Origin of the sequence: Pantoea sp. ARC270, from assembly GCF_003236725.1 — a bacterium.
Taxonomy (GTDB): domain Bacteria; phylum Pseudomonadota; class Gammaproteobacteria; order Enterobacterales; family Enterobacteriaceae; genus Pantoea; species Pantoea anthophila.
The window spans coordinates 1-56,628 of record NZ_PUGA01000027.1; the positions used below are offsets into that span (position 1 = coordinate 1).

Consider the following 56,628-nt stretch of genomic DNA (forward strand, 5'->3'; position numbering starts at 1 on the left):
ATCCGAAATCGGTGATGGAGCAGGGCACGCAGTTCGCGCTGGAGGGGCTTATCAGACGGTTGCAGCGAAGCACGCTCTGAAGGCGCGAAGCGCGCCTTCAGAAGCCGTCAGCGGCAGTCGACAATCAGCCGGCCCTGCACTTTTCCGTCCAGCAGATCCTGCGCGCCCTGTTTCGCCTCACTCAGCGGGATGACCCGGCTCAGCCGGCTGAGCCGTTCGCCATCCAGCAGCTCACCCAGCCGCTGCCACGCCTGCTGGCGAAGCGGTGTCGGGCAGAGCACGCTGTCCACACCGGCAAGCGTGACGCCGCGCAGAATAAAGGGGGCGACGCTGGCAGGCAGGTCGAGACCCTGCGCCATACCGCAGGCAGCTACCGCGCCGTCCCGCCGGGTGGCGGCCAGCACGTTCGCCAGTGTGTGGCTGCCCACGCTGTCTATCGCGGCAGCCCAGCGCTCTTTTGCCAGCGGCTTGCCTGGCTGTGACAGCTCATCACGATCGATGACTGAGGTCGCCCCCAGGGTGTCGATCAGGTAGGCATGGTCGCTGGCGCGTCCGCTGGAGGCGATAACCTCATATCCCAGCCGAGCCAGCAGGCTGACGCTGTAGCTGCCGACGCCGCCGCTGGCACCCGTCACCAGCACCGGCCCGTGGTCAGGCGTGATGCCCTGTTTCTCCAGCGCCATCACACAGAGCATCGCGGTCAGTCCCGCCGTGCCCATTGCCATCGTCTGTAGCGGAGTGAGAGAGGCGGGAACGCGCACCAGCCAGTCGCCGCTGACGCTGGCTTTCTGTGCCAGGCCGCCCCACTGTTTTTCGCCCACCCCCCAGCCTGTCAGCAGGGCCATATCTCCCTCTTTCCAGTCGGGATGGCGGCTGGCGGTGACCCGGCCCACAAAGTCGATACCCGGCACCATCGGGAACTGGCGCACAATCGGGCCTTTGTTGCAGATAGCCAGGGCATCTTTGTAGTTCAGGGATGAGTAGCTGACGTCGAGCGTGACATCGTGGTCGGGCAGTTGCGATTCGGGGAGATCTTTGAGCAGGGCGCGGTAACCCTGCTCGTCATTTTCAATGATCAGTGCCTTGAACATGCATCCTCCAGGAGTGTGATAGTGAGGATGAGTGTACGCCCGGCAGAGGTAATGCGGTAGGGCAAGGGTCAGGCCAGGGGGCAGTGAATCCCGCTCACGCGCATCGTCAGCCGCCGATCGCACTCTGCATAAATCTGCATATATTTCATATAATTAATCGTGCTGTTAATTTTAATCTGTAAATTATCCATTAAAAACAGGGCGTTATCTTTTTTGTCGCCTGCCGGATAATTGCCTGGCTCGGGTTGTCCACGTAAAAAAAAGATGACATCATGACCGCCACTTTTTGGCCCTGTTTATACATCACAGAGGACGTCGCCATGTCCGGTTCACCGCGCACCCGCCCGGATTACCGTTCGCTCTTTCCGGCGCGCACCGGTTTTTCCTCTTTCCTGAACACGCTGCGGTTCCCCATGCGGTGAGGCCAGCCTGGCAGCGGCCGGTTATCTGCTCTTCAACGGCTGCACAATGCCTTCTGACGGTTTTCACTGACATTCTTCGCCGGGGCGCTGTCCCCATGATTGTGCCACGGGCACGTCCTCCCTGCCGTTAGGGACGCTTTATGACTCCACTGAAAATTGCTGCCAGCGCCGCTGTGGCGCCCAGTCTGACTCTGAACACCGCGCGCGACGTGGTGACGCTGGATAACACCGACTTTACCGATGTCGCGGCGGTTGTCGTCTCGCTGGCGGATACCCGCAGCGGCATACTGACACTGCTGCGTCATACCGGGTTCGACCTGCCGGTATTTGTCGCCAACGCCTTTGAAGAGGAGGTGATGCACCTGCCCGGCGTCAGCGGGGAGCTGAATGGCGATCCGCAGGAGTGGATTGCGCTGGAGGCGGCCGCGCAGGCCTATGAAGCGGCGCTGCTGCCGCCCTTTTTTGAGACGCTCTCCCGCTATGTCGATATGCAGAACAGTACCTTTGCCTGCCCCGGTCATCAGGGCGGCGCGTTCTTCAGGAAACATCCGGCGGGTAAACAGTTCTATGACTTCTATGGCGAAAATGTTTTCCGCTCGGATATGTGTAATGCCGACGTTAAACTGGGCGATCTGCTGATCCACGAAGGATCGGCTAAAGATGCACAAAAGTATGCGGCAAAGGTGTTTAACGCCGACAAAACCTACTTTGTGCTCAACGGCACCTCAAGCGCCAATAAAGTGGTGACCAATGCGCTGCTGACCCGGGGCGATCTGGTGCTGTTTGACCGCAACAACCATAAGTCGAACCACCATGGCGCGCTGATCCAGGCGGGGGCCACGCCGGTTTATCTGGAGGCGGCACGCAATCCTTTCGGCTTTATTGGCGGCATTGATGCGCACTGCTTTGATGAGGCCTATCTGCGCGAGCAGATCGCGGCGGTTGCGCCCCAGCGCGCAGAAGAGGCGCGGCCTTTCCGTCTGGCGATCATCCAGCTGGGCACCTACGACGGCACGGTTTACAACGCGCGTCAGGTGGTGGATCGCATCGGCCATCTGTGTGATTACATCCTGTTTGATTCCGCATGGCTCGGCTATGAGCAGTTTATCCCGCTGATGGAAGGCTGTTCGCCGCTGACGTTAGAATTGAACGAGAACGATCCCGGCATTTTTGTCACGCAGTCGGTACATAAGCAGCTGGCGGGTTTTTCACAGACCTCGCAGATCCACAAAAAAGATAATCACATTCGCGGACAGCGCCGCTTCTGCCCGCATAAACGGCTGAATAACGCCTTTATGCTGCACGCCTCAACCAGTCCGTTTTATCCGCTGTTTGCCGCACTGGATATTAACGCCCGGATGCATCAGGGCGAGGCGGGGCGTCGCCTGTGGGATGAGTGCGTCACGCTGGGGATCGATGCGCGTAAAGCGATCCTGGAGCGTTGCGAAATGATCCTGCCGTTTGTGCCGGAGCGCGTGGCCGGGCAGCGCTGGCAGGATGCGCCCACGGAGACGATCGCCCGCGATCTGCGCTACTTCAGCTTCGAACCACAGGAAAAGTGGCACGGTTTTGCCGGTTATGCGCGCGATCAGTATCGGGTCGATCCCTGCAAGCTGCTGCTGACCACGCCGGGGATCGATGCCGCCAGCGGGGAGTACAGTGATTTCGGGATCCCGGCCACGATTCTGGCGAACTATCTGCGCGAAAACGGCATTGTGCCGGAGAAGTGCGACCTCAACTCGATCCTGTTCCTGCTGACGCCAGCAGAGAGCCCGGAGAAGATGGCGAATCTGGTGGCGATGCTGGCGCAGTTCGAGCAGCACGTCAGGGATGATGCGCCGCTGGCCGAAGTGCTGCCGACGATCTACCGTAAAAATGCGCAACGCTATGCCGGTTACACTCTGCGTCGCCTCTGTCAGGAGATGCACGATCTTTACGTCAGTCACAACGTGAAGGATCTGCAGCGTCTGATGTTCCGCGCCGCGGAGTTCCCGCCGGTCAGGGTGAATCCGCAGGATGCCCATCAGGCGTATATTCGCGGTGAGGTCGAGCTGGTGCCGATAGCCGAGGCCGCAGGACGGATTGCCGCCGAGGGCGCGCTGCCTTATCCGCCGGGCGTGCTCTGCGTGGTGCCGGGGGAGATCTGGGGCGGCGCGGTGCAGCGCTACTTCCTGGCCCTGGAAGAGGGGCTGAATCTGCTGCCAGGCTTCTCGCCAGAGCTGCAGGGCGTTTACACCGAAGAGGATGAGCAGGGACGTAAGTATCTGGTGGCCAATATGATGGTGAGGGGGTAGCTTCGCTGCGCGAAGGGGCTATGAGATTCTTTCGCCTGCCAGGCGGTGGTGAGTTGTTACCTGCCGGTGGGCTGCTCTGAGAGGGTTTCGCCCGCCAGGCGGTGGGCTGGCTCTGAGAAGGTTTCGCCCGCCAGGCGTGAGGGAGTTATCACCTGGCGGTGGGCTGGTACTGAGAGGGTTTCGCCTGCCAGGCGGTGGGCTGGCTCTGAGAGGGTTTCGCCCGCCAGGCGTGAGGGAGTTTCAGCCTGCCCGTGCAGGCGGACGCGTCAAGGGGCGGACGCCCGCCCCTTAACAATCCCGGCGTCCGGCAGCCTCCGCGCCCCGCGTTGCGGGGTGCCTTCGTCACGCCCTGCGGCCGACGGACCGTCCGGACTCGCCATCCCTGGCTCGTGCCGTCATCTCGCCGACGTCCTGTCGGCTCATCCTGGCCTCCGGTTGCTCCTCAGCGCGCCGGATGCCTCTCCCACACCCCCGCCTTTGATATCTTCGTTTCTCCTGAATGGAGCGTTGTCTGTTTGCACCGAAGCCAAAGACATTCTTTAAAACTTACCGCAGTGAAGTCCTTAACAGTAAAAGAAGAGATAACAGCGGGGAGGGAGGCCGTCTGAGCCGCTGAGCGGATGAGGGATTTCAGGACGAGCGACAGGGATGTCGCGAAGAGGCGGGTTCGCGCCAGGGATGGCGCGTCCTGCCGGTCCGTGAGAAATCCGGAAGAAGCGAAGGGACCGCGAAGCGGCGGTGAGGCAGGCCGGAGCCCGGGGTCAAGGGGGCGCGGCGACTGGCGCCCCCTTGTCGGTCGCCTGCAGAGGCGAAACTGAAACTGCCGGATTCACCCGGCGAACGAAACCTGCTCAGACTCCGCTCGCGCAGCGAACACCCCCGGATCCAATCAGAACCCCCGATAACTCCGCTGTGCGGTACTCACCTTATACAGATAACGGCGCGACTCCGCCGACGGATGCTGGCTGGTCAGGATCTGATAGACCCTGTTCGGCGGCAGGTCGTTAATCATCGCGAATGCCCGATCTTTATCGCTGGAGAAGACGCGCAGAACGCTGCCTGCACCACCGTTGTAGGCGGTGATCACCGCATAGCGGCGGGACAGCGGATCCTGAATGCCGCCCAGATAGCTGCGCTGCAACAGCGACAGATAGGCGGTGCCCGCATCGATATTGTTCTCCGGGTCCAGCAGATAGCTGCGGCTTGGCTTGCCCCATTTCCCCTTCATGCGGAACACGTCAACACCGGCGGTGTGCTGCACCACCTGCATCAGGCCCAGCGCATCGGAGTGGCTCACGGCGTAGGGGTTAAAGCTCGACTCGGTCTGCATAATCGCCAGAATCAGCGACGCATCCACACCATACTGTTCGGCGGCTTTGCGCACCATCGGCAGGTATTTGTGGGCACGCTTATCCAGGTGGTTCGGCACCATCGGAATTGTAATGGTGTAAATCACATGCAGACCCGACGTGCGGCGCTGCAGTTTGTGCTGGATCAGATAGTCAGCAAAGGCTTCAGCGCGGCCCTGCCAGCGGATCGGCTGCCCGGTGTTATCCAGCACCTGACCATAGAGCAGTGGCTCTTTACTGATCACGATATCGTTGGCATCAGAGTAGAGATCGACATTCCCCGGATCGTCGCCAATCAGCAGGGTGGTCACGATTGCCTGACGCAGGCTGGCCATGGGATCGGTGCCCGAAATCGTCTCGATAGTCAGCTTACCGCTTTCAAAGTTGATGTGGCTGCGGGTGTAATAGTTGTCGCTGTATTTGACGTAATCTTTGGGTCCGGCGATCAGGACCTCATTGATACCCCAGATATTCTCAATATTGTGAGCAAACTGCCCCATCAGAATATCAAAGCCGTTAGTGTCTTTTACCCACTCTTCGTGGAACTGCTGTTTTTTCGACCCGGAACAGGAAACCAAAAGTGGTGCTATCACCAGCAGGGCGATTAATTTTTTATTCATTGGGAATGCAAGCCTGACCTGGATAACCGGCCCCAGCGATGAGGCCCGAAAATTTACGCTTCTGGCGGTGTATAGCCTTCGATGTGAACGTCTTTGCCTTCGAACAGGAAGTTGACCATCTCCTTCTCCAGGACTTTACGATCCTCAGGATTCATCATGTTGAGCTTCTTCTCGTTGATCAACATGGTCTGCTTCGCCATCCACTTCTGCCAGGCTTCTTTCGAAATCTCGTTGTAAATGCGCTTACCCAAATCGCCCGGATAGAGCTGAAAATCCTGTCCTTCCGCGTCGCGCTGTAAAAACGTACAAAAGATGGTGCGGCTCATTCTTCTTCCTCATTAATCTCACAACTGTCCAAAGCCAGTTGTCGGGGATGGCGCAGCTCGTGCAGCAGGCGCTCAACGGGTGCAGCTAATCCCACAGATGGTGGCAGCGCTAAGTTATACCAGAGACCGCCTGCTTCATCCATCGCCGCCCCGACAGAAGGCCATGCCAGCCACATTGGCACAATATCGAGATGGAAATGGCTGAAGGTGTGACGAAAGGCCGTCATCTGTTGCGGTCTGGCGTGGATGCCGCGTGCCGCCAGCCAGTCGTTCAGCGCCGCTTCGGTGGTGAATTGCGGGAAGCAGAACAGCCCTCCCCATAAACCCACCGGGGGACGCTGCTCCAGCCAGACATCATCGCCATCCTGAATCATCAGGAACCAGCCGCTGCGCTCCGGCAGCACCTGTTTAGGCTTCTTACCGGGATAGCTGGCCCAGCTGCTGCTGGCATAGGCTTCACAGCCGCTGTTCAGCGGGCAGATTTCGCACTTCGGTTTCGAGCGGGTGCAGACCAGCGCGCCCAGATCCATCATCGCCTGGTTAAACTGGCTGACGCCCTCAGCGGGGGTGACCTCTTCACTGATCTGCCAGAGCCGCTTCTCGACCTCTTTTTTGCCCGGCCAGCCGCTGACGGCATAACAGCGGGCCAGCACGCGCTTGACGTTGCCATCCAGAATCGGGAAGTGCTGTCCCAGTGACAGCGACAGGATCGCCCCCGCCGTCGAGCGGCCTACGCCGGGCAGGGCAGAGACATCATCGAAATTCACAGGGAACTCGCCCTGATGAACATCGACAATCTGTTTTGCCGCCTTGTGCAGGTTACGCGCACGGGCGTAGTAGCCGAGGCCGGTCCAGAGATGCAGAACCTCATCCAGCGGTGCCGCCGCCAGATCGCTGACCGTGGGGAAGCGCGCCATAAAGCGTTCGAAGTAGGGAATAACCGTGGCAACCTGGGTCTGCTGTAACATCACTTCAGACAGCCACACCTTGTAAGGCGTTTTCTCCAGCTGCCAGGGCAGGGTTTTGCGGCCAAAGCGCTGATACCAGTCCAGCACCTGTTGCGCGAACTGCGGCGCTTGCATCATAAGAAGGAAAATTTCCGTGTTTACTCTACACTCAGGCAGGAATTCCAGCACATGCGCACCTGGGTGTAAACCGGAAGATTGCAAAGGCTTGCTTCTGCTTATGAACTTTGCATAATGCCCGTTTCCCGGAACAGGCTAACCAGCAGGCTTTTACATGATTAATGACGTCATCACCCCAGAATTTGATGAGAACGGGCGGCCATTGCGCCGGATCCGCAGCTTTGTGCGCCGCCAGGGTCGCTTAACCAAAGGCCAGCAGCAGGCGCTGGACACCCTGTGGCCGGTCATGGGAGTGGAATACCAGCCGGAGCCGGTCGATTTAGTCGCGCTGTTTGGCCGCGAGGCACCGGTGACGCTGGAGATTGGCTTTGGTATGGGCGCGTCGCTGGTCACCATGGCGCAGAACACGCCGCATCAGAACTTCCTGGGTATTGAAGTGCATGCGCCAGGCGTGGGAGCCTGTCTGGCCGCCGCGAAAGAGGCGGATGTACAGAACCTGCGGGTGATGTGTCATGACGCGGTGGAAGTGCTGGAGAAGATGATCCCGGATAACTCGCTGCGCATGGTTCAGCTCTTTTTCCCCGATCCGTGGCACAAAGCGCGTCATAACAAACGCCGTATCGTCCAGGTGCCTTTCGCCGAACTGGTGATGCGTAAACTGAAGCTGGGCGGCGTTTTCCACATGGCGACCGACTGGGAAGCCTACGCGGAGCATATGCTGGAAGTGATGAACAGCATTGATGGTTACCGTAACCAGTCAGAACAACAGAATTATGTGCCGCGTCCTGAGACGCGTCCACTGACCAAGTTTGAGCAGCGCGGGCAGCGTTTAGGCCACGGCGTATGGGATTTAATGTTTGAGAGGGTGAAATAATGGCCACACAACGCAGCCGCCGTTTACGCAAAAAACTGCACATTGATGAGTTTCAGGAGCTGGGGTTCTCGGTTGCATGGCGCTTCCCGGAAGGCACCAGCGAAAGTGAAATTGATGAGACGCTCAACCAGTTCATCAACGAAGCGATCGATCCTAACGGTCTGGCTTTTGATGGCAGCGGTTACCTGGTGTGGGAAGGTCTGGTCTGCCTGCAGAAAACCGGCAAATGCACCGAGGAGCATCGCGCTCTGGTCCGCAAATGGCTGGAAGATCACAAGCTGCAGGATGTGCAGATGACGGAACTCTTCGACGTCTGGTGGGACTAAAGGTCAGGTCGGTCAGGTCGGTCAGGCTGCTGGTCTGCCATCCCGGATGGGGCAGAACAGCAGGCCGCCGGCCCGGTTTTAAGAAACACGGTGTCGGGCTGAGGCCCGATTGCTGAACGGTTCCGCACCAGATGTTAGGGAGTAGATATGATGCGTAAAGCGCTTCTTGCTGTGCTGCTGGCAGCAGCGACCCAGGCTCAGGCAGCCTATGAATGCAGCGTTAAGCCGCAGGATGATGTGGTGATTAAGCCGCAGAGCGTGCAGGTGGTCGGTGCCAATGGCAATCTTGAGATCTCGCCGCAGGGCGACGTTCAGTTCAACGGGGAGAAGGTGTCGCTGAGCACAGCGGAACGCCAGAAAGCGATCGATTACCAGAACGCGCTGCGTCGCGATCTGCCGTGGATCGACAGCGGGGCGACCTCACGTCTGGAGAAAGGACGTGCGGCACTGGATCGGGTGATCGTGGAGAAGCTGGGCACCGACAGCAACGTCCGCAATCGCCTGAGCACGCTGAATGGCCAGCTGAAACAGCAGATGAACCGCATCATCGAGCACCGTGACGACGGGCTGACGTTCCACCATCAGGCGATCGATAAAGTGCGCGCGGAAGGGGAGAGGCTGGTTCAGTCGACGCTGGGCGGCGTCATGCAGGATAGCCTGAATGAGATGGGCAGTAAGCAGGGCAGTGGCGGCAGCAATCCGCTGCAGGCGATTATGGGAAATCTTGGCGGTCTGCAGCAGTCGATTCAGGCTGAGTGGAGCAAGCAGGAGCAGGATTTCCAGAACTTCGGTCACGAGGTCTGTAATCGCGTCATTTCGCTGGAAGATCAGCGTAAGCAGCTTACGGGCGCCCTGAAAAAATAGTGTCACGCCTCAGCCTGCCGGGCTGAGGCGCCTTTGTTACTCTTCCGCCAGAAACAGCTCCAGCAGCGAATTCAGAAACAGTTTTCCTTTCTCTGTAATCTGCCACTGATCCGCCGTTTCCGTCACATAACCCGCAGCGATCGCGGCATCCATCTGCGGACGGATCGCCTGCTCTGACAGACCGGTGTAGCGGCTGAACTCGTCGCGCGGTGCTGCTTCCAGCAGGCGAAAGCGGTTCATGAAATATTCAAACGGCTTGTCGCTGTCGGCCACCTCATACTGCTTCTCGCGGTAATTTCCCTGCATGAATCCACGCGGATGACGGGTTTTCACCGTGCGTACAATGCGGCCATCCGGTTGCGTCAGCTTGCCGTGTGCGCCACAGCCGATCCCCAGATAGTCGCCGAAACGCCAGTAGTTAAGGTTGTGCTCACAGCGATAACCCGGCTTCGCGTAGGCGGAGGTTTCATACTGCTGATAACCGGCTTCCCGCAGCAGCTGATCGCCCTGTTCGAAAATGTCCCACAGCGCATCATCATCCGGCAGCACCGGCGGACGGGAACCAAACAGGGTGTTGGGTTCGATGGTCAGCTGATACCAGGAGAGGTGCGGCGGATTGAGCGCAATCGCCTGACGCAAATCGTCGAGCGCCTCTTCCAGCGACTGGTCCGGCAGGCCGTGCATCAGGTCGAGGTTGAAGCTGCGCAGCGACAGCGACTGTGCCAGTTGGGCGGCACGGGTCGCCTCGTCAGGCCCGTGAATGCGGCCGAGGCGCTGCAGCTTCTGCGGACTGAAACTCTGAACGCCAATCGAAATACGGTTAATGCCGGCGCGCTGATAGGCGCTGAAGCGATCGGCTTCCACGGTGCCCGGGTTGGCCTCCATGGTCACCTCCGCATCGGGAGCCAGCGTCAGACGCGCCCGCACCCCATCCATCAGCATCTGCATCGCGCTGCTGCTCAGCAGGCTGGGCGTGCCGCCACCAATGAAGATGGTGCGCACTTCGCGGCCATGAATCAGCGGTAGATCGATCTCCAGATCGCGCAGCAGGTGCTGCACGTACTCAACGTGCGGCACCTCATCCTTCAGCGCATGGGAGTTAAAATCGCAGTAGGGACACTTCTGAACGCACCACGGAATATGGATATAGAGACTTAACGGCGGCAGATTAGGCATTACGCATCGCTTCCAGCAGCAGCGTCAATGCTTTACCCCGGTGAGAAACAGCACCTTTTTCCGCTTTGCTCAGTTCAGCGGCCGTTTTACCCAGCGCCGGAACAGAGAAAATCGGGTCATATCCAAAGCCACCGGCACCCGCAGCGGAACGGGTAATTTCCCCCTCCCAGCTGCCGTGGAACACCAGCGGCGTAGGATCGTCCGCATGACGCAGATAAACCAGCACGCAGTGAAACTGCGCCTGACGCTGACCGTCCGGCACGTTTTCCAGCGCCTGCAGCAGCTTCTCCAGATTCTGTTGATCGCTGGCATCTTCTCCGGCGTAACGCGCCGAATAGATACCAGGCGCGCCACCCAGCGCATCCACGGCCAGGCCGGAGTCGTCGGCAATCGCCGGCAGTCCGGTGATCTGCGCCGCGTGACGCGCTTTGAGAATGGCATTCTCGATAAAGGTCAGGCCGGTCTCTTCCGCCGACTCAACCCCCAGGTCACTCTGAGCGACGATATCCAGACCAAAGGCGGAGAGCAGCTCCGCCAGTTCACGCACTTTGCCGGGATTACCGGTGGCGAGCACAACTTTTTGCATAACAGTTCCAGTTTGATTCATTTACAGCAGGTACCAGAGACCCGGGAACAGGTCCATGCCGAGAAAGTTCAGGGCATACAGCACCAGAATGACGATCATCGCGGAGAAATCGATACCGCCCATGGCAGGCAGAATACGGCGAATCGGTGCCATCATCGGTTCGGTCAGCTGCACCAGCAGGTAGTCGACCGGGCCGCGACCCTGGCTGATCCAGCTCATCAGTGAGCGAATGATGATCACCCAGAAGACCAGATAACCGGCCGATTTAATCAGCGACAGCAGGCCGACCAGCAGGTTGGTCGGATCAACCGAGAACACGCCCACCTGAATCAGCAGTAAAATCGGGTATTTCAGCGTGGTCAGGACAAAGGCCAGCAGCAGCGAGGCGGTATCAATCGGCCCCAGTGCCGGAATGATGCGGCGCAGCGGCTTGACAATCGGCTGCGTGACTTTGACGACGAACTGCGCCACGGGATTATAAAAATCGCAGCGTGACCACTGCATCCAGATGCGCAGTAGCAGCACCATGACGTAGAGATCGATCAGCGTTTTTACTAAAAACGTCAGTGTTAACATGAAGTTCCTCTGTTATTGTTGTGAGTTGTGCGCATAATCGCGTGCGCCAAAAATGGCGGTGCCGATGCGCACCATCGTACTGCCTGCGGCGATGGCCGCCTCCATGTCATCGCTCATTCCCAGCGAAAGCGTATCAATATGCGGATAGTGCTGCTGCAGCTGACGGAATGCTTCCGCCATCTGCTGACACACCGCCAGCTGCTTCGTGTAGTCACTCTCCGCCGCCGGAATCGCCATTAATCCCCGCAGTCGCAGCTGCGGCAGGGCCGCTATCGCCTCTGCCAGCCCGGAAACGGCCTCCAGCATGATGCCAGATTTACTCGTCTCGTCACTGATATTTACCTGAATTAACACATTCAGCGGTGGCAGTGAGGCGGGACGCTGATCGTTGAGCCGCTGGGCAATGCGCAGACGGTCAAGGGTGTGGCACCAGGCAAAATTTTCCGCCACCAGCCGGCTCTTATTGGACTGCAACGGACCGATGAAGTGCCACTCCAGTTCCGGATGTGCGGCCAGCGCCTGAACCTTTTCAACCCCTTCCTGCACGTAATTTTCGCCAAAGGCAATCTGACCCGCGGTAAAGGCTTCTTCGACCGCGCTCGCAGGTTTGGTTTTACTGACGGCAAGCAGGGTAATTTCTTCTGGTGCGCGGCCGCAACACGCGGCAGCGGCCGCAATGCGCTGCCGGACTTGCTGTAGGTTGTGCTGGATTGAGGTCATAGTCAGGAGACATTATGAATCTGGATGAAATGGTGGCGCTTAGTGTAAAGCATAATGCGGCCGATCTGCACCTTTGCAGCGGACATTTGCCCTACTGGCGGCGGCAGGGGAGGCTGGAGGCGATTCCGCAGCAGGGCCCGCTCTCGGCCGCCTGGATGACGGAGTTTATGGCCCGCTGGCTCAGTGAACCCCAGCGCCAGCAGCTGGCGCGTGACGGGCAGATCGATTTCGCCCTGAGCCTCGCCGACGGTCAGCGTCTGCGCGCCAGTCTGTTTATGCAGCGCAACGGCCTGTCGCTGGCGCTGCGCCTTATCTTTGCGGTCTGTCCCACGCTGGAGAGCCTGCAGCTTCCCGCCGTGGTGCCGACGCTGCTGGAGCAGCAGGATGGATTGATTCTGGTCACCGGGGCGACCGGAAGCGGCAAATCCACCACGCTGGCGGCGCTGGTGGATGCGCTGAATCGCCAGCAGGCACGCCATATCATCACGCTGGAAGATCCCATTGAATTTATCCACCACAGCCAGCAGTCGCTGATACAGCAGCGTGAAATCGGCCTGCACTGCCCCTCTTTCTCACTGGGCATCAGAGCGGCGCTGCGGGAAGATCCCGATGTGATTCTGCTGGGCGAGCTGCGCGACAGCGACACCATCCGTCAGGCGCTGACGGCGGCGGAAACGGGGCATCTGGTGCTGGCAACGCTGCACACCCGCGGCGCGGCGCAGGCGGTGGACAGGCTGGTGGATGTCTTTCCGGCGGAGGAGAAACCGCTGGTGCGAACGCAGCTGGCGGGCAGCCTGAAAGCGGTCATTGCGCAGCGGCTGGTGCCTTCCGTTGCCGGATCGCGCATCGGGCTGTTCGAGATCCTCGTTGCGACACCGGGCATCATTCATCTGATTCGGGAGGGCAAGATGCACCAGATCCCCGCTCTGTTGCAGACCGGCGCACAGGCCGGTATGCAAACCTTTGAGCAGAGCAGGCTGGCGCGTGAAGCTGCCGGACTGATCGCGTCAGGTCAGTAGTGGTTCTCGAACCAGTCCTGCAAAATGATGGCGGCCGACTGTGAATCCACCGACCCTTTGCTGAGCGCACGATAACCGCCACGTTCGAAGAGACCCGCACGCGCTTCGACGGTGCTGAGGCGCTCATCCTGCAGCTCGACCCGGATGCCAAACCGACCGTGCAGGCGATTGGCAAATTTTCGCGCCCGGGCCGTTAACGGCTGTTCAGTGCCATCCATATTGAGGGGTAGACCCACCACCACGAAATCGGGCTGCCACTCTTTCAGCAGCTTTTCAATGAGCAGCCAGTCTGGCGTACCATCCTGGGCTTTCAGCGCCGCCAGGGGGCGGGCGCTGCCGGTGAGTTGCTGACCGACGGCGACACCAATGCTTTTGGTGCCGAAGTCGAAACCTAACAGTGTTTGCGTTGACATCAGGCGTGTCCGGCGTCGCTGGCCATGTTGTGAATATCGACGCCGATGCTGCGCGCCGCTTCGCGCCAGCGCTCTGCGATAGGCGTCTGGAACAGGATATTGCTGTTGGCAGGGGTCGTGAGCCAGGCATTTTCCATCAGCTCATTTTCCAGCTGATCTTTTTCCCAGGCGCAGTACCCCAGCGCCACCAGCACATTTGTGGGCTGAGAGGCGGTGCCAATCGACTCCAGCACGTCACGGGATGTGGTGATGACGGTGTTGTCGGAGACACGAATGCTGGAGGTAAAAGTCCGTTGCGCTGAGTGCAGAATAAAGCCGCGATCTTCCGCCAGCGGGCCACCGGTGAAAACCGGCTTATCCAGCCTGATGGCCGGGTCGCGATCGTCAGCAGAGATTTTCAGCTTCTTCAGAATGCCTTCAACCGTCAGGTTTTCCATGGGTTTATTGATGATCAGTCCCATTGCACCTTCTTCGTTATGTTCGCAGAGATAGACCACGGAACGCTTGAAGAAAGGGTCCTGCAATGAAGGCATGGCAATCAAAAAGTGATGTTGTAAATTCATTCTCACACGATGTACCAAAAAAATAACCGGCACGCGACGGCCGCACCGGTATTGGGTTGATCACGGAGCCTCGCCCCGGCGTCTTGCTCAGCCCAGGCGTTTCTCAATGGCATCCATCAACATGCCGGTGATGGAGATCGGGAACGCAGCCTCAATTTCACGAATGCAGGTCGGGCTGGTCACGTTAACTTCAGTCAGTTTATCACCGATGATGTCGAGACCGACAAAAATCAGTCCTTTTGCTTTCAGCGTCGGGCCAACACGGCGCGCAATTTCCCAGTCGCTTTCGCTCAGTGGACGGGCTTCACCGCGCCCACCGGCGGCGAGATTGCCACGCGTTTCACCGCCCTGCGGGATACGCGCCAGGCAGTAAGGGACCGGCTCGCCATCCACGACCAGCACACGCTTGTCACCCTCTTTGATAGCCGGGATATAGTTCTGCGCCATGCAGAAGCGGCTTTCGTGCTCGGTCAGGGTTTCCGTGATGACGCCAAAGTTAGGATCGTCCTGCTTCACGCGGAAGATAGAGGCGCCGCCCATGCCATCCAGCGGTTTCATGATGATGTCGCCGTGCTCCTGCCAGAAGGCGCGCAGCTGCTCTTTGCGGCGGGTCACCAGGGTCTCAGGCGTGAACTCTGCAAACCAGGCGGTGTAGAGCTTTTCGTTACAGTCACGCAGGCTCTGCGGTTTGTTCACGATCAGCGTTCCCAGCTCTTCTGCGCGCTCCAGAATGTAGGTCGCATAGATGAACTCGGTGTCGAAAGGGGGATCTTTACGCATCAGGATCACATTCAGGTCAGCCAGCGGGATTTCCTGCTCGCTGCCGAACTGATACCAGTTATCCGCATTCTGCTCAACGCTCAGCAGGCGGGTGCGGGCAGAGGCGACGCCACCGCGCATCGAGAGATCGTGCATCTCCATGTAGTGAATTTCGTAACCACGGCGCTGTGCTTCCAGCAACATGGCGAAGCTGGAGTCTTTTTTAATATTGATGGACGAAATAGGGTCCATCACGATGCCAAGCTTAATCATTATTATCTCCTCGGTAAGGCGTTGATCGCCTCGTTCGGTTCGGTCTGCAGTGGGCCGAACAGTCAGGACACTATGCCTGCTCTCTCACCGCCGAAAGTATCGCTTAACCCAGGTCGCCAAACCTCACCTGAAGTGCCGTAATGGCGGTCAGCGCGGTGGTTTCGGTTCGCAGAACCCGTGGGCCAAGCAGGATGTCCGTAAAATCGTGCTGCGCCGTCATCGCAATCTCGTCCGCTGACAGGCCGCCTTCCGGGCCAATCAGCAGCCGGACACGCTCCACAGGCTGTGGCAGCGTGTTAATACTCTGGCTGGCACGCGGATGCAGGTTGAGCTTCAGACCGCTGTCCGCTTCCGCACACCAGGCTTCCAGCGTCATCGCTTCACGAATTTCCGGCACGCGATTGCGGCCACACTGCTCACAGGCGGCAATCGCAATTTTCTGCCACTGCTGGATCTTCTTCGCCAGACGTTCAGCATCAAGCTTTACGCCACAGCGCTCGGAAAACAAGGGTGTAATGACGTTCACGCCCAGTTCAATTGATTTCTGGATAGTGAATTCCATTTTTTCACCGCGCGACATCACCTGACCTAAATGCAGATGCAGGGGTGACTCGCGATCGTCCGGCTGGCTCTCTGTGACCGATACTTTTACACGCTTTTTATCAACATGCGTGATCTCTGCTGCAAAAGTCAGATTAGTGCCATCAAAGAGTTCCAGACGCTGGCCTGCCGTCATCCGGAGGACCCGGCCCACATGGTTGGATGCATCTTCATCCAGAGTAATTTCACTGCCGATGTTCAGAGGCGCGGCGTGATAGATGCGAGGTATGCGCATAAGGTTCCTGAGACCGGACGCCGCGCTGCAGCGGCGTCATGGGAAAAGAGCTAGTGTAGGGCAGGGATTTTAGCGCTGGCAAGCCTGCTGCACATAAGGATTGTGATTGCCCTGCACCCTGGCAATCCGCTGGTCGCGTTCGCACTCCCACGGCGTGACAGGATAGAGCTTATCCCAGGCGGTAAACAGCTGCGTCTGCTGGCGTGAAATGCGCAGATGGTACTGGTCGCGCATATAGAAATAGGTACGGGCAATCGCGCCCCGCGCCCGCGCAGGCGGCTCCGCCTGTTTCAGTTTGAAGTCGATCTTCATCTCACACTGACCATACTGCTTCTCGCTGCCGTTCCACTGACTGTAGGCGAAGTTGCCGCGGTCGCCATTCACTTCACCCACCGCAGGCTGCAGGTTGTGCAGATCGGTTTCGATGCGGCGATAGTCGGGGTCTTTGTTGCAGTTTTTGCGGCCACCGTCCTGCCAGCACTGGCGCTGATGTCCAAACTCCCACGCAGGCATCACATGTTCCCACTCAATGCGTGCGGCGCGATTCGCATTTTTGCGCACCTGATAGCCACAGCTGTTGAGATCGGGAATGCCCTTTTTTCCCTGCCATGTAATTTTACAGCCACAGTAAAAGGAGCCCGGTGCATCGGCGTTAATCGCCGCAGCAAAGGTTTTCGCCTGCTGAAAGTTATTCTGATGATAGTTATTCAGGTTGATAGCGTCAGCGGCAGGGGCAAACAGCAACGCCACCGCCAGACTTAAAATGCGAGACATATTCCAGCTTCTGTTCAGTACAAAAAAGGCGGCAGGTTAACAGAATGTCCAATAGGGCGGAATGGGGATTAGTCTCAGGCTGGCACAAACTCGCCCGCGGTCAGCAGGCTTCCGCAGTGCACGCAGCGATACTCACTCTCTTTGCGCACCACCCGATTGTGGCGCCGCACCGTAAGCTGGTGCTGCTGGCAGTGACAGCGATAGGCAAAGGTCTTGCTGCGCACGGAAGCGATCTCAAACTGATGGGTGCGCCGCGCCGGAACGCCCAGCACCTGCTCCATCATCCACTTCCACTCTTTGCCGTGCGGCGCAACGCGACCAAACTGTTTCCAGACCAGCAGATGCGCCAGCTCATGCGGCACCACTTCATCAATAAACGCCTGCTGATTTTCCAGCAGCAGCACCGGATTAATGCGTATTTCCCAGGCGGCCAGCCAGGCCGTGCCCGCCGCCGTGCCGCGCTGCTGGTAGAGCAGGGCAGGTTCCGGGTAGTCCGTTTTCAGGGCCTGATTGGCACGCGCAAGCGACTGGCGCAGCGAGCGCATCACCGCCTGCTGCAGGGCAATAGGGAGACGAGGTGTTTTCATGGTGTTCAGGATAATCATCGCTGCCCGGGAACTCAACATAACCCGCGAAAATGGCAGCAGCGTGGCTATAATCTGCCGCCCCGTTTCCGGCACGGCAGGCGGCGGCCACAGGGTGGTCAGACGCGGCGCGGCAGCGGCGGAAATTTCCGGATTCAATATGGTTATCGGCGTTTTTAGAATATCCTATTGATAAGGTTCACTGCAGCGTGAACCGATGAGATGCGACAGGCACAGTGTACGGACAACGCAATGAAAAATAATAACATCAGGAAGCAGCGCATTGTGCTGGTGACCGATTTAATGGCAGGTCGCGGCGGTATGGAGAATGTGACCGGTCAGCTGATTACCGCGCTGAATGCAGAGGCCGGAACGGAAGCGGGGCTGTTTATTATCAACAGCGGCGAAGAGAGCCACTCCCGTGCCTGGACCGCCAACGCTGTTTTAGCCGAGAGCGTCTGCACGCTGCGCAACAAAAAGATAAAAAATCTGATTCATACGCTGCGAATGGCCGCCTTTTTTCGCCGCTATCAGCCCGATCATGTCCTGACCCTGAATACGATTCCCTGCCTGATGACGCGCCGCGCCATCAGCCTCTCCGGCCGTAAAATCATGCTGTCGAGCTGGATGCATCTGCCCCCGCGTGAACGTTACCGTCCCCACTATCTGCTGCGGGCCGATCACCATTTCGCCATCAGCCAGCAGATTAAACAGCAGCTGGTGGATCTGGGTGCCCGCGATACAGACGTTGATGTGATCTATAACCCGGTAAAGCGCACTGAGGTGGTTATTGGCCGCCCGCAGGGGCTGAAGTTTCTCTATATCGGGCGCATCCACTTCCAGCGACAGAAACAGCTGAAAGATCTGTTTGATGCCCTGCAGCAGGTCAGCGTCCCCTGGACGCTGGAGATGGTGGGAGATGGCGAGGATCTGGCGCAGTGCCAGCACTACGCGGCGCAGCTTGGGATTGCGGATCGCATTACCTGGCATGGCTGGCAGGAGAACGCCTGGGAGTATGTCCTCCACCACATCAGACAGGTCAGCTGTCTGCTCATGACCTCCAACTTTGAGGGGTTCCCGCTGATCCTGCTGGAGGCGATGTCGCGCGGCGTCTACTGCGTCTCATCCGACTGCATCAGCGGTCCGGCGGAAATTATTCAGAACGGTCACAATGGTCAGCTCTACCCTGTCAATGACAGCATGGCGCTGGCCGCTATTCTCAACGCCATGAGAGGGGATTTCCGTTTCCCTGACCATCAGGTTATTAAAGCGAGCATCACCGGTTTTTATGAGGAAAATTATATGAAGCACCTGATGACCGTGCTTAATCGCCTTACTGAGGTTAAGCATGACGAATAAAACCGAACGCAATGGATTAACGTTACTGGTTAATTTCTCCGTGATTGCGCTCTGCCTGGCACTCTCACTGAATATGTTTGTTACCGGTCTGCCGCAAAAAATATTCTACTTCGTCTCCTATCTCTCCGTTGCCTCCATACTCTATGGCCTGGTGCGCAGACGGAGCGACTTCAGGGGAGCGGGTTTTTATATTGCGCTGTTCGCTGTTCTGATTATCTTTGCCCTGATCCGTCTGTTCTGGGCCCTCCACGTTAAGGGGATTGAGACAGCCCCCTCAACCGATGCGATAACCAATATCGGCAACTACCTCCTGGGCGCAAAGCGGCTGTTGCTGGGCGCGTTTATTCTCCTCAGCCTGGCTATTTATGGCGATCGGGTTTCCCTGACCACACTGCGTATCGGGAAAGTGCTGATTCTGATCGGACTGCTGATTACGCTGGGCTTCGGTATTCATGAGCATCTCTACACCGCGAACATCCGCATCAAACTCACGACTGAAGCGGCGTCGATGTCCTCCTACATGATTCTGTTTATCTACTGCGCCTGGCTGTGGCTGAGTCGTTTTGAGACGCATCGCTACTGGAAGGTGGCCGATGTGGTGGTGCTGGCTGTCACCTTCGCGCTGCTCTACCTGTGTGCGACCCGCGTGACCCTGATTGCGCTGATCGCCACAGGCCTGCTGTTTGTGGTGCAGAGTTACCGGCTGTCGCTGCTCACTAACTGGCGCGTCGGCACGCTGGCGGTGGGCGTCGTGGCGCTGCTGATCCTGATGACCAGTAACCGCTGGGTGGAAGGGGTGCAGGATATTGAGAACTTTGGCTCCAACAGCTCGACCTCGCTGGGTGCACGCGTGGCGATCTGGAGTGGAGCGATGAACTTTATTGAGCATCACGGCGGCTTCGCGACGCCGGATGCGCGCACCACGGAGGCGCGTCAGTTCATCATCAAACACTATCCGCTTAATGTGGAAGGCTACACCAACGTCAAATACAACATGCACAACGAGTTTCTCGAAGTGACGACGTTACAGGGATGGCTGGGGACGCTGTCGCTGGCGCTGCTCTATCTGACGACACTGGCGGGCTGGCTGAAGAAGTGCGATCTGCGCGGGGCGGCGCTGCCGATGCTGGCGCTGTTTATCACCGGGCTGACCGATTCGGTGCTGCCCTATAACCAGACTGCCACCATCTTTATCATGGCGCTGGCGCTCTGCTGCCTGCCGCGGCCTCGGCCGGACGTGCGGGTCACCCCGGTATGATAAGGGGCTGAACCAATAAAAAGGGCGGGGTTTCCAGAGAAACCCCGCCCTTTTTTTAGTGCTTAACGGTTAGTCGCGTGCACCGATGTCGCGCAGTTTTTTACCGGCCATCAGGTTACGTTCGATGTGTTCCAGCGAGACGTTTTTGGTCTCCGGAATCAGCATCAGCGTCAGCAGAATGAAGAACAGGTTAAGCAGCGCGTAGACCCAGAAGGTATTGGCGTTGCCCAGGGTATTCAGCATCGTCAGGAAGGTCGCACCCACGATCATGTTGGCGATCCAGTTGGTGGTGGTCGAGACGGTGATACCGAAATCGCGGCCTTTCAGCGGCTGAATTTCAGAACAGAGTACCCAGATCAGCGGACCGGCTGACATCGCGAAGCCAACGATGAACATCAGCAGCATGCCTACCGCGAAGTACTGTGCGCCCGGCGAGGTAATGCCAAAGTGCAGCATCGTTCCCAGCACGCCCATACCGGCAGCCATCACCATAAAGCCCAGAATCAGGGTCGGTTTACGGCCCCAGCGATCCACCAGACCAATGGCAATAAAGGTCGCCAGCACGTTGACCAGACCGACGATGACCGTACCCCACATCTGCTGCGTGGTGTTGGCGAAGCCGGCAATTTCAAAGATTTTAGGTGCGTAGTACATGATGACGTTCATACCGGTAAACTGCTGCATAACCTGCAACAGAATGCCGAGGTAGACGGCACGACGGAAGTGGCTGCTGCTGGTGAACAGACCCCAGCCAGACTGCTTGATCTTCAGGCTTTCACGAATCTCATCCAGCTCACGTTTTGCCTGCTCACTGGTGTCGCGCAGACGGTCCAGTACGCGTTGCGCATCGCGGAAGTTGCCACGTGCCGCCAGCCAGCGTGGGCTGTTTGGCAGGAAGAAGACACCGATCAGCAGCAGCAGGGCAGGGATGGTGATGACGCCCAGCATCCAGCGCCAGTTGCCGGTAAAGCTGAAGGCGGTATCAGACAGGTAAGCACCCAGAATCCCGATGGTGATCATCAGCTGATAGAGCGAAATCATACTGCCGCGAATTTTTTCTGGAGCGATTTCAGAAAGATAAAGCGGGGCGGTATAAGAGGCGACACCGACTGCCAGACCCAGCAATACGCGGGCGCTGATCAGCATTTCCGGGTTTGGCGCCATCGCCGACCAGAGAGAACCGATAACGAACAGAATCGCACCGGCCATCAGGCTCTTTTTACGGCCCAGGCGGGAGGACATCCAGCCGCTGCCGATAGCCCCAACCGCAGCACCAAACATCATGGAACTGACGATCCACTCCTGCTGATGAGCGGTAACGTTGAAGTCCTTTGCGATAAACGGCAGGGCACCGGCAATCACGCCGATATCCAGACCGAACAGCAGACCCGCAAGGGCTGCCAGAAAGCAGACAAATAAGGTCATCGCCTTATTTGAAGTTCTGCTTTTGTGTGTATTGCCAGGCATTTTAGCCTCCAGGTTTATCCATCATTGTTTTTATCAATGTTAAAAAACCTTTTACGGGAAAAAAGTGAGTCTGATCACATCAGTGTAATCGCTTACACACGCTGAAACCCTGAAATTCAGCATATTTTACCCGTAAAGATTAATTAACCAGTGAGGTATAGCACTCATTAAGTTTCTGACAATGCTCTATTTATTGGCTATCAGACGACGCTGAAAATAACGCATTTTGAACAGAATAACCACGTGCGTTAAATCTTAAATGTCAGATAAACAAAGCATTTCAATTTGTAATCGTTAACATTTTGTTGTCAGAAAAAGCGCAATGAAGTGTAGCTGAGATTAGGAAACCTGCTGAGGAGCGGCGGGAAGGTCGGGCAGAAGCGTTTTATCCGGTCAGAAGGGGGCAGGCCGGTAATGCAAAACAGATAACAATCTGCCCGTGCTGCACGCAGGCAAAGCCACTGAAAAGGCAATAAAAAACCCTGCCGGCGTGGCAGGGTTTCATGATCAGCCGGAAAACTTACAGGCCAGCCGCTTCACGCAGCAGGGCGGCTTTATCGGTTTTTTCCCATGGGAAATGTTCGCGACCAAAGTGACCGTAAGCGGCGGTCTCTTTATAGATAGGGTGCAGCAGATCCAGCATCTGAATCAGACCATATGGACGCAGGTCGAAGAATTCACGTACCAGCAGCGTCAGCTGTTCGGTCGCAATTTTCTCAGTGCCAAAGGTTTCCACCATGATGGAGGTCGGTTCAGCAACGCCGATCGCATAAGAGACCTGAATTTCACAACGGTCAGCCAGACCGGCTGCGACGATGTTTTTCGCGACATAACGCGCTGCATACGCTGCAGAGCGGTCAACTTTTGACGGATCTTTACCGGAAAACGCACCGCCACCGTGACGCGCCATGCCGCCGTAGGTGTCGACGATGATTTTACGACCGGTCAGACCGCAATCGCCCATCGGGCCGCCGATCACAAAGCGACCGGTCGGGTTGATGTGATATTTGGTTGAGGCGTTCAGCCACTCGGCAGGCAGAACCGGCTTGATGATCTCTTCCATCACCGCTTCCTGCAGATCTTTCTGGCTGATGGACTCCGCGTGCTGCGTTGACAGCACGACCGCATCGATGCCGACAATTTTGCCATCGTCATACTGGAAAGTGACCTGGCTCTTGGCATCCGGACGCAGCCACGGCAGGGCGCCGTTTTTACGCACTTCTGCCTGACGCTGAACCAGACGGTGTGCATAGGTCACCGGTGCAGGCATCAGAACGTCGGTTTCGTTGGTCGCATAGCCGAACATCAGGCCCTGGTCGCCCGCGCCCTGTTCCAGCGGATCGGTGCGGTCAACACCCTGATTGATATCCTGAGACTGTTTGCCAATCGCGCTCAATACGGCGCAGGAGTTGGCATCAAAGCCCATATCGGAATGAACATAGCCGATTTCGCGAACGGTGTTACGGGTGATCTCTTCGATATCGACCCAGGCGCTGGTGGTGATTTCACCACCAACCAGTACCATACCGGTTTTAACGTAGGTTTCGCAGGCCACACGCGCTTTTGGATCCTGTTCCAGGATCGCATCCAGCACGGCATCGGAAATCTGGTCGGCGATTTTATCGGGATGTCCTTCTGATACGGACTCGGACGTAAAAAGGTGTTTAGCCATTCTGTTCTTTACCTTAAATATGGTTTGAATTCGACTGCATAGCGCCAGTGAGGTTATCTGACCTGACGCCCCTTCAGGCAAAGCCGCGAGCAGTGAGGTTGTGTCAGCACAGCAGGCTAACACCGCCTGGATATTAACCTGTTTAGATGGAAAACCATCTGGACGGCTATTTTAGGATAGAGGATAAACCAATTACCAGCCCTTTTTCTGTTTCGGCATTTTACCTGTCAGCTTTATCGGCATAATTTGCTGACACTCCACGGAATTACCCGATAATCTTTTTGCTTTTTAGCGCCGTAAACGGTATAAAACGCCGCTGCTTCGCTAGCCGCAGCAAGGATGACGCCACTGTGTGCGTCGCGCCCGTCAGACACCGCTCTGGCTTTCACCCTGGTTGTTCTCCATGTGCTCCTGGCATATGCGGAGGTGATACAAGTAATGAACCACGCTTTTTCTTCTCCCGGTTCTCTGCGCTCTGGCGCAACACTGGCGCGCTCCTGCCTCCCCTCTGTTTCTCTTTCCAGCCGACAATATCTGCGATGCGGTAATTTTACCGACACGAGCGCTGGCTAATCTTTACCTCTGTTCTCAGGGCTTTGTCTCTTCTCTGCGTCCACGCAGTGGAACGAGACCGGTTATCTATGGTCAATAAAGATCGGGTAAATGTTCTCTGTTTAAACGGATCTGGCCAGGGTGTTTTACACTTAACTCATATGCGTGAAGCGCGCTGACGGCAACGTCAGGTGAACAGGACATGACGTTTAATGGGGTATCTGCGTTTCAGATTAGCGGCCATAAAGCCGGTTAACAGTTTCATCTTTCAACGGAAAATTGAGGTTCGCGATGTCTGACGACATGAAGAATATCAAAGGTTCGTCAGCTGGCGAACAGGGTGCACTCCGCTCCATGCAGGAGGTTGCAATGAACGATCAGGACGCGAGCAAAATGTTGCGGACGTACAACATCGCCTGGTGGGGCAACAACTATTACGACGTCAACGAACTGGGCCACATCAGTGTCTGCCCGGATCCGGATCGCCCGGATGTGCGCGTCGATTTAGCCCGGCTGGTGAAAGAGCGCGAAGCACAGGGCCAGCGTCTGCCCGCGCTGTTCTGCTTCCCGCAGATTCTGCAACATCGTCTGCGCTCTATTAACGGCGCGTTCAAACGTGCGCGTGAATCCTACGGCTATACCGGTGACTACTTCCTGGTTTACCCGATTAAAGTCAACCAGCATAAACGCGTCATTGAATCCCTGACCCAGTGCGGTGAACCGCTGGGCCTGGAGGCTGGCTCGAAAGCGGAGCTGATGGCGGTGCTGGCACATGCAGGTCAGACCCGCACGGTGATCGTCTGTAATGGTTATAAAGACCGGGAATATATTCGTCTGGCGCTGATTGGCGAGAAGATGGGCCACAAGGTCTATCTGGTGCTGGAAAAAATGACCGAAGTGCGGCTGGTGCTGGAAGAGGCGGAGCGTCTGAATGTGGTGCCGCGTCTGGGTATCCGTGCTCGCCTGGCGTCACAGGGCTCCGGCAAGTGGCAGTCGAGCGGCGGCGAAAAGTCGAAGTTTGGCCTGTCAGCGACGCAGGTGCTGAAGCTGGTCGAGATTATGCGCGAAGCGGGCCGCATCGACAGCCTGCAGCTGCTGCATTTCCATCTCGGTTCACAGATGTCCAATATCCGCGATATCGCCACCGGTGTGCGTGAGTCGGCGCGTTTCTATGTCGAGCTGGCGAAGCTGGGCGTAAACATCAAATGTTTCGACGTCGGCGGCGGTCTGGGTGTCGATTATGAAGGCACGCGCTCGCAGTCTGACTGTTCGGTCAACTATGGCCTCAATGAGTACGCTAACAACGTGATCTGGGGCATCGGGGCCGCCTGTGATGAGCACGGCCTGGAGCATCCGACGGTGATCACCGAGTCCGGTCGCGCCGTGACCGCACACCATACGGTGCTGGTTTCTAACATCATCGGCGTGGAGCGCAACGAGTTCAGCGAACCTGAAACGCCGGATGCCGATGCGCCGCGCCCGATTCTCAGCATGTGGGAAACCTGGCAGGAGATGCACGAGCCGGATACCCGCCGTTCGCTGCGTGAGTGGCTGCACGACAGTCAGATGGACCTGTTCGATATCCATACTGGTTACTCCTCCGGCACTTACGATCTCAAGCAGCGTTCATGGGCTGAGCAGCTCTATCTGAGCATCTGTCACTATATTCAGCAGCATCTCGATCCGAGCAACCGTGCGCATCGTCCGATCATCGACGAACTGCAGGAGCGAATGGCGGATAAGATCTACGTTAACTTTTCGCTGTTCCAGTCGATGCCGGATGCATGGGGTATCGATCAGCTCTTCCCGGTTCTGCCGCTGGAAGGGCTGAATAAGAAGCCGGAACGCCGCGCTGTGCTGCTCGACATTACCTGTGACTCTGACGGTACCATCGATCACTATGTGGATGGCGACGGTATCGCCACCACCATGCCGATGCCGGAATATGACCTGGATAACCCGCCGATGCTGGGCTTCTTCATGGTCGGGGCTTATCAGGAAATTCTGGGCAACATGCACAACCTGTTCGGTGACACCGAGGCGGTGGATGTCTACGCGCGCGAAAATGGCGAAGTGGAAGTGCAGCTGTCGGATGAGGGTGACACCGTGGCAGACATGCTGCGCTATGTGCAGCTTGATCCTAACCAGCTGATGTCGCTGTTCCGCAATCAGGTGCAGGCGTCCGATCTCGACGAAGAGCTTCGTGCCCAGTTCCTGGAAGAGTTTGAGAGCGGCCTCTACGGATACACCTATTTAGAAGATGAGTAATCGCATCGTTCAGCCCGCAATCGTATATTGCAGTTGCCGCTGACTATGCCGATAATCTGACTCACTCAATCCCTTCCTCGTCGGGCCTAACGACGCGGAGGGGATTTTTTTCATCTATATCTTAATGGCTTGCGGGCCTGGCCCGACTTACGCATAGAGAGAGCAATTATGTATAACACGCTTGGCAATCAGTACGACAACTCCCTGGTCTCTAACGCCTTCGGCTTCATGCGCTTTCCGCTGAACTTCCAGCCTTATGACAGCGACGCAGAGTGGGTGATTACCGGTGTACCGTTTGATGCTGCCACCTCTGGTCGTCCGGGCAGCCGCCTGGGGCCGGGCGCCATCCGCCAGATCTCCACCAACCTGGCCTGGGAAGGCTGCCGCTGGCCTTGGGATTTCGATCTGCGTCAGCGTCTGAACGTTGTCGACTGCGGCGATCTGGTTTACGCCTTCGGTGACTCACAGGATCTCTCCGATAAATTACAGGCTCACGCCGAAAAACTGCTGGCCAGTGGCAAGCGCATGATGACCTTTGGCGGCGACCACTACGTGACGCTGCCGCTGCTGCGCGCGCATGCGAAACATTTCGGCAAGATGGCGCTGGTGCACTTTGATGCCCACACCGACACCTACTCCAACGGCCCGACCTTTGACCACGGCACCATGTTCTTTACGGCGCCGAAAGAGGGGCTGATCGATCCTCAGCACTCGGTGCAGATCGGTATCCGTACCGAATTTGACCGGAGCCTGGGCTTTAACGTGCTGGATGCGGCGCAGGTCAATGACCGCAGCGTTGACGATATCCTCGCTGAAGTAAAACGCACCGTCGGCGATCTGCCGGTCTATCTCACCTTCGATATCGACTGTCTGGACCCGGCTCATGCACCTGGCACCGGTACGCCGGTCATTGGCGGCCTGACCACCGATAAAGCCACCAAACTGATCCGTGGCCTGCAGGGCATGAACATCGTGGGTATGGATCTGGTGGAAGTGGCACCGGGCTATGACCATGCAGATTTAACCGCGCTGGCCGCGGCGACGCTGGCGCTGGATATGCTGCATGTTCAGGCGGCCAACAAGGGCTGATTTGCCGCACCCCTCTGATAAGTCTGCCGGGATAATCCGGCAGGCTTTGCTGCCGTCTCCCGCCATTCCCCCTCTGCGTTTTCCCAACTAATACCCTGTCTGACCGGCTGCTGGCTTCGGCCATGCGGTTCAGGCGCAACTGCACATCAGCAACTAAACTTAGTGACATCAATTTTCGACGTGGAGGCAATCATGGGCTTTCTTGATGAACTGGCGGGCTCACTGCAGGGCAGTCAGAGTGACGGGCATCTGCCCGGCCAGCTGCAGGCGGTGTGGCACTGGGTACAGGAGCAGGGCGGCATTGAAGTGCTGCTGCAAAAATTTCAGCAGGGCGGGCTGGGTGAAGTCTTTAGCTCGTGGATTGGCACCGGCAGCAATCAGCCGGTCGCGCACAGCGATATCCACTCGGCGTTTGGTCAGGCGGAACTGCAGTCACTGGCGGATAAGCTGGGAACCGACGTTAAGGGCGCAGCAGGCACGCTGGCGGTGATTCTGCCGCAGCTGATTGACAGGATGTCACCGCAGGGGCGCATGGATGAGGCGTCACTGCATGAGAATAAACTCGATTTAGGCTCAATGGTGGATCAGATATTTAAGCGCTGAATCAGCCAGAGCCGAAAGGTATCAGGCGCATCGCCCTGAAGGATGATGCGCCTGATTGTCTCTTATTTCGCGTCGGCAGCAATGCGATCGCGGATATGCTGAGCGCGCGCTTCTGAAGCCGGGTGGGAGTCAAACATTGAACTCTGACGGCCCTGTTCCAGCTTCGCCAGTTTCTCAAAGCTGGTGACCAGCCCCATCGGGTTAATGTTGCGCTTCTTCATCAGGTCATAGGAGTAGTCATCCGCCTGTGACTCCTGCGACTGGGAGAACTGCGCGTTGACCAGTTTCTCACCCAGTTCGCCCAGCTGCGACTGCGACAGCGAACCGATCACCCCGCCAACCGACGCGGCAGCCGTGCGGGCCGCAGTGGTGGCATATGCCAGCTGCATCGCTTTACGGGTGTGGCCCAGCGCAACGTGACCCATCTCATGGCCCAGAACCCCTTCGACTTCATTATCGGTCATCATATCCATCAGTCCGCTGTAGACACGGATACAGCCGTTTGCCATCGCCCAGGCGTTGACATCTTTCGTCTGGTAAACCTTATAGTTAGCCGGGACGCCATTGATGTTGTCACCCAGCGCGGCGGCAATCTTGTTCAGACGCTGCTGATATTGGCTGTCAGCCGGCGCGATCTGATTCTCTTTGTCCATCTGCTCACAGGACTTATCGCTCAGCTGCTTAACCTGATCGTCGCTCAGCGTGTAAGCCTGATAGGCCTGTGCGCCTGACTGCATCAGCGCGTTATTGTCCAGCCCCTGACAGCCGCTCAGCAGCGTCGCCAGTCCAAGCGCTAATACCGTTTTCTGGATTTTCATGCTCTATCCCATTCATAACAAGGTAAGAAAAACAAACACCTGAAACCGTGCCAGGTGAATAAACGTTTTGGTTATAGCCTGCCAGTCTGCACTTTGCTAGCAGAGTTGGCCGGAAAAGCCATACGAAGCGGTGACATTTAGCGTTTTACAGCATGTACTTTTGCCCCGATTTTCATGTACATTGATGGGCAACTTTTTCCTTGTTTTGCCCGGTAACTCATTAATAACAATAAGTTAAGGCGCGAAGCATTAATCCGACCTGGAGTAGAAAATGCCCTCTCGTAAAGAGCTTGCCAACGCCATTCGTGCGTTAAGTATGGATGCAGTACAGAAAGCGAAATCGGGACATCCGGGTGCCCCAATGGGTATGGCGGATATCGCTGAAGTACTCTGGCGCGGTTACCTGAACCACAACCCGACCAACCCGCAGTGGGCTGACCGCGACCGTTTCGTGCTTTCCAACGGTCACGGCTCCATGCTGATCTATAGCCTGCTGCACCTCACCGGCTACGATCTGCCGATGAGCGAACTGGAAAACTTCCGCCAGCTGCACTCAAAAACTCCAGGTCACCCGGAATATGGCTACACCGCCGGCGTTGAAACCACCACCGGTCCGCTGGGGCAGGGCATCGCTAATGCGGTCGGTTTTGCTATCGCTGAGCGCACCCTGGCCGCGCAGTTCAACCGTCCGGGTCATGACATCGTAGACCACAATACCTATGTCTTCATGGGCGATGGCTGCATGATGGAAGGCATCTCGCACGAAGTCTGCTCACTGGCGGGTACGCTGAAGCTGGGCAAACTGGTGGCCTTCTATGATGACAACGGTATCTCTATCGACGGTCACATTGATGGTTGGTTCACCGATGACACCGCTAAGCGCTTTGAAGCTTACGGCTGGCACGTTGTGCGCGGCGTTGATGGTCACGATGCGGATGCGATTGCTAAAGCGATCGACGAAGCGAAAAGCGTCAGCGACAAGCCATCACTGCTGATGTGCAAAACCGTCATCGGCTTCGGTTCGCCGAACAAAGCGGGCACCCATGATTCACACGGCGCACCGCTGGGTGATGACGAAGTGGCGCTGACCCGTAAACAGCTGGGCTGGAACCACGCACCGTTCGTTATCCCGTCAGAGATCTACGCTGAGTGGGACGCGAAAGAAGCGGGTCAGGCGAAAGAGTCCGCCTGGGATGAGAAATTCGCGGCTTACGCGCAGGCTCACCCGGAACTGGCCGCTGAGTTTAAGCGTCGCATCAGCAATGAGCTGCCTGCTAACTGGCAGGAAGAGTCTCAGAAATTTGTTGAGCAGCTGCAGGCGAACCCGGCGAAGATCGCCAGCCGTAAAGCCTCACAGAATGCGATTGAAGCCTTCGGTAAAATTCTGCCGGAATACCTGGGCGGTTCAGCTGACCTGGCGCCGAGCAACCTGACTGTCTGGTCGGGCTCTAAGCCGATCAATGAAGATGCGGCAGGTAACTACATCCATTACGGCGTGCGTGAATTCGGTATGACCGCTATTGCTAATGGCCTGGCGCTGCACGGCGGCTTCCTGCCTTACACGGCCACCTTCCTGATGTTCGTTGAGTATGCGCGTAACGCTGCGCGTATGGCGGCACTGATGAAGATCCGTCAGATCATGGTCTACACCCACGACTCCATCGGTCTGGGCGAAGATGGCCCGACGCACCAGCCGGTTGAACAGATGGCCAGCCTGCGCACCACGCCAAACATGAGCCTGTGGCGTCCGTGTGACCAGGTTGAATCTGCCGTGGCGTGGAAATACGCGATTGAACGTCAGGATGGCCCGACGGCACTGATCTTCTCCCGTCAGAACCTCGCGCAGCAAGCGCGTGACGCTGAGCAGCTGGCTAACGTGGCGCGCGGCGGCTATGTGCTGAAAGATTGCGACGGCACGCCTGAGCTGATCCTGATCGCCACCGGTTCAGAAGTTGAACTGGCTGTCGGTGCGTGGGACAAACTCACCAGCGAAGGTCGTAAGGTGCGTGTCGTCTCTATGCCTTCAACGGATGCCTTCGACAAGCAGAGCGATGCGTATCGCGAAGCCGTTCTGCCAAAAGCGGTCAGCGCGCGCGTGGCTATCGAAGCGGGCATCGCAGATTACTGGTTCAAATACACCGGTCTGAATGGGGCCATCGTCGGCATGACCAGCTTCGGCGAATCAGCGCCTGCGGATCAGCTGTTTGAACTGTTTGGCTTTACCGTCGACAACGTTGTGGCGAAAGCCAAAGCGCTGCTGGCGTAAAAAACCGGTCAGGCGGGCCTGAACCCGCCTGGCGCTAAACGCAGAGGGACGACTTTTTCGTCCCTCTCGCTCTTTTATTCCTGCAGTAATAACCTGTTTTCGCCTCGATTTGTGACGCAGATCTAAATATAAGCAGTCAGATTGATCACAGTCATTCCCGTTATTCCTTCCTTCTATTATTGTAGCTGAACCGTTTCAGTCGCCAGGCAACTTGCCCTGGTTTCGGACAATGCCGGGTAAGAATCTCCTGTACAAAATGCAGTGAAACGCTCAGGCTAACGGCACGTTTTTTTCAGTCTGACGTGGCAGGAGAGAAATGACGGTACGGGTAGCAATAAATGGTTTTGGCCGGATTGGACGCAACGTTCTGCGCGCGTTATATGAAACGGGCCGGCGGGCGGAGATTACGGTGGTGGCGATCAACGAGCTGGCGGAAGCCACCGGGATGGCGCACCTGCTGAAATATGACACCAGCCATGGCCGTTTTGCTTTTGATGTGCGGCAGGAGCGCGATGTGATGTGGGTGGGGGGCGATACCCTGCGCATTCTGCACCGTGCAGAGATTGCCGATCTGCCGTGGCGTGAACTCGACGTTGATGTGGTACTGGACTGCACCGGCGTTTACGGTTCGCGCGCGGATGGCGAAGCGCATCTTCAGGCGGGTGCCAAAAAAGTGCTGTTCTCTCATCCCGGCGGAAACGATCTCGACGCGACCGTGGTATATGGCGTTAATCAGCAGGATCTGAGCGCCAGCGACCGCATCGTCTCCAATGCCTCCTGTACCACCAACTGCATTATTCCGGTGATTAAACTGCTGGATGATGCGTTTGGCATCGAATCCGGCACCGTCACCACGATTCACTCGGCGATGCACGATCAGCAGGTGATCGACGCTTATCACAGCGATCTGCGCCGCACCCGAGCAGCCAGCCAGTCGATCATTCCGGTCGACACCCGGCTGGCGGCGGGCATCACCCGCATTTTTCCGAAATTCAACGATCGCTTTGAGGCGATAGCGGTTCGCGTCCCGACGATCAACGTGACGGCTATTGATCTCAGCGTTTCTGTTCGTCAGGCAGTGAAGGCGTGCGAGGTTAACACCCTGTTGCAAAGCGCGGCAGAGGGGGCATTTCGTGGTATAGTTGACTATACGGAATTACCGTTAGTCTCTGTAGATTTTAACCATGATCCGCACAGCGCCATTGTGGACGGAACGCAAACGCGGGTCAGCGGTCAACACCTTATCAAGACCCTGGTCTGGTGTGACAACGAATGGGGCTTTGCTAACCGAATGCTCGACACGACGTTAGCCATGGCCGCAAGCGGTTTCAGGTAAGACGCGGTTTGCGTCTGGCAAAACTTATGAGAATCAACGAGAGGGTTCACCATGTCTGTAATTAAGATGACCGATCTGGATCTGGCTGGCAAACGCGTGCTGATCCGTGCCGATCTCAACGTACCGGTTAAAGAAGGTAAAGTGACGTCTGATGCACGTATCCGTGCTTCTCTGCCCACCATTGAAGCGGCGTTGAAACAGGGCGCGAAAGTAATGGTTACCTCTCACCTGGGTCGTCCGACCGAAGGTGAATACAACGAAGAGTTCTCGCTGCTGCCGGTCGTGAACTACCTGAAAGAGAAGCTGAGCGGCACCAATGTGACCCTGGCAAAAGATTATCTCGACGGCGTGGAAGTGGGCGCTGGCGAACTGGTGGTGCTGGAAAACGTTCGCTTTAACAAAGGCGAGAAGAAAGATGACGAAGCGCTGTCTAAAAAATATGCTGCCCTGTGCGACGTCTTCGTGATGGACGCGTTTGGTACTGCACACCGCGCGCAGGCCTCTACCCACGGCGTCGGCAAATTTGCGCCTGTTGCCTGTGCCGGTCCGCTGCTCTCCGCTGAACTGGAAGCGCTGGGCAAGGTGATGACCAACCCTGAGCGTCCGCTGGTCGCTGTCGTGGGCGGTTCTAAAGTTTCAACCAAATTTGATGTGCTGCAGTCGCTGGTGAAAATCGCGGACACCGTGATTGTCGGCGGCGGCATCGCCAACACCTTCGTGGCTATCGACAATAAAGTCGGTAAATCCCTGTATGAGCCAGACTTCGTTGAAGCCGCGAAAGGCCTGCGCGATCAGCACGGTATTCCGGTTCCGACTGACTCACGTGTCGGCACGGAATTCTCCGAAACTGCACCAGCGACCGTGAAAAAGGTTTCGGAAGTGGCGGATAACGAAGAGATTATGGACTTCGGTGACGAAACCGCACAGGCGATGGCTGCCATCCTGAAGGATGCGAAAACCATCCTGTGGAACGGCCCGGTGGGCGTATTCGAGTTCCCTAACTTCCGTAAAGGCACCGAAATCGTGGCGAACGCCATTGCAGACAGTGAGGCGTTCTCTGTGGCTGGCGGCGGCGACACCTTAGCGGCGATCGACCTGTTCGGTATTGAAGACAAAATTTCCTACATCTCTACCGGTGGCGGCGCGTTCCTTGAGTTCGTGGAAGGCAAGAAACTGCCTGCCGTCGCCATGCTGGAAGAGCGTGCGAAGCAGTAAACCTTTGGGGGTGATGCCCTGCGGCATCGCCTGAAGTCTTGCCCGTCTGGGCGTTTAAATCGACGTTCCTTAAGGGGAACAACGGTCACGAAACAGGACACAATCATGTCTAAAATTTTTGATTTCGTAAAACCCGGCGTTGTCACTGGTGATGACGTACAGAAGATCTTCAAAGTCGCGAAAGAGAACAAATTCGCACTGCCAGCCGTAAACTGCGTCGGCACCGACTCTATCAATGCCGCACTGGAAGCAGCTGCGAAAGTTAAAGCACCAATCATCATTCAGTTCTCCAACGGTGGTGCGGCTTTTATCGCGGGTAAAGGTTTCAAGACTGATAAACCACAGGGCGCCGCTATTTTCGGTGCAATCTCGGGCGCACACCATGTTCACCTGATGGCTGAGCAGTATGGCGTGCCGGTAATTCTGCACACTGACCACTGTGCCAAGAAACTGCTGCCGTGGATCGACGGTCTGCTGGACGCGGGTGAAGAGTACTACCAGAAAAACGGTAAACCGCTGTTCTCTTCTCACATGATCGACCTGTCAGAAGAGTCTCTGGAAGAGAACATCGAAATCAGCAGCAAATACCTGGCGCGCATGGCGAAACTCGACATGACCCTGGAGATTGAACTGGGCTGCACCGGCGGTGAAGAAGATGGCGTTGATAACAGCCACATGGACGCATCCGCACTCTACACCCAGCCAGAAGATGTGAACTACGCGTACGAAAAACTGCATGCGATCAGCCCGCGCTTCACCATTGCGGCGTCATTCGGTAACGTTCACGGCGTGTACAAGCCAGGCAACGTGAAACTGACCCCGACCATTCTGCGTGATTCGCAGAAGTTTGTGTGTGAAAAACATGGCCTGCCGCACAACGCGCTGGACTTCGTTTTCCACGGCGGTTCAGGTTCTTCAGCAGCAGAGATCGAAGAGTCTATCAGCTACGGCGTGATCAAGATGAACATCGATACCGATACCCAGTGGGCAACCTGGGACGGCATTCTGCAGTACTACAAAAAGAACGAAGGCTATCTGCAGTCGCAGCTGGGTAACCCGGAAGGCGACGACAAGCCAAACAAAAAATACTACGACCCACGCGTCTGGCTGCGTTCTGCCCAGGCGTCTATGGTGGTCCGTCTGGAGCAGGCTTTCAAAGAGCTTAACGCTGTCGACGTACTGTAACACCCTGGTGGTTACCGTATAAAAAAGGCCCGAAAGGGCCTTTTTTTTGCTTTTTTTTCAGCAGATTTATGTCAGAGGTCATGCAGGTTTGGCACACCGGCATTTATTGTTTACCCTTTTGTCAGGGATTGTCAGAGCGGTTCTGACAATGTGGTCTCATTCCCTTTGGGATTTAATTACAGGATGGTTACATGCAGGATACGGGCATGATCGATGAAATCAACAACGCGGGAAACTGGATTATACGAAATCAGGAACTCCTGATTAGCTATGCGGTAAACATCGTCGCCGCGATTGCGATTATCGTGGTAGGGCTGATGATTGCGCGCATCATCGCCAATGCGGTCAATCGTCTGCTGCGCGCGCGTCACATTGATACCACGGTCGCTGACTTCCTGTCTGCGCTGGTACGCTATGGCATTATCGCGTTCACGCTTATCGCCGCACTGGGGCGTATCGGCGTCCAGACCACCTCGGTCATTGCTATTCTGGGTGCAGCCGGTCTGGCTGTGGGCCTGGCATTAAAAGATTCCCTGTCAAACCTGGCGGCGGGTGTGCTGCTGGTGATTTTCCGCCACTTCCGGGCCGGTGAGTTTGTCGATCTGGGCGGCATCATGGGTACGGTCATGAACGTACAGATCTTCTCCACGACCCTCAAATCGGCTGACGGCAAGCTGGTGGTGGTGCCTAACGGTAAAATCATCACCGGTAACATCGTTAACTTCTCGCGCGAGCCGATACGCCGCAATGAATTTATCATTGGCGTCTCTTACGATGCGGATGTTGATCAGGTGCTGACGCTGCTGCGCGAAGTAGTTGATGCTGATAGCCGTGTTCTGCAGGAGAAAGGCGTGCAGGTGGGTCTGAATGAGCTGGCGGCCTCCTCAATGAACTTTGTGGTGCGCTGCTGGAGCAACAGCGGAGACCTGCAGGATGTTTACTGGGATCTGCTGAAGAACTTTAAGCGTGCGCTGGATGGAAAAGGGATTGGCATTCCTTATCCACAGATGGATGTGCATCTGCACCGTGTTAAAAAGCCGGAGACCGCCGCGCCAGAGACAATCGCGCCACAGGCCCAGCCGGAGTGATCGTTTTATGGGCGACCCCGGTCGCCCATTCATTTTGCTAATCGCAGATTAATTCTTTCAATTTCCGCTAATCATCGCCCCCTCTTATACTGCTTCACATCTGACGATGTGAGGACATAATTCTGTGATATCTCTCTACTTTCAGGGGCTTGCCCTGGGTGCCGCACTGATTCTGCCGCTGGGTCCGCAGAACGCCTTTGTCATGAATCAGGGGGTAAAGCGGCAGTATCACCTGATGACAGCGGCGCTCTGCTCGCTGAGCGATATTCTGCTGATTTGCGGCGGTATTTTCGGCGGAAGTGCACTCCTGAGTCACTCTCCGCTGCTGCTGGGGGCAATCACCTGGGCGGGCGTGGCCTTTCTGCTCTGGTACGGCTGGGGCGCGCTGCGTCACGCCTTTCGCGGCGATGTCGATCTGGCAGAGGGGACGTCGCGCAGGCAGAGCAGGGGACGGATCGTGGCGACGCTGCTGGCGGTGACCTGGCTCAACCCGCACGTCTATCTTGATACCTTTGTGGTGCTGGGCAGCCTTGGCGGTCAGTTGCCGACCACCGCGGCGCGTCAGTGGTTCGCGCTGGGAACCATCAGCGCCTCTGTCCTGTGGTTTTTCGGCCTGGCCGTGCTGGCCGCGTGGCTCTCACCGCGTCTGCGCACTGCGACGGCACAGCGCATCATTAACCTGCTGGTCGGCGCAGTGATGTGGTTTATTGCCCTGCAACTGGCGCGCCAGGGTATCGCCGCTTTCTGAACAGAACGCGAACAGCCTGCGGTTATTGCCGCACCGCTGGCGAACTTTTGCCATAATGACCACTCAAAGCATGGCGCATACCGATGCGCTGCTGGGCTTCGCCGGTTAGAAGCCGTCATAGTGACCTTTTCAAGGAGGACTTTCATGAAACTGAAAGCATTGGCTCTGGCCGCAATCATGAGCGCCGGAGCACTGCCTGGCGTACACGCTGATGAGTTACCAAATGGGCCGCACGTGGTGACCTCAGGCAAGGCAACAGTCGATGCCCGTCCCGATATCGCCACGCTCTCTATCGTGGTGAATGTCTCATCCAAAGATGCCGCCGATGCGAAAAAGCAGGCGGACAGCCGGGTTGCACAATATTTCGATTTTCTGCAGAAAAACGGCATTGAGAAGAAAGATATCGATGCGGCTAACCTGAGTACCCAGCCAGAGTACGATTACACCAAAGAGGGTAAATCTGTCCTGAAAGGCTATCGCGCGGTGCGTCAGGTTCAGGTCACTCTGCGTCAGCTGGACAAGCTGAACGATCTGCTGGATGGCGCACTGAAATCGGGTCTGAACGAGGTGCGCAGCGTCGAGTTAGGCGTAGCAAACCCGGAGAGCTACAAAGAGCAGGCACGTAAAGCGGCGATTAAGAATGCGACTCAGCAGGCCTCACAGCTGGCTGAAGGCTTTAACGCGAAGCTGGGCCCGATCTACAGCATCCGCTATCAGGTCGCTAACTATCAGCCGATGCCGATGAACCGCATGTATAAAGCGGCGGCAGCAGCCGATACCTCAGCCCAGGAAACCTACGATCAGCAGAGCATTAACTTTGACGATCAGGTCGATGTGGTGTTTGAACTCAAGCCCAACGCGCCATAATGTAAAACGGGGCTGATGTCCCGTTTGAAATTGTTGACAAAACCTGGCCCGGTTCGCTGTGAGACGGTGCCTGCACAGGAAACAGGGTCAGATCGGAAAGTCGCTAAGGCCAATCCCTGGCCGCTCGGCCCGCACCATCCCTGGCGCGGGACGCTTTCCTCTTCTGACCCTGCTCCCTGCGCGTTTAACTTTTCTGTTGTTGTAAGAGTCTTCTTTATCCCGATTTGTCAGCAACAAAAACGGGGCTTTCGCCCCGTTTTTGTTTTCAGGCTGCCACGTCATCCTGACGCAGCACCCGATGTCCATGCGCTATCAGCGCATCGGTGACCCGACGCATCAGACGGCTCTCCGGCGCAAAACGATGCCAGTAGAGCATCCGGCGCTGATACAGGCCAGGCGTCAAATCGATTAACTCCCCGCTTGCCAGCTCGCGCTCAATCTGCAGATGCGGAATCATACAGCAGGTTGACCCCTGTCGCGCCATCTGCACAAAGGCTTCCGATGAGTTGACGATGTGGCAGGGCACGCTCCCGGGTGAGAGGTCGAAATTCTGCTGCAGAAAGGCCTGATGCATATCATCAAGGTGGTCGAACGCGACCGCAGGCGCCTTCAGCAGGGCAGAGCGGGTCACCCCGTTGGGGAAGAAGCGATCGGCAAAGTCGCGCGACGCCACAAACAGATAGTCGAGCGCGCCGAGCTGGTCCACCAGGCAGCTGGGCAGCGGCTGCGGCTGAATACTGACCGCGCCCACCACCTCACCGCGGCGCAGACGCTCCTGGGTGCGGGTTTCATCTTCCACCTGCAGATTCAGGCGCACGGGCGAGTCGGCCAGCACATCTTTCAGGGCGGGCAGCAGCCAGGTCGCCAGACTGTCGGCGTTGACCGCCAGCGACAGCAGCAGCGGCGTGGTTCCACTATTCTCATCACCCAGCCACTCCTCTTCCAGCAGCTCGACCTGATGCAGTAACGCCAGCAGTTTCTGGCCCTGTTCGGTCGGACGCGGCGGCACGGTGCGCACCAGCAGCGGCTGACCAAACAGGTTCTCCAGCTGCTTAATACGCTGAGACACCGCCGACTGGGTGATGCAGAGTTTCTGTGCGGCTCGCTCAAATCCGCGTTCGCGGATCACTGAATCCAGCGCCTGAAGCGTTCGATAATCCGGGCGTTTCATTATTCTTCTCTCTCCTTCAGGGTGGACGTCACTATGCCACAAAAGTGCCGCCTGTGATGGCTCACCTGTTTTTTGTGGGCTGGCTTCCAAAGCGTTAAATCCACGTCGGTCAGCCGAGCATTTTCAGCCAGCCTTGTTTTATACTACGCGCACTTCGTTGTCGCACAGGTTTTAAACATACCATGACCCAGGATGAACTGAAAAAAGCCGTTGGCTGGGCTGCACTTGAGTACGTGCAGCCGGGGACGGTTGTTGGCGTAGGCACCGGATCTACCGCTGCCCACTTTATCGATGCCCTTGCCACAGTCAGGCATCAGATCGAAGGAGCCGTCTCCAGCTCGGATGCCTCGACCCTGAAACTGAAAAGCCTGGGCATTCCGGTGTTTGACCTGAACGAGATCGATCTGCTGTCGGTTTACGTCGATGGTGCGGATGAGATCAACCCGCAGATGCAGATGATCAAAGGCGGTGGCGCGGCGCTGACGCGTGAAAAGATCGTGGCCGCGGTGGCGCAGACCTTTATCTGTATCGCCGACGCCTCTAAGGAGGTCGATGTGCTGGGCCGCTTCCCGCTGCCGATCGAGGTGATCCCGATGGCGCGCAGTTACGTTGCGCGTGAGCTGGTTAAAATGGGCGGCCTGCCGGAGTATCGCCAGAATGTCATCACCGATAACGGCAACATCATTCTCGATGTGCATAATCTGACTATTCTCGATCCGATTGCGCTGGAAAAGAGCATCAACGCTTTGCCTGGCGTGGTCACCGTGGGCCTGTTTGCCGCACGCGGCGCCGATATTGCGCTGATAGGCGGTCCGGATGGCGTGAAAACCATCAAAAAATGATCTGTCCGGCGTCGATACGGCGCCGCTTATTTCTGCCTGCAAATCATCTTTTCTCGCCCGGGTGAAATTTGGTGACTTATGTCACATAACCGTTATCCGCAACGGTTTCATTCTCTCTTCAACCCTGACCCCGTGATTTTGTCTGGCATTGTGGTGCTGCCAGCCGTTGCCGTGCTGGCTCCCGGGCAATCGTTTGTATTGCCCGACGCGATTTTTTTGATATTTTGACAGAAGGCTGGCTTATGGTACTCCTCATTGAATGCTGAATAGGATCGGGAAATGGCAAAGGTATCACTGGATAAAGATAAGATTAAGTTCCTGCTGGTGGAGGGTGTGCATCAGAGCGCGCTGGACAACCTGCGGGCTGCAGGCTACACCAACATCGAATTTCACAAGGGCGCGCTGGACGCTGACGCATTAAAAGCCTCCATCCGTGATGCGCACTTCATTGGTATCCGTTCCCGCTCCCAGCTCACTGAAGAGATTTTTGCGGCGGCTGAAAAGCTGGTCGCTGTCGGCTGTTTCTGTATCGGTACCAACCAGGTTGACCTGCAGGCCGCCGCCAGCCGCGGAATCCCGGTCTTCAATGCGCCGTTCTCCAATACCCGCTCGGTCGCTGAACTGGTGATTGGTGAAATGCTGCTGATGCTGCGTGGCATCCCGGAAGCGAATGCCAAAGCGCACCGTGGTATCTGGAACAAGAATGCCAAAGGCTCATTCGAAGCGCGTGGGAAAAAACTCGGCATCATCGGTTACGGCCATATCGGGATGCAGCTGGGCGTGCTGGCAGAGAGCCTAGGCATGCACGTTTTCTTCTACGACATTGAAAACAAGCTGCCGCTGGGTAATGCCACTCAGGTTCGCCATCTGGCGGAACTGCTCAACATGAGCGACGTTGTGAGCCTGCACGTACCGGAAACCGTGTCGACACAGGATATGATCGGGGCGGAGCAGCTGGCGCAGATGAAGCCTGGCGCGCTACTGATTAACGCCTCTCGCGGCACGGTTGTGGATATCCCGGCGCTGTGCGAGGCACTGGCCAGCAAGCATGTGGGAGGCGCGGCCATCGACGTCTTCCCGGTCGAGCCAGCCACCAACAGCGATCCCTTTATCTCTCCGCTGAGTGAGTTCGACAACGTGATCCTGACGCCGCACATTGGCGGATCGACAGAAGAAGCGCAGGAGAACATCGGTATTGAAGTTGCGGGCAAGCTGGCGAAATACTCCGACAACGGCTCCACCCTGTCGGCGGTCAACTTCCCGGAAGTCTCACTGCCGATCCACGGCATCAGCGCCAGCCGTCTGCTGCACATCCACGAGAACCGTCCGGGCGTGCTGACGGCGATCAACCAGATTTTCGCCGAGCAGGGCATCAACATCGCCGCTCAGTATCTGCAGACGTCGCCATTTATGGGCTATGTGGTCATTGATATCGATGCTGAGCCGGAAGTGGCGGAGAAAGCTCTGCAGCTGATGAAGGCTATTCCGGGGACTATCCGCGCGCGTTTACTTTACTAAGCGCTACCCGCCTGGAGAGGCGCTGAGTCGCGCCTCTTCAGGTTTCATTGTAGCCAGGTGCGCCCGGACAGGGGATTAAGCCATCTGAAAAGTCCGTAACACTACTTCCTCTACTCCCACTGCCACAGCTTTGACGGCGTCATTACGGCCGGCAAAGGCACATCCCATTCTGCCACCGGCAGGCTCTCAACCTGCTGACAATCGTGGGCCAGACCCACAGGCAAAAAGCCGTGCTGCCGCCAGTTCTGCAGCGTGCGATCGTAGAAGCCTCCGCCCATCCCCAGACGCTGACCGGCGTGATCAAACGCCACCAGCGGCACCATCATCAGATCCAGCTGATCCAGGGTGATCAATTGCCGGATGTCCAGCGGCGGTTCGGGAATACGCAGCTTATTGGTCTGCAAGGGGGTGTCGGGCGAATAGCGCAGAAACAGTAAATTACCGGGAGAGAAGGGGTGTAAAACCGGCAGACAGACCGTTTTTTTCAGATGCCACAACCGGGCAATCAGCGGACGGGTATTGAGCTCCCCATCCACCGACAGAAACAGGGCAATGTTTTGTGCGGCAGTAAGCGGGGCGTAGTTCAGGGCCAGCTCCGCAAGCTGTTCGGCCGCCTGGGCCTGCTGCTCGTCCGTCAGCGCCCGGCGCAGATGACGCACCTGCTGGCGAATTTCCTGACGCTGTAACATGGAAGGTGCAGAGATGGAAGGTTCAGACATGATTTCCCCGCCGGATAAGTCGCTGTTCAGCGACTATAACATGTCGGTCGGGGGAAAAAAGCAGGAGTGCTGAAAGGGAGATCTCCGAGATGCCGCCGTAGGCTGTAACCCTTGAACCCTTGGTTCAAGGTGAACATGCCGTCGTAACCATCAGGCTTCTCGGACGGACCGAGCATGCACACAGGTTACAGAGCGTCACATTCTGTTTTTTCGAAATATCGGCTCAGGGGACTGGCCCACTTGCAAACATCTCAGAGAAAATTTACCTCACCGTTACTGTAGCACAGCAACCATGAAGTTTTATTCGAACTTCGCATCCTGGCGGTCGGTTATGCGACCCTGCTCAACTAACGCCTGCTCAATCGTCTGCTGCAGCATACGGATACGCTGTTCCATATTAGCAGCATAATCGCGCGTTTTCACTTTCTCTTGCGCCAGTTCATGGCAGACGTTTAACGCGGCGATGAACACCAGTTGCTCTGTATTTGTGACTCTAGTGCGAACTTTTAAATCTTGCAACCGCTGATTGAGATCGTCAGCCGCACTATTGAGCGCATCTTGCTGCTCTGGCGGACAATTCACTCTTAACGAACGACCAAAAATTTGTAAATCTACCGGTTGTGCAGACATGCCACCTTCCTGACTGATTACTTCGCTCGCAACTCCCTTAGCAGTCAATGGCTTGGGAGGCGGGCAACTATATAGACCCACGAAATAAGATACAACCCCTTTTCTGGAAACCTTGAGGCAGCTAGTGGTAGCATAACACGAACTTATTCTGCCAACGACGATGAAAACTTATGTCCTTACAGAACGCAACCCCCGATTACAACGCGCTTGCGGCGGTGCTCTCACAGCAGGGTGTTGGAATGACGCCCGCAGAAATGCACGGCCTGCTGAGTGGGATCCTCTGCGGCGGTAACCAGGACACCAGCTGGAAGACGCTGGTCCACGATCTGGCTAACGAAGGCATGGCGTTTTCTCACTCTCTCGCAGTGCCACTGACAGAGCTGCACGCGCACACGGCGACCACGCTGGAAGATGAAGGCTTCCTGTTTCAGCTGCTGCTGCCCGCTGATGATGACATCACCGTCTTTGACCGTGCCGATGCGCTGGCGGGCTGGGTGAACCATTTTCTGCTCGGCCTGGGCGTAACACAGCCTAAACTGGATAAGGTCACCGGTGAAACCGGCGAAGCCATTGATGACCTGCGCACCATCGCTCAGCTCGGTTATGAAGAGGATGAAGACCAGGAGGAGCTGGAGCAGTCGCTGGAAGAGGTGATTGAGTATGTGCGCGTGGCAGCCCTGCTGTGTCATGACACCTTTACCCGCCCACAGCCCACTGCGCCAGAAGTGCAAAAGCCGACGCTGCATTAAGTCAGGCGTTTCAGGTCAACGAGTTTAACCGGTCAGTTTACAGGGAGTGCAGAGATGATTTCACTGGAACGATTCCTGCAGCGCCGTCAGGCGCTGTTAGCGAAGATGGCGCCAGGCAGCGCCGCGTTAATTTTTGCTGCGCCTGAAGTGACGCGCAGTAATGACACCGAGTATCCGTTTCGTCAGAGCAGCGATTTCAGCTATTTCACCGGTTTTAACGAGCCGCAGGCGCTGCTGGTCCTGATCAAAAGCGATGAGAATCACAACCACAGCGTGCTGTTTAACCGCGTGCGTGACCTCACGGCAGAGATCTGGTCTGGCCGTCGGCTGGGTCAGGAGGCGGCTCCTGCGAAACTGGGCGTGGATCGCGCCTTGCCCTGGGACGACATTGGCGAACAGCTGCACCTGCTGCTCAACGGCCTGGATGTGATCTACCACGCACAGGGTGACTACAGCCATGCCGATGCCCTGGTGTTCAGCGCCCTGGAAAAACTGCGTCGTGGGTTCCGCCAGAACCTCAGCGCGCCTGCCACCCTGACCGACTGGCGTCCCTGGGTGCATGAGATGCGCCTGTTCAAGGATGAGGATGAAATCGAGCTGATGCGCCGCGCCGGGAAGATCAGTGCCCTGGCCCATACCCGTGCCATGCTGGCCTGCCAGCCAGGCATGTTTGAGTATCAGCTGGAGGGAGAGATTCATCACGAATTTGCCCGTCATGGCGCGCGCTTCCCGGCCTACAACACCATTGTCGGTGCCGGAGAAAACGGCTGCATTCTGCACTACACCGAAAATGAAAGTGAAATGCGTGACGGCGATCTGGTGCTGATCGATGCCGGCTGCGAGTTCCACGGCTATGCCGGGGATATCACCCGCACCTTCCCGGTTAACGGCAAATTCAGCCCGGCGCAGCGCGCGATTTATGACATCGTTCTGGCTTCACTGAACCGGGCGCTGGAGATGTTCCGGCCTGGCATCAGCATTCGCGAAGTCAACGATGAAGTCGTACGCATTATGATCACCGGCCTGGTTGAGCTGGGCATTCTCGACGGTGACGTCGATACGCTGATTGCCGAAGAGGCGCATCGTCAGTTCTACATGCATGGTCTGGGCCACTGGCTGGGGCTGGATGTTCACGATGTTGGCCACTACGGCACGCCGAGCCGCGACCGGATACTGGAACCGGGCATGGTGTTAACGGTTGAACCGGGCCTCTACATCGCGCCGGATGCGGATGTCCCTGTGGCGTATCGCGGCATCGGTATCCGTATCGAAGATGACATCGTGATCACCGAAGAGGGCATTGAAAATCTCACCGACAGCGTTGTGAAAGAGGCCGATGAGATTGAGGCGCTGATGGCGGCGGCTAAACAGGCATGACGATTCTGATTGCCGGTGGCGGCATGACCGGAGCGACGCTGGCGCTGGCGATCTCCCATCTCACTCAGGGCAAACTGCCGGTGACGCTGATCGAGCGCAGCGAGCCTGCCAGCCGGGCGCACCCTGGCTTTGATGGCCGGGCAATTGCGCTCTCAGCCGGCACCTGCCAGCAGCTGGCAGCGATTAACCTCTGGCAGCGCATCGCCAGCTGTGCCACGCCGATTACTGATATCCATGTCTCCGACCGCGGCCACGCAGGCTTTGTCTCGATGGCGGCGGCTGACTATGAGATTCCGGCGCTGGGGCAGGTTGTCGAGCTGTTTGACGTCGGTCAGCGACTGTTTGCTGAACTGAAAAAAGCGCCGGGCGTGACGTTGCGCTGTCCGGCTCGTGTGACTCAGGCAACCCGCAGTGATGAGCAGGTTGAGGTGACGCTGGACAACGGCGAGCAACTCAGCGGAAAAGTGCTGGTGGCGGCAGATGGCACACGCTCTGCACTGGCGGCATCCTGTGGCATCCAGTGGCAGACTGAGGCGTATCAGCAGCTGGCGGTTATCGCCAACGTCTCCACCGCGCTGCCTCATCAGGGCCGGGCATTTGAACGTTTCACCGAGCATGGCCCGCTGGCGCTGTTGCCGATGTCCGGGAACCGTCTGTCGCTGGTCTGGTGCCATCCGGCGTCGCAGCGCGAAAAAATAGTGCAGTGGAGTGATGCTGAATTCCTCAGCGAGTTGCAGCGCGCTTTTGGCTGGCGGCTGGGGAAATTCACCCACACCGGTCAGCGCGAATGCTACCCGCTGGCGCTGCACCAGGCGGTGCAGATGGTAACGCATCGCGTGGCGGTTGTAGGCAATGCGGCACAGACGCTGCATCCGATTGCCGGGCAGGGCTTTAACCTGGGCCTGCGCGACGTGATGTCGCTGGCGGAAACGCTGGCCGCTGCCCATTGGCAACAGCAGGACCCCGGCAGCTATGCGGTCCTGAATCACTATCAGCAACGCCGGCAGTCCGACCGTGCCGCCACCATTGGCATCACAGACGGGCTGGTTCGCGTCTTTGCCAATCGTTACGCCCCGCTGGTGGCAGGACGTAACCTGGGCCTGCTGGCGATGGACCATCTGCCGTGGCTACGAAATCAACTGGCTGAGCGCACGCTTGGCTGGGTTAAGCGTTAACAAAGAGGCTCAGATGCAAACTTTTGATGTGGTGATTGCCGGTGGCGGAATGGTGGGGCTGGCTGTCGCCTGCGGCTTGCAGGGCAGTGGACTGCGCATCGCCGTACTGGAAAAATCGCCGGAGCCGCCCCTGGCGCTGAGTGCGTCACCCTCCGTCCGTGTTTCGGCAATTAATGCCGCCAGTGAACGTCTGCTGCAGAAGCTGGATGTCTGGTCGACAATCCTTTCCCTGCGCGCCAGCCCCTATCACGGTATGGAAGTGTGGGAGAAGGACAGTTTTGGAGCCATCGCGTTTGATGATGAGCAGCAGGGCCTGTCGCATCTTGGCCACATTATCGAAAATCCGGTGATCCAGAGCGCGCTCTGGCAGCGCGCCAGCACCTGCAGTGACGTCACGCTGATGGCGCCTTCGCAGTTGCAGCAGGTGGCATTTGGTGACAACGAAGCCTTTATCACGCTGCAGGATGGCAGCATGCTAAGCGCGCGCTTAATGATTGCTGCTGATGGCGCAAACTCCTGGCTGCGCAACAAAGCGGATATTCCACTGACCTTCTGGGATTACGACCACCACGCGTTAGTGGCTAACGTTCGCACCGAACAACCTCACGACGCGGTGGCGCGTCAGGTGTTCCACGGCGACGGCATACTGGCGTTCCTGCCGATGCAGGACCCACACCTCAGCTCTATCGTCTGGTCGCTGTCGCCTCAGGAAGCCAGCCGCCTGGAAACCATGCCGGACGCGCTGTTCAACCAGCAGCTCTCCGTGGCGTTTGATATGCGCCTCGGCCTCTGCCAGCTGGAAAGCGAGCGCAAAACGTTTCCGCTGGTGGCGCGCTACGCCCGCAACTTCGCGGCGCACCGTCTGGCGCTGGTCGGGGATGCGGCTCACACCATCCATCCGCTGGCAGGACAGGGGGTTAACCTGGGCTTTATGGACGCCGCAGAGCTGATCGGTGAGATCCGGCGTCTCCATCAGCAGGGCAAAGATATCGGTCAGCACCTCTATCTGCGCCGCTATGAGCGCAGCCGTAAACACAGCGCCGCCATGATGCTGGCGGGCATGCAGGGCTTCCGCGAAATGTTTGCAGGCAACAACCCGGCGAAAAAACTGCTGCGTGATGTCGGTCTGAAGCTGGCGGACCGTTTACCGGGCGTCAAACCGATGATGCTGAAACAGGCGATGGGCCTGACCGATTTGCCCGCCTGGCTTCGCTGAACCTGCCCCTCTGCTAAGCCAGCTTCTGCTGGCTTTTTTATCTCTCAACCCCCCTCTGCACCACAAAAAGGCAACGCTGCACCAGCAGGGTTCCTCGTTTGATTTATTCTAATTTTGCGTGAGATTTCGCATTACTTTTTTTTATCCGGAAGCGCGCTGAAGGCGGGATCTTTTTAACAACCTGGACGTCGTGCCGCATAAATTTGCTGCGTATATTTAAATAGCCTGCATTTATTGCGCGATTAATCACAAAAATGCAGTTTATTATCCTGTCGCTTCCGATTCCTGGTTAGTCTGTGCCTCTGCTTTCGACCCCGATTTGCTTATGGTTAATCACCAGATTCGGTGGTAACGTCAGCCTCAGGAGAACGTTTGCGTCGGCACAGTATGACGGCGCGCTTTTGTACTCATTCGCTTCTGCACAGGATGGTTATGACTCAGCAAACACCTCTGTTTGAACAGCATCAGGCCTGCGGTGCCCGTATGGTGGACTTTCATGGCTGGATGATGCCTTTGCACTACGGCTCCCAGATGGATGAACATCATGTCGTGCGCAGTGACGCCGGCATGTTTGATGTCTCCCACATGACCATTGTCGATCTGACCGGTCCGCGTACCCGCGAGTTTCTGCGCTACCTGCTGGCGAACGATGTCGCAAAACTGACCCAGCCCGGCAAGGCGCTCTACACCGGGATGCTCAATGCCTCGGGTGGCGTCATTGACGATTTAATTGTTTACTTTATGAGCGAGACGTTCTTCCGGCTGGTCGTGAACTCCGCGACCCGTGAGAAAGATCTCGCCTGGATAGCGCAGCACGCGCAGCACTACGGCATTACGCTGACCGAACGCGATGATCTGGCGCTGATTGCCGTGCAGGGTCCGCAGGCACAGCAGAAAGCGCAGACGCTGTTCAGCGAAGAGCAGCGTCAGGCCGTCGCAGGCATGAAGCCCTTTTTCGGCGTGCAGGCGGGCGATCTGTTTATCGCTACAACGGGTTACACCGGTGAAGCGGGATATGAGATTGCGCTGCCCGCAGGCGAGGCGGCGGGGTTCTGGCAGCGCCTGCTAGCTGCAGGGGTGAAACCGGCCGGACTGGGCGCGCGCGACACCCTGCGTCTGGAAGCGGGGATGAACCTCTATGGTCAGGAGATGGATGAAGGTGTCTCACTGCTGGCCGCCAACATGGGCTGGACCGTCTGCTGGGAACCAGCAGACCGCGATTTCATCGGCCGGGAAGCCCTGGAGCTACAGCGTGAACGCGGAACGGAAAAGCTGGTGGGACTGATCATGACGGAAAAAGGGGTGCTGCGTCACGGGCAGCCGGTGCGTTTCACGGATGAGCAGGGCCAGCAGCAGGAAGGGATCATTACCAGCGGTTCTTTCTCACCGACCCTGGGTTGCAGCATCGCCCTGGCGCGCGTCCCCGCTTCCGTCGGCAGCGCCGCCATCGTTGAGATCCGTAACCGCCAGATGCCGGTACAGGTCACCCGTCCCATTTTTGTCCGCGCCGGTAAGCCGGTCGCTCAGTAAATTTTATTCAGGAGAAATGGCCAATGAGCAATGTGCCGAATACGTTGAAATACCGCGACAGCCACGAATGGGTGCGCAAAGAAGAGGATGGCAGCTACACCGTGGGGATTACTGAACATGCGCAGGAGTTACTGGGCGACATGGTGTTTGTCGATCTGCCGGAAGTGGGCGCGACGTTCTCAGCCGGTGAAGAGTGTGCCGTAGCGGAATCCGTTAAAGCGGCTTCAGATATTTATGCACCCCTCAGCGGTGAAATTGTGGCGGTCAACGACGCGCTGACCGACTCACCGGAGCAGGTTAACAGCGAGCCTTATGCCGGCGGCTGGTTATTCAAAATGAAAGCCAGCGACGCGTCCGAACTTGACTCGCTGCTGGATGCGGATGCCTATAAAGCCTCCATCGACGAGTAATCGTCAGGCGGCCTCCTGCAGAGGCCGCTGACTTCTGTTTGATCCCCGGTTCCCCAGCCCGATTCAGGATTTACTGCTAATGACTCAGACTCTCAGCCAGCTTGAACACAACGGTGCCTTTATTGAGCGCCATATCGGTCCTTCACCTGAGCAGCAGGCGCAGATGCTTGACGCGATTGGTGCCCGTTCGCTGGACGCGTTAATCGGCACCATTGTGCCTGCCGACATTCAACTGCCAGGCCCGCCTGCAGTAGGCGAAGCCGCCACTGAACAGCAGGCGCTGGCGGAACTGAAAGCCATCGCCAGCCAGAATCTGCGTTACAAATCCTGGATCGGCATGGGATACAGTGCGGTGATCACCCCGCCGGTGATCCTGCGTAACATGCTGGAGAATCCCGGCTGGTACACCGCTTACACCCCTTATCAGCCTGAGGTGTCGCAGGGCCGTCTGGAAGCACTGCTGAATTTCCAGCAGCTGACGCTGGATCTCACCGGCATGGATATCGCCTCCGCCTCACTGCTGGATGAAGCGACCGCCGCCGCCGAAGCGATGGCGATGGCAAAACGCGTCAGCAAGCTCAAAAACGCGAATAAATTTTTCATTGCCGATGATATTCATCCGCAGACGCTGGATGTGGTGCGAACCCGTGCAGAAACGTTCGGCTTTGAACTGATTATCGACCGTGCAGAGAAAGCGCCTGAGCATGACGATCTGTTTGGCGTGCTGCTGCAACAGGTGGGCACCACCGGTGAAGCGCACGACTACCGCGCACTGATTGCCGCACTCAAAGCGCGCAAAGTGGTCGTCAGCGTGGCCGCCGACTTTATGTCGTTAGTCCTGCTGGAAGCGCCAGGTAAGCAGGGCGCGGACATCGTGTTTGGTTCGGCTCAGCGCTTCGGCGTGCCCATGGGTTACGGCGGGCCTCACGCGGCATTCTTCGCCAGCCGTGACGAGCATAAACGCTCTATGCCGGGCCGCATCATTGGTGTCTCGCGCGATGCCGCAGGCAACACGGCGCTGCGCATGGCGATGCAGACCCGCGAGCAGCATATCCGCCGCGAAAAGGCCAACTCCAACATCTGTACTTCACAGGTGCTGCTGGCCAACATTGCCGGTCTCTATGCGGTGTTCCACGGCCCGGCCGGACTTAAACGTATCGCCTCACGCATTCACCGCTTCACCACGATTCTGGCAGCCGGCCTGCAGCAGGGCGGCCTGACGCTGCGCCATCAGCACTGGTTCGATACGCTGACGGTCGAGGTGGCGGATAAAGCCGCCGTGCTGAACCGCGCCCTGAGCTTTGGCGTTAACCTGCGCAGCGATATTCACAACGCGGTCGGCATCACGCTGGATGAAACCACCTGCCGCGAAGATATTCTGACGCTGTTCGCTATTCTGCTGGGTGACGATCAGCGTCCGGACCTGGACAAACTCGACGGCGAAGTCGCCAGCGAAGGCCACGCTATTCCAGCCGGCCTGCTGCGCCAGAGCGACATACTGACTCATCCGGTCTTCAACCGTCATCACAGCGAAACTGAGATGATGCGCTACATGCACAGCCTGGAGAAAAAAGATCTGGCGCTGAACCAGGCGATGATCCCGCTCGGCTCCTGCACGATGAAGCTCAATGCCGCGGCGGAGATGATCCCGATCACCTGGCCGGAGTTTGCTGAGCTGCATCCTTTCTGCCCGGCTGAACAGGCCGCCGGTTATCTGCAGATGATCGGTCAGCTTTCACAGTGGCTGGTGCAACTCACCGGCTATGATGCGCTCTGTATGCAGCCCAACTCCGGGGCGCAGGGGGAGTACGCCGGACTGCTGGCGATCCGCCGCTATCATGAAAGTCGCGGCGAGGGGGATCGCCATCTCTGCCTGATCCCCAGCTCGGCCCACGGCACTAACCCGGCCTCTGCTCAGATGGCGGGTATGGATGTGGTGGTGGTGGCCTGTGATAAACAGGGCAACATCGATCTGGGTGACCTGCGCGAAAAAGCCGCTCAGGCAGGTGATAAACTCTCCTGCATCATGGTGACTTATCCCTCTACCCATGGCGTCTATGAAGAGACCATCCGCGAAGTGTGCCAGATTGTTCATCAGTATGGCGGTCAGGTCTACCTGGATGGCGCAAACATGAATGCGCAGGTCGGCATCACCACGCCGGGATATATCGGCGCGGATGTGTCGCATCTCAATCTGCACAAAACCTTCTGCATCCCGCACGGCGGTGGCGGTCCGGGTATGGGACCGATTGGCGTCAAGGCGCATCTGGCTCCGTTTGTACCGGGTCACAGCGTGGTGCAGATTGATGGTGTGCTGACGCAGCAGGGCGCGGTTTCCGCTGCACCGTTTGGCAGCGCCTCCATCCTGCCTATCAGCTGGATGTACATTCGTATGATGGGAGCCGAGGGGCTGAAACAGGCCAGCTCGGTCGCTATCCTCAATGCTAACTACATCGCCAGCCGCCTGCAGTCCGCCTATCCGGTGCTCTATACCGGCCGCGACGGCCGCGTGGCGCACGAATGTATTCTCGACATTCGTCCGCTGAAAGAGCAGACCGGCATCAGCGAGCTGGATATTGCCAAGCGCCTGATCGATTACGGCTTCCACGCGCCGACCATGTCCTTCCCGGTCGCGGGCACCCTGATGGTGGAGCCAACCGAGTCGGAGAGTAAGATCGAACTGGATCGCTTTATTGATGCGATGCTGGCGATCCGCATCGAGATTGACCGGGTGGCGGCCGGTGAATGGCCGCTGGACGATAACCCGCTGGTGAATGCACCGCACACCCAGCTGGAAATTGTCGGTGAGTGGTCTCACCCTTACAGCCGTGAACTGGCGGTCTTCCCGGCGGGCAGCCACAACAAGTACTGGCCGACGGTGAAGCGTCTCGACGATGTCTTTGGCGACCGCAATCTGTTCTGCTCCTGCGTACCGATCAGCGACTATCAGTAAATCGCGGCAGCAGAATCTCATCCCCAGGGGCCGGTTTCCGGCCCTTTTTTATGGAGAAACAGTATGAAACTGGCACTGGTTACGGGAGGCAGCCGCGGCATCGGACGGGCAACGTCGCGACTGCTGGCCGCTCGCGGTTATCGGGTCGCGGTGAACTATCGCCAGCGCGAGGCAGAAGCGCAGGAGGTGGTCAGCCAAATCCGGCAGCAGGGCGGGGAAGCCTTTGCGATTCAGGCTGATATCGCGGATGAAGAGGCGGTGAAGGCGATGTTTGCGCAGCTCGATCAGCAGGCGGAACCGCTGGCGCTGCTGGTGAATAACGCCGGTATCCTGTTTCAGCAGTGCCGCACCGAACAGCTGGATGCGGCGCGTCTGCAAAAAGTGTTTGCCACCAATGTTATCGGCACCTTTCTCTGCTGCCGGGAGGCGGTTAAGCGGATGGGTACCCATCATGGCGGCCAGGGCGGGGCGATCGTGAACGTTTCATCGGCGGCGTCCCGCACCGGTGCACCGGGTGAATATGTCGATTACGCCGCTTCAAAAGGGGCGATGGATACCCTGACCAGAGGATTGTCGCTGGAAGTGGCGCAGCAGGGCATCCGGGTAAACGGTGTCCGGCCGGGCTTCATCTATACAGAGATGCATGCTGACGGCGGCGAGCCGGGCAGAGTAGACCGGCTTGCCAGTGCGATTCCGATGGGACGTGGCGGAGAAGCGGAGGAAATTGCGGAAGCGATCGTCTGGCTGGCCAGTGAAGCGGCCTCATACGTGACCGGCAGCATCATTGACGCTGCCGGTGGGCGCTGAGGCGTTTCGCGGCGGCGGGGCGCGTCAGAGGTTTTCGCCGTTGCTGGCGATAACCTGCTGATACCAGCCGAAGCTCTTTTTCTTCGCACGGGAAAAGTCGCCGCTGCCATCATCGTTTTTATTCACATGAATAAAGCCGTAACGCTTGTCGTACTGTCCGGTGGTGAACGAGACGCAGTCCAGGCAGCCCCACGGGGTGTAGCCCATTAACTCGACGCCATCATAGCTGACGGCTTTCTTCATCTCTTCGATGTGCGCGCGCAGATAGTCGATGCGGTAATCATCGTCAATCTTCCCGTCGGCACCCGGCTTATCGATCGCGCCAAAGCCATTTTCTACAATAAACAGCGGCTTCTGATAACGTTCATAAAGGTCGTTCAGGGCATAGCGCAGGCCAACCGGGTCGATCTGCCAGCCCCAGTCGGAGGCTTTCACATGCGGGTTTTTCACTACGCCTTCAAAGCCGGTAATCGGATCGTCAACGCCGCTGGCATCGGTCTTCACGGCGTTGCTCATGTAGTAGCTGAAGCCAACGTAGTCTGCGCAGCCCTGACGCAGCGTTTCGGCATCGTCAGCGTCCATCTGGATGTCATACCCTTTGCGCGCCCACTCTTTCAGGGTATAGGCCGGATAGTATCCGCGCATCTGCACATCACTGAACACGTAGCGCTGATGCATCGCTTCCTGCGCCAGGGCTACATCATCCGGATGGCAGGAGAACGGGTAGACCGGCACCATGGCGATCATGCAGCCAATCTGAAAGTCCGGATTGATGTCGTGTCCGAGTTTCACCACTTTTGCGCTGGCAACAAACTGATGGTGCATCACCTGATACATCGCCTCTTCAGGCTTCTCATGTTCAGTGAAGATCACCCCTGAGCAGCAGTATCCGAACAGCGGATAGCGCCAGTTGCGCTGGTTGTTGATCTCGTTAAAGGTCATCCAGTATTTCACTTTGTTTTTATAGCGCTTCAGCACCACTTCACTGAAGCGCACAAAGAAGTCGACCACTTTGCGGTTATGCCAGCCGCCATACTCTTTAACCAGGTGATAAGGCATTTCGAAGTGAGAGAGAGTGATGACGGGTTCAATGCCATACTTCAGCAGTTCATCAAACAGATCGTCATAGAATTGCAGGCCCGCTTCGTTGGGCTGCTGCTCATCCCCGTTCGGGAAGATGCGGGTCCAGGCAATGGAGGTGCGGAAACATCTGAAGCCCATCTCAGCAAACAGCGCGACATCCTCTTTATAGTGAGAGTAGAACTCCACGCCCTGATGGTTCGGATAGAAATGGCCGGGCTGCACGCCATCGGTAATGACCCGATCAACACCATGTGAACCGCCGGTCAGCACGTCTGCAATGCTGACTCCTTTGCCGCCCTGATCCCAGCCGCCTTCAACCTGATGCGCTGCCACCGCGCCACCCCAGAGAAAGTCTTTGGGTAACTGCAATTCTGCACTCATGTTTCACTCCGTTCCGGATAAAGAAATTGCGATGAGTGTAGCAAGGCAATAATCAAAGTCACGATATAACACCGCGCGAGAAATGGCGTTTGTTACCTGTGAAAAACAGGCTGTTTTATTTTCGCAGCTGGCGGCCGATCGCCTCAATAATATAGGTTACCGGAACCTGTGTCGTAATATCCGTATTGTCAGCCAGACGAATAATCGGCACATGGTAGCAGAGGGTAAAATCGCCGATTTTCGCCAGCGAGCTGCTCTCCGTATTCGTTATCGCAATGATTCTGCACTTGTTCAGGCTGAACTGGCTGGCAATACGCAGGATCTCTTCGGTTTCACCGGAGACGGATAAAATAATCGCAATCGCGTTCTGATAGAGGTCGGGACTGATCGGATAATAGGGATCATCAATTGCGTGGCTGAATTTACCGAGGTTAGAGAAAAAGCGGGCGCCATATTTCGCCAGGCTGCCTGATGTGCCGACGCCAATAAAGAAAACCTGCTCAGCCTGAGCAATTTTCTGTGCGGCCTGAGCGATGAGCTGTTCAAACGCCGGATTGTTAATGCTGTTAAAGAAACTCAGCATCTCGCTCACCCCGGCGGTATTCAGCTGAGGCGTATGCTGCTGTTCGGCTAAGCGCAGACGAATGCGAAATTCTGACCAGCCTTCACAGTGCATCTTACGGCAGAAGCGCAGCACGGTGGTCGTGGAGACCCCCGCCTGCTCAGCCAGTTCGCGGATGGTCATATAACTGACGCCTTCACGATGTTTAATGATGAACTGATAGACCTGCATTTCCAGATCGTTAAGACGGGCGAGATCGCGGTGCGAAAACATGGATGACTCGTTGAACGTTTGACCTGGGGTCAGTTTATCAGATTCAGCAGCCGGTTTAACGGTTACAGAATTTCATAAGATAATTTTAGCGTACAGGTGTACACTGAAATCGTTATCAACCCGGCTGGAGAATATTATCACTGCGATTACGCTGTTCAGGACACACTTATGACACCCACACTTTCTCACAAACCACGACCCGTAGCGGACGACTGGTTCGGCGAAGAAATTGCCAACAGTATCAGTCATGGTCTGGGCTGTCTGTCAGGCATCGCTGGCCTGGTGCTTTTGCTTCATCAGGCCATCGAACGCCAGGCGGATACTCTGACCTTTGTCAGCTACAGCCTTTATGGCGGCAGTATGATCCTGCTGTTTCTGGCTTCGACGCTCTATCACGCCATTCCCGATGGCCCGGTCCGGCCCTGGCTGAAAACGTTCGACCACTGCGCGATCTATCTGCTGATCGCCGGAACCTACACGCCGTTTCTGCTGGTGGGACTCAGGACGCCGCTGGCGTATGGATTAATGGCGGTAATCTGGGGGCTGGCGCTGGCCGGTATTCTGTTTAAGCTTACCATTGCCCATCGCTTTAAAGTGCTGTCGCTGGTGACCTATCTCTGTATGGGGTGGCTGTCGCTGATCGTGGTTTATCAGCTGGCCATGATTATGCCGCCAGCCTGTATCTGGCTGCTGGCAGCAGGCGGGATAATCTACTCGCTGGGGGTGATTTTCTATGTGGCACGCCGCATTCCCTACAATCATGCCATCTGGCATGGATTCGTACTGGGCGGCTCACTCTGTCATTTCTGCGCCATCTACTTCTATGTACGCTGACGCTTCGCGAATGTGGCCCTGACGTGACGTCAGGGCCAGAAGGTAACTCAGCTCTCATCCAGCGAATAGGGCAGGGGCTGCACCGTCAGATGACCACCTTCATCGCCTTCAACCCGAAGCACGCTGTCCGGCTCCAGATCGTTGTTCAGCACCACCTGAATCCAGCTGGTGCCATCATCCAGCTGCACAGCCGCCAGCACGCTGCCGGTACGACGCCAGCGCTCACCCATCTGCAGCTCCAGCGGCGCGTTAGCTTCAGGCAGATGGCTTGCCTTACCCGCCAGCCAGTAAAGGGCGCGTTTATTAGCACCGCGATATTTCGCCCGGGCCACCATCTCCTGTCCGGCATAGCACCCTTTTTTAAAGCTGATGGCATCCAGCGCCTGCAGGTTGGTGGCCTGCGGAATAAACTGCACGCTGGTGGCGGGAACGATCACCGGAATACCGGCTTCGATATCCAGCGCCAGCCACTGCTGGCTGTCGTTGAACTGTGCATCCTCGCTGAGTTTCTGCTTCAGCACGTCGGCCTGGGCCGGTGATGTCACAATCAGAAAACGTTCGGCCGGATGCGCAAACCACAGCAGGGTAGTTTCACCCTGATGCACCACCGGCTTCTCGCTGTCAGGCAACGCCTCAAACAGGTTAGCCAGGGCAGCACGTGCCTGGAAACCAGCCACACCCAGCAGAAGTGCTTCATCGTCGGGCGTCATCGTGACTTTTGAAAACACCGCATATTTCTTCAGCTCGGCCAGCTGGGTGTCGCGCAGCTCGCGCCGGATCAGGTAGGCATACCCTTCACCGCGATGAAACAGACGCAGATTGCTCCACATTTTGCCTTTGGCGTCGCAGTGCGCGGCGGGGGAGTGATGATCGGCATCCAGCGCCGCGACATCCAGCGTTAACTGACCCTGCAGGTAGGCAGTGCTGTCCGCACCGGTAATCGAAACCAGTGCCCAGCTGTCCAGTGACATCAGGGTTAACGGCAGACGGGACGACGCGGCAGGCTGGCGCGGCGGTAAAGTAAAAGTGGGCATGGAGATATCCTGTGTAAGAAGGTTCATCCGGAACAATGTCTTCA

At 57.2% G+C, this 56,628-nt stretch carries 51 protein-coding genes and 1 other RNA gene; 28 read left to right on the forward strand and 24 right to left on the reverse strand.

The features are described 5' to 3' along the window. Nucleotides 1–107: 107 nt before the first annotated feature. Nucleotides 108–1,091 carry an MDR family oxidoreductase gene (locus CKF42_RS12965; RefSeq protein WP_111208358.1) on the reverse strand — a complete coding sequence of 328 codons (984 nt, stop codon included), beginning with the start codon at nucleotides 1,089–1,091 and terminating at the stop codon, nucleotides 108–110. A gap of 562 nt (nucleotides 1,092–1,653) precedes the next feature. Between CKF42_RS12965 and CKF42_RS12970 the strand changes: the two genes are divergently transcribed. Beyond that, complete coding sequence (locus CKF42_RS12970) at nucleotides 1,654–3,807, forward strand: ornithine decarboxylase (RefSeq protein ID WP_046102516.1); 2,154 nt, start codon at nucleotides 1,654–1,656, stop codon at nucleotides 3,805–3,807. Nucleotides 3,808–4,696: 889 nt separating this feature from the next. On the opposite strand, the gene mltC is transcribed toward CKF42_RS12970, so the two are convergent. From mltC to mutY, 3 genes are read right to left on the reverse strand one after another with little or no spacing between them, the layout of a single operon-like run. Beyond that, nucleotides 4,697–5,776, reverse strand: a complete 1,080-nt coding sequence (mltC, locus tag CKF42_RS12975) for a membrane-bound lytic murein transglycosylase MltC (protein ID WP_009087159.1) — start codon at nucleotides 5,774–5,776, stop codon at nucleotides 4,697–4,699. Nucleotides 5,777–5,829: 53 nt separating this feature from the next. Then, nucleotides 5,830–6,102, reverse strand: coding sequence for an oxidative damage protection protein (locus CKF42_RS12980; RefSeq protein WP_009087157.1), 273 nt, complete (start codon nucleotides 6,100–6,102; stop codon nucleotides 5,830–5,832). Next, nucleotides 6,099–7,187 (reverse strand): A/G-specific adenine glycosylase, encoded by a 1,089-nt coding sequence (mutY, locus tag CKF42_RS12985; protein WP_058958117.1) that lies wholly within the window; start codon nucleotides 7,185–7,187, stop codon nucleotides 6,099–6,101. Before mutY ends, CKF42_RS12980 begins: the two co-directional genes overlap by 4 nt. A 154-nt stretch (nucleotides 7,188–7,341) precedes the next feature. Here mutY and trmB point away from each other — a divergent pair, with 154 nt between their 5' ends. The 3 genes from trmB to CKF42_RS13000 all read left to right on the forward strand — a co-directional run bounded on the left by trmB (nucleotide 7,342) and on the right by CKF42_RS13000 (nucleotide 9,251). Continuing rightward, on the forward strand, nucleotides 7,342–8,061 hold the full coding sequence (gene trmB / locus CKF42_RS12990; RefSeq protein ID WP_009087154.1) for a tRNA (guanosine(46)-N7)-methyltransferase TrmB: 720 nt from the start codon (nucleotides 7,342–7,344) through the stop codon (nucleotides 8,059–8,061). Next, nucleotides 8,061–8,387, forward strand: coding sequence for a YggL family protein (locus CKF42_RS12995; RefSeq protein ID WP_009087152.1), 327 nt, complete (start codon nucleotides 8,061–8,063; stop codon nucleotides 8,385–8,387). The genes trmB and CKF42_RS12995 overlap by 1 nt, the downstream gene beginning before the upstream one ends. Nucleotides 8,388–8,534: 147 nt before the next feature. Continuing rightward, the gene (locus CKF42_RS13000; RefSeq protein WP_111208359.1) at nucleotides 8,535–9,251 is read left to right on the forward strand and encodes a DUF2884 domain-containing protein; all 717 of its coding nucleotides are present in this window, start codon (nucleotides 8,535–8,537) and stop codon (nucleotides 9,249–9,251) included. A 36-nt stretch (nucleotides 9,252–9,287) separates the two neighbouring features. Here CKF42_RS13000 and hemW read toward each other — a convergent pair whose 3' ends face one another. From hemW to CKF42_RS13020, 4 genes are read right to left on the reverse strand one after another with little or no spacing between them, the layout of a single operon-like run. Further along, nucleotides 9,288–10,427, reverse strand: a complete 1,140-nt coding sequence (gene hemW, locus CKF42_RS13005) for a radical SAM family heme chaperone HemW (protein WP_046102514.1) — start codon at nucleotides 10,425–10,427, stop codon at nucleotides 9,288–9,290. Continuing rightward, the gene (locus CKF42_RS13010; protein WP_009087148.1) at nucleotides 10,420–11,013 is read right to left on the reverse strand and encodes an XTP/dITP diphosphatase; all 594 of its coding nucleotides are present in this window, start codon (nucleotides 11,011–11,013) and stop codon (nucleotides 10,420–10,422) included. Before CKF42_RS13010 ends, hemW begins: the two co-directional genes overlap by 8 nt. Nucleotides 11,014–11,034: 21 nt before the next feature. Next, the gene (locus tag CKF42_RS13015) at nucleotides 11,035–11,589 is read right to left on the reverse strand and encodes a YggT family protein (RefSeq protein ID WP_009087146.1); all 555 of its coding nucleotides are present in this window, start codon (nucleotides 11,587–11,589) and stop codon (nucleotides 11,035–11,037) included. Nucleotides 11,590–11,601: 12 nt separating this feature from the next. Next, entirely contained in the window at nucleotides 11,602–12,309 is a 708-nt protein-coding gene (locus CKF42_RS13020) for a YggS family pyridoxal phosphate-dependent enzyme (protein WP_111208360.1), read from the reverse strand. A gap of 14 nt (nucleotides 12,310–12,323) precedes the next feature. Between CKF42_RS13020 and CKF42_RS13025 the strand changes: the two genes are divergently transcribed. After that, nucleotides 12,324–13,328 carry a type IV pilus twitching motility protein PilT gene (locus CKF42_RS13025; RefSeq protein WP_111208361.1) on the forward strand — a complete coding sequence of 335 codons (1,005 nt, stop codon included), beginning with the start codon at nucleotides 12,324–12,326 and terminating at the stop codon, nucleotides 13,326–13,328. Here CKF42_RS13025 and ruvX read toward each other — a convergent pair. From ruvX to CKF42_RS13055, 6 genes are all read right to left on the reverse strand, one after another. Beyond that, the gene (gene ruvX / locus CKF42_RS13030; protein WP_009087141.1) at nucleotides 13,322–13,741 is read right to left on the reverse strand and encodes a Holliday junction resolvase RuvX; all 420 of its coding nucleotides are present in this window, start codon (nucleotides 13,739–13,741) and stop codon (nucleotides 13,322–13,324) included. The two genes, CKF42_RS13025 and ruvX, sit on opposite strands and share 7 nt — an antisense overlap. Beyond that, a complete protein-coding gene (locus CKF42_RS13035) occupies nucleotides 13,741–14,304 on the reverse strand; it encodes a YqgE/AlgH family protein (RefSeq protein WP_009087140.1) in 564 nt (187 codons plus the stop codon). Before CKF42_RS13035 ends, ruvX begins: the two co-directional genes overlap by 1 nt. Before the next feature lie 87 nt (nucleotides 14,305–14,391). Further along, entirely contained in the window at nucleotides 14,392–15,336 is a 945-nt protein-coding gene (gene gshB, locus CKF42_RS13040) for a glutathione synthase (protein ID WP_111208362.1), read from the reverse strand. A gap of 103 nt (nucleotides 15,337–15,439) precedes the next feature. After that, nucleotides 15,440–16,171 (reverse strand): 16S rRNA (uracil(1498)-N(3))-methyltransferase, encoded by a 732-nt coding sequence (rsmE, locus tag CKF42_RS13045; protein ID WP_009087137.1) that lies wholly within the window; start codon nucleotides 16,169–16,171, stop codon nucleotides 15,440–15,442. A gap of 69 nt (nucleotides 16,172–16,240) precedes the next feature. After that, nucleotides 16,241–16,945, reverse strand: a complete 705-nt coding sequence (gene endA, locus CKF42_RS13050; protein WP_009087136.1) for a deoxyribonuclease I — start codon at nucleotides 16,943–16,945, stop codon at nucleotides 16,241–16,243. A gap of 74 nt (nucleotides 16,946–17,019) precedes the next feature. Next, nucleotides 17,020–17,532 (reverse strand): SprT family zinc-dependent metalloprotease, encoded by a 513-nt coding sequence (locus CKF42_RS13055; RefSeq protein ID WP_084690465.1) that lies wholly within the window; start codon nucleotides 17,530–17,532, stop codon nucleotides 17,020–17,022. Nucleotides 17,533–17,781: 249 nt separating this feature from the next. Between CKF42_RS13055 and CKF42_RS13060 the strand changes: the two genes are divergently transcribed. Continuing rightward, the gene (locus CKF42_RS13060; protein WP_199559872.1) at nucleotides 17,782–18,888 is read left to right on the forward strand and encodes a glycosyltransferase; all 1,107 of its coding nucleotides are present in this window, start codon (nucleotides 17,782–17,784) and stop codon (nucleotides 18,886–18,888) included. Next, nucleotides 18,878–20,146, forward strand: coding sequence for an O-antigen ligase (locus CKF42_RS13065; protein WP_199559874.1), 1,269 nt, complete (start codon nucleotides 18,878–18,880; stop codon nucleotides 20,144–20,146). Before CKF42_RS13060 ends, CKF42_RS13065 begins: the two co-directional genes overlap by 11 nt. Before the next feature lie 69 nt (nucleotides 20,147–20,215). Here the strand turns inward: CKF42_RS13065 and CKF42_RS13070 are convergent, their stop codons facing one another. Both CKF42_RS13070 and metK read right to left on the reverse strand, forming a co-directional pair. Beyond that, nucleotides 20,216–21,613, reverse strand: a complete 1,398-nt coding sequence (locus CKF42_RS13070; protein WP_009087132.1) for a sugar porter family MFS transporter — start codon at nucleotides 21,611–21,613, stop codon at nucleotides 20,216–20,218. Nucleotides 21,614–22,133: 520 nt separating this feature from the next. Next, a complete protein-coding gene (metK, locus tag CKF42_RS13075) occupies nucleotides 22,134–23,285 on the reverse strand; it encodes a methionine adenosyltransferase (protein WP_009087131.1) in 1,152 nt (383 codons plus the stop codon). 843 nt (nucleotides 23,286–24,128) lie between these two features. Between metK and speA the strand changes: the two genes are divergently transcribed. The 3 genes from speA (at nucleotide 24,129) to CKF42_RS13090 (ending at nucleotide 27,797) form a co-directional block, all read left to right on the forward strand. Then, nucleotides 24,129–26,105, forward strand: a complete 1,977-nt coding sequence (gene speA, locus CKF42_RS13080; RefSeq protein WP_009087130.1) for a biosynthetic arginine decarboxylase — start codon at nucleotides 24,129–24,131, stop codon at nucleotides 26,103–26,105. 168 nt (nucleotides 26,106–26,273) lie between these two features. Further along, on the forward strand, nucleotides 26,274–27,194 hold the full coding sequence (gene speB / locus CKF42_RS13085; RefSeq protein WP_009087129.1) for an agmatinase: 921 nt from the start codon (nucleotides 26,274–26,276) through the stop codon (nucleotides 27,192–27,194). Between the two features lie 192 nt (nucleotides 27,195–27,386). Next, entirely contained in the window at nucleotides 27,387–27,797 is a 411-nt protein-coding gene (locus tag CKF42_RS13090; RefSeq protein ID WP_009087128.1) for a YidB family protein, read from the forward strand. Between the two features lie 62 nt (nucleotides 27,798–27,859). Here CKF42_RS13090 and CKF42_RS13095 read toward each other — a convergent pair whose 3' ends face one another. Further along, nucleotides 27,860–28,615, reverse strand: coding sequence for a M48 family metallopeptidase (locus tag CKF42_RS13095; RefSeq protein WP_058958125.1), 756 nt, complete (start codon nucleotides 28,613–28,615; stop codon nucleotides 27,860–27,862). Nucleotides 28,616–28,886: 271 nt separating this feature from the next. Between CKF42_RS13095 and tkt the strand changes: the two genes are divergently transcribed. From tkt to CKF42_RS13130, 7 genes are all read left to right on the forward strand, one after another. Next, on the forward strand, nucleotides 28,887–30,881 hold the full coding sequence (gene tkt, locus CKF42_RS13100; RefSeq protein ID WP_009087124.1) for a transketolase: 1,995 nt from the start codon (nucleotides 28,887–28,889) through the stop codon (nucleotides 30,879–30,881). A 316-nt stretch (nucleotides 30,882–31,197) separates the two neighbouring features. Continuing rightward, nucleotides 31,198–32,217 carry an erythrose-4-phosphate dehydrogenase gene (epd, locus tag CKF42_RS13105; RefSeq protein ID WP_009087123.1) on the forward strand — a complete coding sequence of 340 codons (1,020 nt, stop codon included), beginning with the start codon at nucleotides 31,198–31,200 and terminating at the stop codon, nucleotides 32,215–32,217. Nucleotides 32,218–32,268: 51 nt separating this feature from the next. After that, nucleotides 32,269–33,432: a phosphoglycerate kinase gene (gene pgk / locus CKF42_RS13110; protein ID WP_009087121.1), complete on the forward strand. Its 1,164-nt coding sequence runs from the start codon at nucleotides 32,269–32,271 to the stop codon at nucleotides 33,430–33,432. Between the two features lie 105 nt (nucleotides 33,433–33,537). Continuing rightward, complete coding sequence (fbaA, locus tag CKF42_RS13115; protein ID WP_009087119.1) at nucleotides 33,538–34,617, forward strand: class II fructose-bisphosphate aldolase; 1,080 nt, start codon at nucleotides 33,538–33,540, stop codon at nucleotides 34,615–34,617. A gap of 191 nt (nucleotides 34,618–34,808) precedes the next feature. Then, entirely contained in the window at nucleotides 34,809–35,705 is an 897-nt protein-coding gene (gene mscS / locus CKF42_RS13120; RefSeq protein ID WP_046102504.1) for a small-conductance mechanosensitive channel MscS, read from the forward strand. 124 nt (nucleotides 35,706–35,829) lie between these two features. Then, nucleotides 35,830–36,453 (forward strand): arginine exporter ArgO, encoded by a 624-nt coding sequence (argO, locus tag CKF42_RS13125; protein WP_111208364.1) that lies wholly within the window; start codon nucleotides 35,830–35,832, stop codon nucleotides 36,451–36,453. 144 nt (nucleotides 36,454–36,597) lie between these two features. After that, complete coding sequence (locus CKF42_RS13130; protein WP_009087113.1) at nucleotides 36,598–37,320, forward strand: oxidative stress defense protein; 723 nt, start codon at nucleotides 36,598–36,600, stop codon at nucleotides 37,318–37,320. Nucleotides 37,321–37,585: 265 nt separating this feature from the next. On the opposite strand, the gene CKF42_RS13135 is transcribed toward CKF42_RS13130, so the two are convergent. Beyond that, nucleotides 37,586–38,491: a LysR family transcriptional regulator ArgP gene (locus tag CKF42_RS13135; RefSeq protein ID WP_009087111.1), complete on the reverse strand. Its 906-nt coding sequence runs from the start codon at nucleotides 38,489–38,491 to the stop codon at nucleotides 37,586–37,588. A 182-nt stretch (nucleotides 38,492–38,673) separates the two neighbouring features. Here CKF42_RS13135 and rpiA point away from each other — a divergent pair, with 182 nt between their 5' ends. Both rpiA and serA read left to right on the forward strand, forming a co-directional pair. Then, the gene (rpiA, locus tag CKF42_RS13140; protein ID WP_046102502.1) at nucleotides 38,674–39,333 is read left to right on the forward strand and encodes a ribose-5-phosphate isomerase RpiA; all 660 of its coding nucleotides are present in this window, start codon (nucleotides 38,674–38,676) and stop codon (nucleotides 39,331–39,333) included. 279 nt (nucleotides 39,334–39,612) lie between these two features. Beyond that, nucleotides 39,613–40,851: a phosphoglycerate dehydrogenase gene (gene serA, locus CKF42_RS13145; protein ID WP_009087106.1), complete on the forward strand. Its 1,239-nt coding sequence runs from the start codon at nucleotides 39,613–39,615 to the stop codon at nucleotides 40,849–40,851. 110 nt (nucleotides 40,852–40,961) lie between these two features. Here serA and CKF42_RS13150 read toward each other — a convergent pair whose 3' ends face one another. The 3 genes from CKF42_RS13150 to zapA form a co-directional block, all read right to left on the reverse strand. After that, on the reverse strand, nucleotides 40,962–41,570 hold the full coding sequence (locus tag CKF42_RS13150) for a 5-formyltetrahydrofolate cyclo-ligase (RefSeq protein WP_141629799.1): 609 nt from the start codon (nucleotides 41,568–41,570) through the stop codon (nucleotides 40,962–40,964). 77 nt (nucleotides 41,571–41,647) lie between these two features. Beyond that, nucleotides 41,648–41,831, reverse strand: a non-coding RNA gene (gene ssrS, locus CKF42_RS13155) — 6S RNA. A gap of 39 nt (nucleotides 41,832–41,870) precedes the next feature. After that, the gene (gene zapA, locus CKF42_RS13160) at nucleotides 41,871–42,200 is read right to left on the reverse strand and encodes a cell division protein ZapA (RefSeq protein WP_009087102.1); all 330 of its coding nucleotides are present in this window, start codon (nucleotides 42,198–42,200) and stop codon (nucleotides 41,871–41,873) included. Between the two features lie 170 nt (nucleotides 42,201–42,370). Here zapA and CKF42_RS13165 point away from each other — a divergent pair, with 170 nt between their 5' ends. The 8 genes from CKF42_RS13165 (at nucleotide 42,371) to CKF42_RS13200 (ending at nucleotide 52,417) form a co-directional block, all read left to right on the forward strand. Then, nucleotides 42,371–42,949, forward strand: coding sequence for a YecA family protein (locus CKF42_RS13165; RefSeq protein ID WP_009087101.1), 579 nt, complete (start codon nucleotides 42,371–42,373; stop codon nucleotides 42,947–42,949). Nucleotides 42,950–43,003: 54 nt separating this feature from the next. After that, entirely contained in the window at nucleotides 43,004–44,326 is a 1,323-nt protein-coding gene (gene pepP / locus CKF42_RS13170; protein ID WP_111208365.1) for a Xaa-Pro aminopeptidase, read from the forward strand. Then, nucleotides 44,323–45,501, forward strand: a complete 1,179-nt coding sequence (ubiH, locus tag CKF42_RS13175) for a 2-octaprenyl-6-methoxyphenyl hydroxylase (protein WP_111208366.1) — start codon at nucleotides 44,323–44,325, stop codon at nucleotides 45,499–45,501. The genes pepP and ubiH overlap by 4 nt, the downstream gene beginning before the upstream one ends. 13 nt (nucleotides 45,502–45,514) lie before the next feature. Beyond that, nucleotides 45,515–46,717, forward strand: a complete 1,203-nt coding sequence (gene ubiI, locus CKF42_RS13180; protein ID WP_058958034.1) for an FAD-dependent 2-octaprenylphenol hydroxylase — start codon at nucleotides 45,515–45,517, stop codon at nucleotides 46,715–46,717. A gap of 432 nt (nucleotides 46,718–47,149) precedes the next feature. After that, a complete protein-coding gene (gene gcvT, locus CKF42_RS13185; protein ID WP_111208367.1) occupies nucleotides 47,150–48,247 on the forward strand; it encodes a glycine cleavage system aminomethyltransferase GcvT in 1,098 nt (365 codons plus the stop codon). A gap of 23 nt (nucleotides 48,248–48,270) precedes the next feature. Then, the gene (gcvH, locus tag CKF42_RS13190; RefSeq protein ID WP_111208368.1) at nucleotides 48,271–48,657 is read left to right on the forward strand and encodes a glycine cleavage system protein GcvH; all 387 of its coding nucleotides are present in this window, start codon (nucleotides 48,271–48,273) and stop codon (nucleotides 48,655–48,657) included. Nucleotides 48,658–48,736: 79 nt separating this feature from the next. Then, entirely contained in the window at nucleotides 48,737–51,610 is a 2,874-nt protein-coding gene (gcvP, locus tag CKF42_RS13195) for an aminomethyl-transferring glycine dehydrogenase (RefSeq protein ID WP_111208369.1), read from the forward strand. Nucleotides 51,611–51,673: 63 nt separating this feature from the next. Then, on the forward strand, nucleotides 51,674–52,417 hold the full coding sequence (locus CKF42_RS13200; RefSeq protein ID WP_058958030.1) for an SDR family oxidoreductase: 744 nt from the start codon (nucleotides 51,674–51,676) through the stop codon (nucleotides 52,415–52,417). A 24-nt stretch (nucleotides 52,418–52,441) separates the two neighbouring features. On the opposite strand, the gene CKF42_RS13205 is transcribed toward CKF42_RS13200, so the two are convergent. Further along, nucleotides 52,442–53,881: a 6-phospho-beta-glucosidase gene (locus CKF42_RS13205; protein ID WP_111208370.1), complete on the reverse strand. Its 1,440-nt coding sequence runs from the start codon at nucleotides 53,879–53,881 to the stop codon at nucleotides 52,442–52,444. Between the two features lie 115 nt (nucleotides 53,882–53,996). Continuing rightward, nucleotides 53,997–54,716, reverse strand: a complete 720-nt coding sequence (locus CKF42_RS13210) for a MurR/RpiR family transcriptional regulator (protein WP_009087083.1) — start codon at nucleotides 54,714–54,716, stop codon at nucleotides 53,997–53,999. 168 nt (nucleotides 54,717–54,884) lie between these two features. On the opposite strand from CKF42_RS13210, the gene CKF42_RS13215 reads away from it, so the two are divergent. Next, nucleotides 54,885–55,550, forward strand: a complete 666-nt coding sequence (locus CKF42_RS13215; RefSeq protein ID WP_111208371.1) for a hemolysin III family protein — start codon at nucleotides 54,885–54,887, stop codon at nucleotides 55,548–55,550. A 47-nt stretch (nucleotides 55,551–55,597) separates the two neighbouring features. Here the strand turns inward: CKF42_RS13215 and ygfZ are convergent, their stop codons facing one another. Next, nucleotides 55,598–56,584 (reverse strand): tRNA-modifying protein YgfZ, encoded by a 987-nt coding sequence (gene ygfZ, locus CKF42_RS13220; RefSeq protein WP_009087079.1) that lies wholly within the window; start codon nucleotides 56,582–56,584, stop codon nucleotides 55,598–55,600. Nucleotides 56,585–56,628: the final 44 nt, after the last annotated feature.

What these genes read in the sequence shown, in the direction of transcription:
- tkt (WP_009087124.1), top strand. Translation starts at nt 28,887, where the DNA reads ATGCCCTCTCGTAAAGAGCTTGCCAACGCCATTCGTGCGTTAAGTATG.
- gshB (WP_111208362.1), bottom strand. Translation starts at nt 15,336, where the DNA reads ATGATTAAGCTTGGCATCGTGATGGACCCTATTTCGTCCATCAATATT.
- CKF42_RS13020 (WP_111208360.1), bottom strand. Translation starts at nt 12,309, where the DNA reads ATGACCTCAATCCAGCACAACCTACAGCAAGTCCGGCAGCGCATTGCG.
- speA (WP_009087130.1), top strand. Translation starts at nt 24,129, where the DNA reads ATGTCTGACGACATGAAGAATATCAAAGGTTCGTCAGCTGGCGAACAG.
- ubiH (WP_111208366.1), top strand. Translation starts at nt 44,323, where the DNA reads ATGACGATTCTGATTGCCGGTGGCGGCATGACCGGAGCGACGCTGGCG.
- CKF42_RS13095 (WP_058958125.1), bottom strand. Translation starts at nt 28,615, where the DNA reads ATGAAAATCCAGAAAACGGTATTAGCGCTTGGACTGGCGACGCTGCTG.
- CKF42_RS13035 (WP_009087140.1), bottom strand. Translation starts at nt 14,304, where the DNA reads ATGAATTTACAACATCACTTTTTGATTGCCATGCCTTCATTGCAGGAC.
- CKF42_RS13150 (WP_141629799.1), bottom strand. Translation starts at nt 41,570, where the DNA reads ATGTCTGAACCTTCCATCTCTGCACCTTCCATGTTACAGCGTCAGGAA.
- rpiA (WP_046102502.1), top strand. Translation starts at nt 38,674, where the DNA reads ATGACCCAGGATGAACTGAAAAAAGCCGTTGGCTGGGCTGCACTTGAG.
- ruvX (WP_009087141.1), bottom strand. Translation starts at nt 13,741, where the DNA reads ATGTCAACGCAAACACTGTTAGGTTTCGACTTCGGCACCAAAAGCATT.
- CKF42_RS13065 (WP_199559874.1), top strand. Translation starts at nt 18,878, where the DNA reads ATGACGAATAAAACCGAACGCAATGGATTAACGTTACTGGTTAATTTC.
- CKF42_RS12995 (WP_009087152.1), top strand. Translation starts at nt 8,061, where the DNA reads ATGGCCACACAACGCAGCCGCCGTTTACGCAAAAAACTGCACATTGAT.
- CKF42_RS13070 (WP_009087132.1), bottom strand. Translation starts at nt 21,613, where the DNA reads ATGCCTGGCAATACACACAAAAGCAGAACTTCAAATAAGGCGATGACC.
- CKF42_RS13200 (WP_058958030.1), top strand. Translation starts at nt 51,674, where the DNA reads ATGAAACTGGCACTGGTTACGGGAGGCAGCCGCGGCATCGGACGGGCA.
- pepP (WP_111208365.1), top strand. Translation starts at nt 43,004, where the DNA reads ATGATTTCACTGGAACGATTCCTGCAGCGCCGTCAGGCGCTGTTAGCG.
- CKF42_RS13130 (WP_009087113.1), top strand. Translation starts at nt 36,598, where the DNA reads ATGAAACTGAAAGCATTGGCTCTGGCCGCAATCATGAGCGCCGGAGCA.
- CKF42_RS13000 (WP_111208359.1), top strand. Translation starts at nt 8,535, where the DNA reads ATGATGCGTAAAGCGCTTCTTGCTGTGCTGCTGGCAGCAGCGACCCAG.
- mltC (WP_009087159.1), bottom strand. Translation starts at nt 5,776, where the DNA reads ATGAATAAAAAATTAATCGCCCTGCTGGTGATAGCACCACTTTTGGTT.
- rsmE (WP_009087137.1), bottom strand. Translation starts at nt 16,171, where the DNA reads ATGCGCATACCTCGCATCTATCACGCCGCGCCTCTGAACATCGGCAGT.
- serA (WP_009087106.1), top strand. Translation starts at nt 39,613, where the DNA reads ATGGCAAAGGTATCACTGGATAAAGATAAGATTAAGTTCCTGCTGGTG.
- CKF42_RS13025 (WP_111208361.1), top strand. Translation starts at nt 12,324, where the DNA reads ATGAATCTGGATGAAATGGTGGCGCTTAGTGTAAAGCATAATGCGGCC.
- trmB (WP_009087154.1), top strand. Translation starts at nt 7,342, where the DNA reads ATGATTAATGACGTCATCACCCCAGAATTTGATGAGAACGGGCGGCCA.
- CKF42_RS13010 (WP_009087148.1), bottom strand. Translation starts at nt 11,013, where the DNA reads ATGCAAAAAGTTGTGCTCGCCACCGGTAATCCCGGCAAAGTGCGTGAA.
- ygfZ (WP_009087079.1), bottom strand. Translation starts at nt 56,584, where the DNA reads ATGCCCACTTTTACTTTACCGCCGCGCCAGCCTGCCGCGTCGTCCCGT.
- CKF42_RS13205 (WP_111208370.1), bottom strand. Translation starts at nt 53,881, where the DNA reads ATGAGTGCAGAATTGCAGTTACCCAAAGACTTTCTCTGGGGTGGCGCG.
- endA (WP_009087136.1), bottom strand. Translation starts at nt 16,945, where the DNA reads ATGTCTCGCATTTTAAGTCTGGCGGTGGCGTTGCTGTTTGCCCCTGCC.
- ubiI (WP_058958034.1), top strand. Translation starts at nt 45,515, where the DNA reads ATGCAAACTTTTGATGTGGTGATTGCCGGTGGCGGAATGGTGGGGCTG.
- CKF42_RS12970 (WP_046102516.1), top strand. Translation starts at nt 1,654, where the DNA reads ATGACTCCACTGAAAATTGCTGCCAGCGCCGCTGTGGCGCCCAGTCTG.
- CKF42_RS13135 (WP_009087111.1), bottom strand. Translation starts at nt 38,491, where the DNA reads ATGAAACGCCCGGATTATCGAACGCTTCAGGCGCTGGATTCAGTGATC.
- fbaA (WP_009087119.1), top strand. Translation starts at nt 33,538, where the DNA reads ATGTCTAAAATTTTTGATTTCGTAAAACCCGGCGTTGTCACTGGTGAT.
- gcvP (WP_111208369.1), top strand. Translation starts at nt 48,737, where the DNA reads ATGACTCAGACTCTCAGCCAGCTTGAACACAACGGTGCCTTTATTGAG.
- speB (WP_009087129.1), top strand. Translation starts at nt 26,274, where the DNA reads ATGTATAACACGCTTGGCAATCAGTACGACAACTCCCTGGTCTCTAAC.
- CKF42_RS12965 (WP_111208358.1), bottom strand. Translation starts at nt 1,091, where the DNA reads ATGTTCAAGGCACTGATCATTGAAAATGACGAGCAGGGTTACCGCGCC.
- CKF42_RS13015 (WP_009087146.1), bottom strand. Translation starts at nt 11,589, where the DNA reads ATGTTAACACTGACGTTTTTAGTAAAAACGCTGATCGATCTCTACGTC.
- pgk (WP_009087121.1), top strand. Translation starts at nt 32,269, where the DNA reads ATGTCTGTAATTAAGATGACCGATCTGGATCTGGCTGGCAAACGCGTG.
- zapA (WP_009087102.1), bottom strand. Translation starts at nt 42,200, where the DNA reads ATGTCTGCACAACCGGTAGATTTACAAATTTTTGGTCGTTCGTTAAGA.
- mutY (WP_058958117.1), bottom strand. Translation starts at nt 7,187, where the DNA reads ATGATGCAAGCGCCGCAGTTCGCGCAACAGGTGCTGGACTGGTATCAG.
- CKF42_RS13215 (WP_111208371.1), top strand. Translation starts at nt 54,885, where the DNA reads ATGACACCCACACTTTCTCACAAACCACGACCCGTAGCGGACGACTGG.
- gcvH (WP_111208368.1), top strand. Translation starts at nt 48,271, where the DNA reads ATGAGCAATGTGCCGAATACGTTGAAATACCGCGACAGCCACGAATGG.
- gcvT (WP_111208367.1), top strand. Translation starts at nt 47,150, where the DNA reads ATGACTCAGCAAACACCTCTGTTTGAACAGCATCAGGCCTGCGGTGCC.
- epd (WP_009087123.1), top strand. Translation starts at nt 31,198, where the DNA reads ATGACGGTACGGGTAGCAATAAATGGTTTTGGCCGGATTGGACGCAAC.
- hemW (WP_046102514.1), bottom strand. Translation starts at nt 10,427, where the DNA reads ATGCCTAATCTGCCGCCGTTAAGTCTCTATATCCATATTCCGTGGTGC.
- mscS (WP_046102504.1), top strand. Translation starts at nt 34,809, where the DNA reads ATGCAGGATACGGGCATGATCGATGAAATCAACAACGCGGGAAACTGG.
- CKF42_RS13090 (WP_009087128.1), top strand. Translation starts at nt 27,387, where the DNA reads ATGGGCTTTCTTGATGAACTGGCGGGCTCACTGCAGGGCAGTCAGAGT.
- CKF42_RS12980 (WP_009087157.1), bottom strand. Translation starts at nt 6,102, where the DNA reads ATGAGCCGCACCATCTTTTGTACGTTTTTACAGCGCGACGCGGAAGGA.
- CKF42_RS13210 (WP_009087083.1), bottom strand. Translation starts at nt 54,716, where the DNA reads ATGTTTTCGCACCGCGATCTCGCCCGTCTTAACGATCTGGAAATGCAG.
- CKF42_RS13055 (WP_084690465.1), bottom strand. Translation starts at nt 17,532, where the DNA reads ATGAAAACACCTCGTCTCCCTATTGCCCTGCAGCAGGCGGTGATGCGC.
- CKF42_RS13060 (WP_199559872.1), top strand. Translation starts at nt 17,782, where the DNA reads ATGAAAAATAATAACATCAGGAAGCAGCGCATTGTGCTGGTGACCGAT.
- metK (WP_009087131.1), bottom strand. Translation starts at nt 23,285, where the DNA reads ATGGCTAAACACCTTTTTACGTCCGAGTCCGTATCAGAAGGACATCCC.
- CKF42_RS13165 (WP_009087101.1), top strand. Translation starts at nt 42,371, where the DNA reads ATGTCCTTACAGAACGCAACCCCCGATTACAACGCGCTTGCGGCGGTG.